Below are 55,022 nucleotides of genomic sequence, written 5' to 3'. Positions count from 1 at the left end.
CCTCCGCACCGGGCGCCGGGGCCTCCGCGCCCGCGGCGGGCGCCTCGGCCCCGGTCGCGGCCGCCGCTGAAGGCCCAACCCCAGAACAGCGCAAACGCATGCTGGACCAGGTCAAGGACGACCCGCAAGCCCTGGAACGCCGCCAGCGCTTTCTCGCGGCCATAGACGCCGGCGACCCCGCAGCACTCGAGCGCTGGCGCAGCATGAGGGAAAAACGCCAGGGCGGCGAACGCTCGCGCAGTGAAAAATAGGGATCTCGCCGCATGAGTCCCTCACGCCCGTTTATCCTGCGCCCGGTCGCCACCTCGCTGCTGATGGTGGCCATCGTGCTGGCCGGCCTCGTGGGTTTCAAGTTCTTGCCGCTCTCGGCCCTGCCGCAGGTCGATTACCCGACCATCCAGGTGCAGACGCTTTACCCCGGCGCCAGCCCCGAGGTCATGGCCCAGACCGTGACCGCGCCGCTGGAGCGCCAGTTCGGCCAGATGTCCGGGCTGCAGCGGCTGAGCTCCACCAGCGCGGCCGGCGTCTCCATCGTCACGCTGCAGTTCGGCCTGGGGCTGACGCTGGACGTGGCCGAGCAGGAAGTGCAGGCCGCCATCAACGCCGGCGGCTCGCTGCTGCCCGCCGACCTGCCCGCCCCGCCCGTGTACGCCAAGGTGAATCCGGCCGATGCGCCGGTGCTCACGCTGGCCATCACCTCCGACACGCTGCCGCTCACCGAAGTGCAGAACATCGTCAATACGCGCCTGGCGCTCAAGATCAGCCAGGTCAACGGCGTGGGCCTGGTCTCGCTGAGCGGTGGGCAGCGCCCCGCCGTGCGCATACAGGCCGACACGCGCGCCCTCGCCTCCTACGGCCTGGGCCTGGATTCGCTGCGCACCGCCATCAGCGCCGCCAACGCCAACGGCGCCAAGGGCAGCATTGACGGGCCCACGCGCTCCTACTCCATCAATTCCAACGACCAACTGGTCGCCGCCAGCGACTACCAGCGCCTGGTCATCGCCTACCGCAATGGCGCGGCCATCCGCGTGTCGGACGTCGCGCAGGTGGTCGACAGCGCCGAGAACATCAAGCTCGGCGCATGGAGCGGCCTGAAGCCGGCCATCATCCTCAACGTGCAGCGCCAGCCCGGCGCCAATGTGATCGCCACGGTGGATGCCATCAAGGCGCGCCTGCCCGAGCTGCAGGCCGGCCTGCCCACCGCGCTCAATGTCGATGTGCTGAGCGACCGCACCACCGGCATACGCGCCTCGGTGCTGCATGTCGAAATCGAGCTGGTGCTGGCCGTGCTGCTGGTGGTACTGGTGATTTTTGCGTTTTTGCACAGCCTGCGCGCCACCGTGATCGCCAGCCTGGCCGTGCCCATCTCGCTGATCGGCACCTGCGGCGCCATGTACTTGCTGGGCTACAGCCTGAACAACCTGAGCCTGATGGCCTTGACCATCGCCACCGGCTTTGTGGTCGACGACGCCATCGTGATGATAGAAAACATCTCGCGCTACATCGAGGAGGGCGAGGCGCCCATGGCCGCGGCCCTCAAGGGCGCGACGCAGATCGGCTTCACCATCATCTCGCTGACGGTCTCGCTGATCGCCGTGCTGATTCCGCTGCTTTTCATGGGCGACGTGGTGGGCCGGCTGTTCCGCGAGTTCGCCGTCACGCTGGCCATCACCATCCTGATTTCCGCGGTGGTTTCGCTGACCCTGGTGCCCATGATGTCGGCACGCTGGCTCACGCGCCACCCCGAGGGCGAGCCGGAAGGCGGCAAATTCGGCCTGTATATGCAGCGCTTCTTCGACAAGGTCATCCACCACTACGACCGCTGGCTCACCTGGGTGCTCAAGCGCCAGGGCCTGACCCTGCTGGTGGCGCTGGCCACGCTGCTGCTCACGGTGCTGCTCTATGTGCTGATCCCCAAGGGCCTGTTCCCCACGCAGGACACCGGCCAGCTGCAGGCCCGCATCGAGACCGCGCAGTCGGTGTCCTATGCCCGCATGGCCGGGCTGCAGCAAGCGGCGGCCAAAGCCATCCTCGAAGACCCTGACGTTGAAACGCTGAGCTCCTTCATAGGCGTGGACGCGGCCAACAACACCATGCTGCACACCGGCCGCATGCTGATCAACCTCAAGTCCAGCCGCAGCGGCAGCCAGCAGGAGACCATGGACAGGCTCAAGGAGCGCGTCGGCCAAGTGGCCGGCGTGACGCTGTACCTGCAGCCGACGCAGGACTTGACGATTGACGCCGAGACCGGCCCCACGCAGTTCCGCGTCTCGCTCGAGGGCTCGGACAACGCCACGGTGGTGCTCTGGGCCAACAAGCTCGCCGAACGCATGCGCCAGCTGCCCGGCGTGCGCAACGTGGCCTCCGATGCCGGCTCCAGCGGCGCCTCGGCCTACATCAACGTGGACCGCGACACCGCCTCGCGCCTGGCGGTCACCACCTCGGCCATAGACGACGCGCTCTACAGCGCCTTCGGCCAGCGCATCGTCTCCACCATCTTCACCGAGACCAACCAGTACCGCGTGATCCTTGAAGCCATGCCGGACCCGCTGGCCACGCCCGCCTCGCTGGGCGCGCTGCGGCTCAAGACCGGCTCGGGCAGCACCACGCCGCTGTCGGCGATCGCCACCATACGCGAGCAGCCCGCGCCGCTGCAGATCACCCGCGTGGCCCAGTACCCGGCCACGACCCTGGGCTTTGACACCGCGCCCGGCACCTCCCTGGGCCGCGCCGTCGACGAGATCCGCCAGGCCGCCAAAGACGTGGGCCTGCCCGGCAGCGTGACCCTGAGCTTCCTGGGCGCGGCCGGCGCCTACCAGGCCTCGCTGTCCAACCAGCTGTGGCTGATCCTGGCCGCCGTGATTTGCGTTTACATCGTGTTGGGCGTGCTCTATGAAAGTTATATCCACCCGCTGACGATTCTCTCCACCCTGCCCTCGGCCGGCGTGGGCGCGCTGCTGGCGCTGATGCTCAGCGGCTCCGACCTCGGCGTCATAGGCATCATTGGCATCATCCTGCTGATAGGCATCGTGAAGAAAAACGCCATCATGATGATCGACTTCGCCATCGACGCCGAACGCAACGAAGGCAAGTCCCCCCAGGAAGCGATCCACCAGGCGGCCCTGCTGCGCTTCAGGCCCATCCTCATGACCACGCTGGCCGCGCTGTTTGCCGCCGTGCCGCTGATGCTGGGGTTTGGTGAGGGCGCCGAGCTGCGGCAGCCGCTGGGGTTGTCGATTTTTGGCGGGCTGATTGTCAGCCAGATGCTCACGCTGTTTACAACGCCGGTGATTTATCTTGGGTTTGATCGGTTGGGGCGGAGGTTTGGGCGTAAGAAGGAGGTTCTTGCGTGATGGCCTCTTTTTGCTTTTCTGCAGGGCGCCCTCTGCTGAGGGCGGCTGGCCGGGATCGCCCGGCATGCGACTCACTTTTCTTTGCTTCGCCAAAGAAAAGTAAGCAAAAGAAAGGCGACCCTACTTGCTGCGTCCCTACGCTTCGCTACGGGCAACCTGCGGTGCTCGGTCCAGACGGGGTCTCGCTCGAACTCGCTACGTTGCACTTCGCTCAGACAATCGCGATCCCTGATCCGTCTGGCCCTGCGCTCCTCGGCGCAGCCAGAAGGGGTGGGGAGAGGAATACCAATACCGAATACCAAACAGCCCAAGACAGGCCTGGCTCGATCGAGGGAGTCAGGCCATGAATCTCTCAGAGCCGTTCGTCCGGAGGCCCGTCGCGACCGTTCTGCTGACCATCGGCCTGGCTCTGGCCGGCATAGGCGCCTTCTTCGTCCTGCCGGTCTCCCCCCTGCCGCAGGTCGACTTCCCGGTGATCTCGGTCAGTGCCACCTTGCCGGGCGCCAGCCCCTCGACCATGGCCAGCAGCGTGGCGACGCCGCTGGAGCGGCGGCTGGGCATCATCGCGGGCGTCAATGAAATGACCTCCTCGAGCGGCAGCGGTTCGACGCGCATCAGCCTGCAGTTCGACCTCAACCGCAAAATCGATTCGGCCGCGCGCGAGGTGCAGGCCGCCATCAATGCCTCGCGGGCCGACCTGCCGGCCAGCCTGCGCAGCAACCCGACCTACCGCAAGGCCAACCCGGCTTCAGCGCCCGTCATCATCCTGGCGCTGACCTCCAAGACGCGTTCGCCGGGCCAGATCTATGACGAGGTCTCCAACCTGGTGCAGCAAAAAATCGCCCAGGTGCCGGGCGTGGGCGACGTGGAGCTCGGCGGCGGTTCGCTGCCCGCGGTGCGGGTGGAGCTCAACCCCTTCGCGCTGAACCGCTATGGCGTGGCCGCCGAAGACGTGCGCGCGGCGCTGCAGGCCTCCAACGCCAACCGGCCGCGCGGCGCCATCGAGGGCAACGGCCAACGCTTCCAGATTTACACCGGCGCCAACACCGCCAGCGGCGGGCGCCGCGCTGCCGACTACCAGGACCTGGTCGTGGCCTGGCGCAACAACGCGGCCATACGCCTGCGCGATGTGGCCGAGGTGCAGGACGGTGTGGAGAACACCAACACGCTGGGCCTGTTCAACGGCGAGCCGGCCGTGATCGTGCTGGTCACGCGCCAGCCGGCCGCCAACGTGATTGAAACCGTGGACGGCGTGCGCGACCTGCTGCCCGAGCTGCAGGCCCAGCTGCCGCAGGACGTGCGCCTGCAGGTCGCCTCCGACAGCACCAACTCGATACGCTCCTCGCTGCATGAAATCGAGCTCACGCTGATCATCTCCATCGTGCTGGTGGTGCTGGTCGTCAGCGCTTTTTTGCGCAGCGCGCGCGCCACCATCATCCCGGCGGTTGCGACCGTGGCCTCGCTGCTGGGCACCTTCGGCGTGATGTACCTGATGGGTTTTTCCCTCAACAACCTGAGCCTGATGGCGCTCACTGTCGCCACCGGCTTTGTGGTCGACGACGCCATCGTGGTGCTGGAGAACACCAGCCGCCACATCGAAGCCGGCATGGACCGCTTCAAGGCCGCGTTGCTGGGCGCGCGCGAGGTGGGCTTTACCGTGCTGTCCATCAGCCTGTCGCTGGTGGCGGTGTTCATCCCCCTGCTCTTCATGGGCGGGCAGATAGGCCGGCTGTTCCGCGAATTCGCCGTCACGCTGTCGGCCGCCGTGCTGATCTCGCTGCTGATCTCGTTGACCACCACACCCATGATGTGCGCCTGGTTGCTCAAGCCCGACGCGCACAGCAAGCCGCCGGGCCGTATTGCGCGCTGGTTTGAACGCGCCTTCAACCGTGTGCACCGCAGCTATGAGACCAGCCTGGACTGGGCGCTGCACAGCAAGCTGCTGGTGATGCTGATCCTGGCGGCCGTGGTGGGCCTCAATGTCTACCTGTACGTGAAAGCGCCCAAGGGCTTTTTCCCGCAGCAGGACACCGGCCAGATCAACGGCGGCCTGCGCGCCGACCGCAGCATCTCCTTCCAGGCGCTGCAGGGCAAGCTCAGGCAGCTGGTCGAGATCATCCGCGCCGACCCGGCGGTGGACACCGTGGTCGGATTTACCGGCGGCTCGCGCGCCGGCGGCGGTTTCATGTTCATCAACCTCAAGCCGGTCGGCCAACGCAAGGAAGGCGGCCAGGCCGTGATCACGCGGCTGCGCCCGCAGCTCGCGCAGGTGACGGGCGTGAGCCTTTTCCTCAACACCGTGCAGGACCTGCGCGGCGGCGGGCGCCAGACCAACTCCACCTACCAGTACACCCTCAAGAGCGACAACGCGGCCGACCTGAGCCAGTGGGCCACGCGCCTGGCCGAGCGCATGAAAACCCAGGAAGCGCTGACCGACGTGGACACCGACCAGCAGGAAAACGGCGTAGAGACCATGGTCACCGTCGACAAGGAAAGCGCCGCGCGCCTGGGCATCAGCTCGCGCGACGTGGACAACGCGCTCTACGACGGCTTCGGCCAGCGCCAGGTCGCCACGATTTACGCCGAGCTCAACCAGTACCACGTGATCATGGAGGTCGCGCCGCGCTACACGCGCAGCCCCGAGTCGCTCAAGGACATTTATGTGCCGGCCAAAAATGCCGGGGGCGGCACGGGCAGCACCACCAGTACCAGCGCGGCAAGCACCACAACAACCGCCACCAGGTCTACCGCGGGCACGGCCGCCAGCACGGGCACATCCAGCACCTCGGCCGCCACCATAAGCGGCGGTACAACAACAACCAGCAGCACGCCCAGCATCAGCGCCAACCCGGGCCTGCGCGACGCCTCCAGCGGCAATGTGCTGAGCACCGCACCCAGCACCATGGTGCCGCTGTCGGCGATCGCGCGTTTCAGCGAGAACCCGACGGCCGCCTCCATCAGCCATGAGGACGGCGAACTCTCGACCACCATCTCCTACAACCTGGCCGAGGGCTTCACGCTGAGCGACGCCGAGGCGGCGGTGCGCCAGTCCGAAGCCGACATACGCCTGCCCACCAATGTGCGCGGCAGCTTTTCCGGCACGGCGCTCAGCGCCCAGCAATCGCAGGGCCAGCAGCCGCTGCTGATCCTGGCCGCGCTGGTGGTGATCTACATCGTGCTGGGCATCCTCTACGAAAGCCTGATCCATCCCATCACCGTGCTCTCCACCCTGCCCTCGGCCGGCGTGGGCGCGGTGCTCGCGCTGCTGATGTTCAAGCTGGACTTTTCCATCATCGCGCTGATAGGCATCTTCCTGCTGATTGGCATCGTCAAGAAAAACGCCATCCTGATCATCGACTTCGCGCTCGAGGCCGAACGCGCGCGCGGCATTTCTGCGCTGGAGGCGGTGCGCGAAGCCTGTTTGCTGCGTTTTCGCCCCATCCTGATGACCACGCTGGCCGCCATCCTAGGCGCGCTGCCGCTGGCCATAGGCTTTGGCGAAGGCGCCGAGCTGCGCCGGCCGCTGGGCATCGCCATCATCGGCGGACTGATCGCGAGCCAGCTGCTCACGCTGCTGACCACGCCGGTGGTCTATGTGCTGATGGACAAGCTGCGCCGCCGCAGCCCTCTTGAGCGCCAGCTCAGCCGCCATCCCGGCGAAACCGACGCGGCGGCGCAAACGCCATGATGGACAAGACCATGAAGAACCTCTCCCACACGCCCTGTTTTGAACACCGGCTCATCGCCGCCGCCCTGTTGGCCCTGCTCGCCACAGGCTGCGCCGTCGGCCCCGACTACAAACGGCCCACCACCGCCGAAGTCACAAATTTCAAGGAAGCCGAAGGCTGGGTGCCGGCCGCGCCGGCCGATGCGCTGGAGCGCGGCCCGTGGTGGAGCCTCTTCAAGGACCCGGTGCTGGACCAGCTGCAGTCGCGCGTCGACGTCTCCAACCAGAATGTCGCGCTGGCCGTGGCCGCCTATGCCCAGGCGCGCGCGCTGGTGCGCGAGCAGCGCGCCTCGCTGTTCCCTACAGTCACGCTGGACGCCGGCGCCACGCGTTCGCGCGCCAGCGGCAACGTCACGACAGGCAGCACCGGCCGGGTCGGCAACAACTACCAGCTCAGCATAGGCGGCAGCTGGGAGCCCGATGTCTGGGGCCGGCTGGGCCGCGCGGTGGACAGTGCCACGGCCGGTGAACAGGCCAGCGCCGCCGATCTGGCCTCGGCCAAGCTCTCGGCCCAGGGCGAACTCGCGGCCAATTATTTTTCGCTGCGCCAGACCGACGCGCAGAAAGCCTTGCTGGAAACCACGCTGGCCGGCTACCAGCGCGCGCTCGAAATCACGCAAAACCGCTACAAGGCCGGCATCGCCGCCAAGACCGACGTGCTGCAGGCGCAAACCACGCTGGCCAACGCCCAGGCCGACAATGCCGGCCTGCAGCGTACGCGCGCGCAGCTTGAACACGCGATCGCCGTGCTGGTCGGCGAAGCGCCCGCCAATTTCAGCCTGCCGCCGGCCGCCTGGAACCCGCTGGTGCCCGAAGTGCCGCTGGGCGTGCCCTCGGCCCTGCTGCAGCGCCGGCCCGACATCGCCGCGGCAGAGCGCCGCGTGGCTTCGGCCAATGAACAGATAGGCATCGCCAAAAGCGCCTACTTCCCCAGCCTGTCGCTGAACGCCTCGGCCGGCACCGGCGCCAGCCGCGTGGCCGATTTGTTCAAGGCCTCAAGCAGCGTCTGGTCCCTGGGACTGTCGGCCGCGCAACTGATTTTTGACGCCGGCGCCACGGGCGCCCGCGTGGACGGCGCGCGGGCTGGTCATGAACAGGCCGTGGCCCGCTACCGCCAGACCGTGCTGGTCGCCTTCCAGGACGTGGAAGACCAGCTCTCCGCCACCCGCGTGCTGCAAACCCAACAAGAACTGCGCCGCCAGGCTTCAGAGGCCGCCGACCAGGTCGAGCAGCAAGTGCTCAACCGCTACCGCAGCGGCCAGGTCGGCTACACCGAAGTCATCACCGCCCAGGCCACGGCCCTGAGCGCGCGCCGCGCCCTGGTGCAGGCCATGGCCGACCGCCAGACCACGGCTGTCGCGCTGATCCAATCATTGGGGGGCGGCTGGCAGGTCAAACAATAGCCTGCCGCGCGCCAAAGCCGCGTTTATGCGCCGGACACCAACGCCGGGCTCGCGGGGGAACAGCTAAGGCCGCCGCAACCTCGGATGACGTCCGTGGGCAAAGCCTGCGGCATGCCCACCACCCCCGTCACCGAGTCATAACCGATACCGCGCAGGTGCAGGGCCAGAGCGGCATCCATGGTTTGCGCATGCTGCGGAAACCACAGGGCCAGTTCCCGGGCCATATGGCGCACGGACATGAAATCCCCGGCCTGGGCCATCAACAGGCCTTCCCGCATGACCTGCAGCACCACCTTGTGCTGCACGGTATGGCAGTTGGAAGCCGAAAACCGCGTGTCCAGCATCCAGCGGTCTTCGCGGCTGAAGTGCTCGTCGGTGTGCTCCACCAGCGTGCGCCAGTGGCCGGCCAGCGCCTCGTCCGCCGCGTTTTCCACCTGCGCCAGCAGCTCGACAAACTCCCGGTGCGTGTCATCCATCAGGGGTAGTCCGAGCACAAGGGCTTCAGACCATTGAAGATTCGGCATGTGTGTGCTTCCAGCATTGCAATGCCCCAGCGTAAGCCAGGGCATGCCGCAAAGACTTGATCCAGGTCATGGAGCGCGCATTCACGGTGGCAAGCCGTGTTTTGGCGCTAGTGCGGTTTCCCATCACGCATCGGCAGTTTGCTTTGGTGCAGCGCCGACAAGAAAAACCGCGCCGCCTCGCTCAGCGGCCTGTCCTTGCGCGTGATGCTGCCGAAGGCTTCCATCTTGTGGCGGATAAAGCAGGGCAGGATGACCAGCAGGCCGTGGCGCGCATAGGTGTCGGCAATCGACTGCGGCATCACGCCGACCATCTCGGTCTCGGCGATCAGGTTGGTGGTGGTCAGGATGGAGGCCGTCTCTATCAGGCCCTTGGGTGAAGGCGCCTGCAGCATGCGGAACTCCTGCTCCAGCACCTCGCGCATGGGGCTGCCGGTGGGCTGCAGAATCCAGCCGTAGCCCAGCAAGTCGGCGAACTTCACGGCTTTCTTTTTGGCCAGCGGGTGCCGCACACCGACAACCAGGGCCAGGGCCTCGTTCTCCAGCGGCGTGAAACTGTAGTCGGCGCGGTGCTCGTCGCGTATGCGGCCAATGGCGACGTCGAGCACGCCCTCGCGCAGCAATTCAAACAACCGGTCGCTGGTGTCCATCGTGACGTCGACCGACAGCAGCGGATAGGCTTTTTTGAGCGCGATGATGGCCTGCGTGAGCAGATTGGGCGAAGGCGCCATGATGCTGCCGACCGAGACCCGGCCCGTGCCGCCCAGCTCCAGCTCTGCCAGTTCGCGCGTCATCGACTCCACCGAGCCGCGCATGCCGCGGAAGTAGCGCAGCACGCTGGCGCCGGCCGGCGTGAGTTTTTGCCCACGGCCCACACGCTCGAACAGGCGCTGGCCCAGCGCGGACTCAAGCTCCTGGATCATCTTGGTGGCGGCCGGCTGCGTCATGCCGAGTTCGGCCGAGGCCTTGCGCAGCGTGCCGTGTTCGCCCACGGCCAGGATCAGCGCAACCTGGCGCATGCGCAGGCGATTCAGCAGTTGGGGAATCGATGAGGAGCTACGGGGCGTGGCGAGCATGGCGGGCCTCCAGGGGGCGTTAATTTCAATTGATCACCCTAGGTTATCAAATAATCAGGGATTTTCAATTTACGTTAAGTGTCGCCATCCCTACCATCAGGGCATTCGTTCCAGCTTTCCCGCGCCTTTCCCACAACAATGACCCGGAGACAAAGACAATGCCCCGCCTGAAATCCCTCAAATTCCTCCCCGCCCTGCTGGCGGCCGCCTGCGCTTTGGCAGCCGCCTCCCCCGCCCATGCGCAGGCACAGGAATGGCCCGCAAAGCCGCTGCGCATCCTGGTGGGCTCGGCCCCGGGCGGCGGCACCGACGCCATGGCGCGCGCCGTGGCCGACCGGCTGGGCCCGCTGCTCAAGCAGCCCGTGGTGGTCGAAAACCGCCCCGGCGCCTCCAACACCCTGGCGGCCGACCTCACGGCCAAGTCCACCGACGGCCACACCCTGTTGATGGGCGTCTCGACCGCGCACGCGATCGCGCCGCATTTGCTCAAGCTGGGCTATGACAACAACAAGGACCTGGTGCCCGTGGTCTTTGTGGGCGCGGTGCCCAATGTGCTGGTGGTCAACAACGCGCTGCCGGTCGACTCCGTCCAGGCGCTGGTCAAGCTGGCCAAAAGCAAACCGGGCCAGCTCAATTACGCAACCAGCGGCTCGGGCAGCACCCAGCACATCGCGGCCGAACTCTTCAAGGACCAGGCCGGCGTCTTCATCACCCACATCCCCTACCGCGGCAGCGGCCCAGCGCTGATAGACCTGGTGGCCGGCCAGGTGCAGCTGAGTTTTGACACCATGCCCTCGGTCATAGGCCAGATCAAGAATGGCCGCATCAAGCCCCTGGCGGTTGCCAGCGCCAAACGCAACCCGCAGCTGCCCAATGTGCCCACCATGGCCGAAGCCGGCCTCAAGGGCGTGGAGATGAGTGCCTGGTACGGCATCTACATGCCGGCTTCCACACCCAAGGCGGTGCAGGAGCGTGTCTATACCGAAGTGAGCAAGGTGCTGGCCATGCCCGAAACGCAAACCCGGCTGGGCGCCATAGGCGCGGACCTGACGCCCATGACGCAAGCCCAGTTCGCGCAGTTCCACGCCGATGAAAACAAGCGTTATGGTGAGCTGATCGCCAGGAAAAACATCAAACTCGACTGATTGGATCAACGCATGAGCAACACGCAAACGCCGCCCGCAGCCCTGCCCGTGATCGCCCTCACGCTGGGCGACGCGGCCGGCATAGGCCCCGAGCTGGTTGCCCGGCTGCTGGCCCAGCCCGGGATTACGGCCGGCGCCAACATCGTGCTGGTAGGTGATGACTGGCTCTGGCAGCAAGGCCAGGGCACGGCCAAGCAAGCTGTGCCGACGCAAGCCGTCACCAGCCTGGCCGATGTGCGCGGCCGCGCCGACACCCGCCTGCCGGCTTTCCTGGCCATAGACACGATTCAACCCACCCAGGTGCAGCGCGGCCAGGCGCAGGCCGCCTGCGGCGCGGCCGTGCTGCAGGTGCTCAACCTCTGCATGGACGGCGCCAAACGCGGCGAGGTCGATGCGATCTGCTTCGCGCCGCTCAACAAGCAGGCCATGAAGCTGGGCGGCCTCAAGCACGAAGACGAGCTGCACCACTTCGCCGAATACCTGGGCGTGACCGGCTACTTCTGCGAGTTCAACACCCTGGGCGACTTGTGGACCTCGCGTGTCTCGTCCCACATTCCGCTGAAAGACGCGGCGGCCATGCTGAGCCAGCAGCGCATCGTGGACGCGGCAAAGCTGATTTATGCCTCGCTGCAAGCCAGCGGCAACGCCCATCCCAAAGTCGCGGTGGCGGCTTTTAACCCGCATGGCGGCGACGGCGGTGTCTGCGGGCGTGAAGAGATCGACATCATCGAGCCGGCCGTGGCCGAGCTGCGCGCGGCCGGCGTGCCGGTGGACGGCCCCTTCCCGGCCGACACCATCTTTTTGAAAGCGCGCGACGGGCTCTACCAGGCCATCGTCACCATGTACCACGACCAGGGTCAGATCGCGATCAAGCTCATGGGTTTCAGCAAGGGCGTGACGGTGCAGGGCGGCCTGCCGATACCCATCACCACGCCGGCCCACGGCACGGCCTACGACATTGCGGGCCAGGGCGTGGCCGACGTCAACGCCACGCTCAATGCTTTCAAGATTGCCCAGCGCATGGGAGTACGCCTGACGGCGCCTCCCCAAGGGGAGTAAACGGCTCACCCCTCCCCAACCCTCCCCTTCCAGGGGAGGGCTCGAAAGACTCACCTCAAAGGACCTCAAATGAAAATCAAATCCGTACGCGCCCGCGTCTTCGAATGGAAAGGCAAGACCGTTCCACCCCAGGGCAATTTCTGCTCCAACGCCATGGACCTGGTCTACTCCAACACCGAGACCATGAGCACCTTCCGCTTCCATTCCTGGACGGTGGTGGAGATTGAAACCGACGACGGCATCGTCGGCCTGGGCAACGTCGCGCTGGCGCCGCACATCGCCAAAGCCATCATCGACCAGTACCTTACGCCGCTGGTGCTGGGCCAGGACCCCTGGGACTATGAATACCTGTGGCAGCGCATGTACCGCGCCACACATGCCTGGGGCCGCAAGGGTGTGGCCATGGCCGCGATCTCGGCGGTGGACATCGCGATCTGGGACATTCTGGGCAAGTCGGTGGGCAAGCCGGTGTTCAAGCTGCTGGGCGGCCGCACCAAGGAAAAAATTCCCTGCTACTACTCCAAGCTCTACCGCACCGACATCAAGGCCATGCAGGACGAAGCGCAGAAATACCTGGACCAGGGCTTCACCATGTTCAAGTCGCGCTTCGGCTACGGACCGGCGCATGGCACCAAAGGCGTGGCGGAAAATTTGAAGGCCGTCGAGGCGCTGCGCGAAGTGATCGGCTACGACAACGACCTGATGCTCGAGTGCTACATGGGCTGGAACCTCGAATACGCCAAGCGCATGCTGCCCAAGCTCGAGAAATTCCAGCCGCGCTGGGTCGAGGAACCCGTGATCGCCGACGATATCGACGGCTATGCCGAATTGAACCAACTGACCAGCATCCCGATCTCGGGCGGCGAGCATGAGTTCAGCCTCTACGGCTTCAAGCAGCTGCTCGACAAAAAAGCCGTGTCCGTCGTGCAGTACGACACCAACCGCGTGGGCGGCATCACGGCCGCGCACAAGATCAACGCGCTGTGCGAGGCCTACAGCGTGCCGGTGGTGCCGCATGCCGGCCAGATGCACAACTACCACCTGACCATGAGCACGCTGGCCTCGCCCATGAGCGAATATTTCCCGATGTTCGACGTGGAAGTCGGCAACGAGCTGTTCTATTACATCTTCGATGGCGAGCCCGTGGCCGAGAATGGCTTCCTGCAGCTCGATGACAACAAGCCCGGCCTGGGCCTGACCATGAAGACCGAGTTCCTCAAAGACTTCAACATCGTCGAATGAGCGCCATGGCAGCCAGGTACCAGGGCGTGTTTCCGGTGGTGCCCACCACCTTCACCGACGCGGGCGAACTGGACCTCGCGAGCCAGAAGCGCTGCGTCGATTTCATGATTGACGCGGGATCCACCGGCCTGTGCATACTCGCCAACTTCTCCGAGCAGTTTGTGCTGTCGGACGAGGAGCGCGAGGTGCTGACCAGCACCATCCTCCAGCATGTGGCCGGCCGCGTGCCGGTGATTGTGACCACCACCCACTTCGGTACCCGGGTCTGCGCCGAACGCAGCCGCCGCGCGCAGGACCTGGGCGCGGCCATGGTCATGGTGATGCCGCCCTACCATGGCGCGACGATTCGCGTGCCGGAAGAAAAGATCTACGAGTTTTTCGCCACGCTGTCGGCCGCCATCGACATTCCCATCATGATCCAGGACGCGCCCGTCAGCGGCACGCCACTGCCCGCCGCCTTCCTCGCGCGCATGGCCAAGGAAATACGCAACGTCGCCTATTTCAAGATCGAGACACCGGGTGCGGCCTCCAAACTGCGCGAGCTGCTGCGCCTGGGTGGCGAGGCGATTGAAGGCCCCTGGGACGGCGAGGAAGCCATCACCCTGCTGCCCGACCTGGAGGCCGGCGCGACCGGTGCGATGACGGGCGGCGGCTACCCCGACGGCATACGCAAGATCATGGACGCCTGGGCGGCCGGCCGGCGCGAAGAGGCCGCGGCCGAGTACACGCGTTGGCTGCCGCTGATCAATTACGAGAACCGCCAGGGCGGCATCCTCACGGCCAAGGCTTTGATGAAGGAAGGCGGTGTGATTGCCTGCGAGGCGCCGCGCCATCCCTTCCCCGCCATGCACCCGGAGGTGCGCAAGGGCTTGCTGGCCACCGCGCGCCGGCTGGACCCGCTGGTGCTACGCTGGGGCAAATAGGCGCTTCAGCCGCCTGCTGTGCAGGCACCGTTTCCTTTCAGGCCCCCCATTTTCAGGACATCCATGCCGCTTCGGGAAACACTCTTGCTGGTGCAAAAATGCGCCCATACCTTCAGTTTTTACGACCTCGGCACCGGCCTGGCGCAAAAGCACATCGTGCTGCCGAATTTCCCGCATGAGTTCACGGTGGACGCGGCGCGCGGCCTGGCCTATGTGGGCCACTACGGCATAGAGACAGCCAGCCACCTGGGCGACATGGGCGGGCACTCGGTGTTTGTGATCGACCTCGCGCAGCAAAAACACGTGGCCACGCTGAACCTGTGGCCTTACTACCGGCCGCATGGCCTGGCGGTGGATGGCCAGGGGCGGCTGTTCGTGATGTCGGAGGCACACAACGTGTTGCTGCGTTTTTCGAACCCGGCGACAGCCCATGTGCCGGACCTGGCCGTGCCTTCGGGCGGCTACAAGACGCATTTGTTCGCGCTGAGCCGGGACGCGCAGACGGCTTACGCGCTCAACCTGTTGTCCAACACCGTGACCAAGATCAAACCCAATGACCCGACCTTCGCGCCGGTGGCCATGGTGCCGGGCCCGGTGCCCGAGGGCAACGTGCTGTCGGCCGACGAGTCGCTGCTGTATGTGGCCAACCGCGGCGACGACAGCATCGTGGCAGTGGACACGGAGAGCATGAAGGTCGTGGCCCGGGGCAAGACGCGGCGCGACCCCAACCGCGTTTACCGCTTCCGCGGCGCACAGGGCGATGAGCTGCTGCTCACCACCAACTCGGGCGAGCATTCGCTCTCGGTCTTCGGCACCGACCTGCAGGAGCAGCGCTGCCTCCCCTTGCCCGGCAACCCGCTGGCCCTGTCCTTCCACCCGGTGGAGCGCGCGGTGTATATCTCTTTCCAGGACGACACGGTGCGCCGGCTGAGCCTGGACAACTTTGAGTTCGGGCAGCAGATCAACACCCTGCGCGAACCCGATTCATCCTACGTCTGGCGGCATTGAGGCCATGATGCCGGCGATGCCCATCGTCGATGCCCACCACCACCTGTGGGACCTGTCGCGCGGCCATTACCCCTGGCTGCAGGAGGCCTACGACCCCGAGGCCTTTTTCCTGGGCGACTACCGCGCCATCTGCCGGGACTTCCTGCCAGCCGACTACCGCGCCGCCGCGGAGCCTTGCGAGCTCGTGGCCACCGTACACGTGGAGGCCGAGCGCAGCCGCGACGAGCAGCTGGCCGAAACCGCCTGGCTGCATGAGGTGCATGCACAGCACGGCTTCCCGAATGCCGTGGTTGCCCATGCCTGGTTTGACCGGCCGGACAGCGAGGAACAGCTGCTCGCGCAATCGCGCTTCCCGCTGGTGCGCGGCATACGCAGCAAGCCGGTGACTTCCGCGTCGCCGAACCACAGCGTGAAAGGCCAGGCCGGCAGCATGCAGGACGAGGCCTGGCTGCGCGGTTTCTCGCTGCTGGAGAAATACGGCCTGCGCTGGGACCTGCGCGTGCCGGCCTGGCATTTGCCCGAGGCAGCCGAAGTGGCGGCGCTGTTTCCCAAGGTGCCGATTGTCCTCAACCACCACGGCTTTGCCTGGGACCGCAGCGAAGAAGGCCTCAAGCGCTGGCGCGGCTGGATGCAGACCCTGGCCCGGCAGGAGAATGTGCACGTCAAACTCTCGGAATTCGGCCTGCGCGACCGGCCCTGGGATCTCCAGGAGAACGCGCGAATTGTGTATGAAACGATTGCAATTTTTGGATGGCAGCGCTGCATGTTCGCGAGCAACTTCCCGGTGGCCGGCCTGCGCATAAACTACCCTGACCTGGTGGACAGTGTGGCCGGCATGCTGGCCCAGCTGCCGCCCCACCAGCAGCATGCGATGATGTGCGCCAACGCCCTGCGTTTTTATGCGATTGATGTGACACTGCCTTTGTGACCCTTCTCCCAATCAAGCCCAGCCCCTGGAACCACACCCATGACCACGAAACATGACAACCTCATTGCCGGCCAATGGCTGGCCGGCAACAGCTACAGCCCCAACCTCAACCCCAGCAACCTGGCCGACGTGATCGGCGAGTACACGCAGGCCGACGCGGCCGGCCTGGACGCAGCGGTGAAGGCCGCGCAGGCGGCTTTCCCGGCCTGGTCGACCTCGGGCATACAGGCGCGCTCGGACGCGCTGGACAAGATAGGCACGGAAATCCTCGCGCGCCGCGAAGAGCTGGGCACCCTGCTCTCGCGCGAAGAAGGCAAGACCAAGCCCGAAGGCATAGGCGAGGCTACGCGCGCCGGCCATATCTTCAAGTTCTTCGCGGGTGAATGCCTGCGCCTGTCGGGCGAAACCATTCCCTCGGTGCGCCCCGGCATAGGCGTGGAGATTACGCGCGAGCCCGTGGGTGTGGTCGGCTTGATCACCCCATGGAACTTCCCCATCGCCATCCCGGCCTGGAAGATCGCACCCGCGCTGGCCTTCGGCAATTGCGTGGTGCTTAAGCCCGCCGACCTGGTGCCCGGCAGCGCCTGGGCACTGGCCGAGATCATCTCGCGCTCCGGCATCCCGGCCGGCGTGTTCAACCTGGTCATGGGCCCAGGCCGCGTGATCGGCGATGCGCTGGTCAACCACCCCGGCGTCAACGCCATCAGCTTCACCGGCTCGGTCGGCGTGGGCAGCCGCATCGCCGAGGCCTGCGCGAAGAACCTCAAAAAAGTGCAGCTCGAAATGGGCGGCAAGAACCCGCAAGTCATCCTCGACGACGCCGACCTCACGCAGGCCGTTGAGCTCAGCGCGCAGAGCGCCTTCTATTCCACCGGCCAGCGCTGCACGGCGTCGAGCCGCCTGATCGTGACCGAAGGCATTTACCCGGCTTTTGTCAAAGCCCTGCAGGAACGCATGGCCCGCATCAAGGTCGGTGACGCCCTCACGGCCGGCACCGACGTGGGCCCGGTGTCCTCGCAGGCGCAGCTTGAGCAGGACTTGAGCTATATCGAAATCGGCAAGGCCGAAGGCGCGACCCTGGCCTTTGGCGGCGCGCGCATTCCCTGCCACACCGGCAGCGGCGCCGAAGGTTATTACATGCAGCCGGCCCTCTTCAGCGAGAGCACGGCCGGCATGCGCATCAACCGCGAGGAAATCTTCGGCCCGGTCGCCAGCATCATCCGCGTGAAGGACTACGAAGCGGCTCTCGCCACCGCCAACGACACGCCTTTCGGCCTGTCGGCCGGCATCGCCACCACCAGCCTCAAATACGCGACCCACTTCAAGCGCCACAGCCAGGCCGGCATGGTCATGGTCAACCTGCCCACCGCGGGCGTGGACTACCACGTCCCCTTCGGCGGCCGCAAAGGCTCGAGCTACGGCCCGCGCGAGCAGGGCAAGTACGCGCAGGAGTTTTTCACGACGGTGAAGACGGCCTACACGCTGGCTTGATCCCGCCTCTCGGCCTGCTCGACCAGCGCCAGCAGGTCGGGCAGGCAGCGGGTGGCGAGATCAAAGCGCGCCACCACGGCCTGGCGCGCCGCATGCCCCAGGTGCGCATAGGCGGCCGGGTCGGCAAGGACGTCCACCACGGTTTCGGCCATGGCCCGCACGTCAAAAAAATCAACCAGCAAGCCGTTGACCCCGTGTTCCATGACCTCCTCGACAGGGGCGGTACGGCTGCCAACCACGACACAGCCCGCGCTCATGGCTTCCAGGCAGCTCCATGACAGGACAAAGGGATAGCTCAGGTACACATGACAGCGTGAAACCTGCAGCAGCTGGAGGTAGCGGGCGTAAGGCAGTGTCCCGACAAAATGGACACGCTCCATCGGCAGCTGGCCGCCGACCTCCTTGAGCAGGACTTCGCGCCATGTGCCGCCACCCGCGGGTTTGCGGCCGTAGCTCACCTCGTCGCCCCCCACCAGCACACAATGCGCGCCGGGCCGGGCTTTCAGGATGGCCGGCAAGGCCCGCATGAAGCTGTGGAAACCCCGGTAAGGCTCCAGGTTGCGATTAATGAATGTCAGGACTTCGTCGCCGGGCTTGAACTGCAAGCCCTTGTCGGGCAATGAAAACAAGGCGCCCGGATCGGGTCGGGCCAGGCCCGTGGCAATGCCGTCGTGAACGACCCGTACCTTGCCGCGGTATTCCTCGGGCACTTGCCGGCGCTGCCATTCGGTGGGCGCATACGCCATGTCCGCGGCGTTCAGCGCGTGCATCAGCGCGGTGTTTTTGAGGCGCAGCACGGCACGCGCCGACAGGCTCGCGTTGTAAAACTCCGGGTCGAAATCACAATCGCTGCCCTGCGCGGAGTAGTAGAACTCCGAAAACACCAAAAGCCTGGTGCCCGGCCAGACGTCCTTGCAGAAAAGCGCCTCACCCCAGCCGGGATGCGCCACGATGAGGTCCGGGCTGAAGCCCTGGTCGGCAAGCCCTTGCATGGCCTGCGCGCAGGCCGAGCCGCGCAAGGCCTTGACCTCAAAATCGCGGACCGCCGCGAGCCGGCTGGGCGTTGCCAGGGAGGGCAGCGGGTAGCGCACCACACTAACCCCCTCCACCGGCCGCGGTGTGATACCAAGTCCCACAATCTCGTGTCCCTGGGCCGCGAGGGCCTTGGCCACGTGGACAAACTGCCCCGGAAAGTTCTGGTGGATAAACAGGTAACGGCGCCGCGGTGGTGCTGGCGCTTCACCGGGTTTGGTGCCGGCACCTTCGGAAACGGGAGTCTTGGGCTTCATACATCAATGGCGTGAAAGCTTTCCAGCGGAAAGCCGGGTTGTTGCATGTGGCACGAACCGGGGCACGGGTACCCCGCTCAAGCCTCGAACAACCCACTCTAGGCACCATACATTTAGAAACAACTCCCCTCGTCGGAGCCTGCGCCGGCGGCGCATGGTTAGACTACCTAGCCGGTACAAGGCAGAACGCCTGCGGTATCTCCGTCCTTCCAAGTCCAGGCCTGAACCCCATGCGCCCCCTTCACTCCTCCAAACACCTTCGCACGCTGCTGTTGTCCCTGACCGCGGCTTACTTCCTCACCAGCCTGGGCCACTTCAGCCACAACGCCGAGTTCATCTGCGAGTATCCCAATCTTCCGGCCTGGCTCACCCGCGCCCAGGTCTATGCGGTGTGGGCGGGCATCACCTCCGTGGGTGCGACCGGCCTGCTGCTGATGCGCAAAAAATTCATGGCCGCGGGCCTGTTGCTGATAGCCGTTTATGCGGCGCTGGGTTTTGACGGCCTGGGCCACTATGCGGTGGCGCCCATGGAGCTTCATCCCTTGATGGCCAATGTCACGATTCTTTCGGAAGTTGTTGCCGCCGCAGTTTTGCTGCCGGTAACGCTTTGGCTACTGGTATCACATATGCTTTGTCATCAAGTGGGAGGACCCCGGACATGAACCACCCCCTTCGCTGCCAATGCGGCACCCTACGCGGCCACGTCAGCCACACTGAATCCGTATGCCGCGGCGTTTGCTACTGCAAAGACTGCCAGGCTTATGCGCACTTCCTGGGCAAGGCGGACGAGACTCTCGATGAGATGGGTGGCTCGGACGTGGTCGCCACGCTTCCCCAGCATGTCACTTTCACGCAAGGTGTCGAGAAGCTGAGCTGTATGTCGCTGAGCGACAAAGGCATGCTGCGCTGGTATGCGAGCTGCTGCAACACGCCTGTCGGCAACACCTCGCGCGACTTCAAGGTTTCGCATGTCGGCTTGCTGCACAACTGCCTGCGGGATTCTTCGACCAGCCTGGACAGCGCTTTCGGTCCGGTGCGCATGCGGGTCGGTATGAAGAGTGCCAAGGGCACACCCAAGGCCATGGCGCTCAGCACCACGGTAGCCATCCTCCAGTTCATGGCCAGGCTGATACGCGCCAGGCTGGACGGCAGCTACAAGCGCACGCCCTTCTTTGACCCGGAGACGGGTAAGCCACGCGTATCGCCCAAGGTGCTCACACCGGATGAGCGGGCCCGCCTGATGCAGGCCGTTTAAGACCGCACCGTGTCCGCCACGCGCTCGGCGCAGCTTTTCGCCTGGGCCGCGTCGCGGGCCTCGACCATCACGCGCAGCAGCGGCTCGGTGCCGCTGGCGCGTATCAGCAGGCGGCCGGTATCGCCGAGTTCGGCTTCCACGGTTTTGCTCATGTCGGCCAGGGGCTTGCTGCTCTTCCAGTCCTGGCCGGGCTTGAGGCGCACATTGATCAAGGTCTGCGGGAACAATACCACCTCGCTGAGCAGCTGGGCAATGGTCTTGCCGCTGCGCACGCAGGCCTGCAGCACCTGCAGCGCGCTGATCAGGCCGTCGCCGGTGGTGTGCTTGTCGAGCGCGAGCAGATGGCCGGATCCCTCGCCGCCCAGCAGCCAGCCGCGCTTGTCGAGCTCTTCGAGCACATAGCGGTCGCCGACCTTGGCGCGCACGAACTCCACGCCCTTCTTCTTCAGCGCGACCTCCACGGCCATATTGGTCATCAAGGTGCCAACGGTGCCGGGCACTTTTTCGCCGCGCGCCAGGCGCTCGTTGACCATCAGGAAGAGCACTTCGTCGCCGTTGAAGAGGCGGCCCTCGGCGTCCACCATCTGCAGGCGGTCGGCGTCGCCGTCCAGCGCAATGCCGTAGTCGGCCTTGTAGGCCTGCACGGCCTTGATCAGCGCCTCGGGATGCGTGGCGCCGACCTCGTGGTTGATGTTCAGGCCGTCGGGCGCGCAACCTATGGAGATGACCTCGGCGCCCAGTTCATGGAACACCATGGGTGCGATGTGGTACGCCGCGCCGTGGGCGCCATCGACGACGATCTTCAGGCCCTTGAGCGTGAGGTCGTTGGCAAAAGTGCTTTTGCAAAATTCGGTGTAGCGGCCGGCCGCGTCATCCAGGCGGCGCGCCTTGCCCAGGGTGGCCGAGTCGGCCCAGACGGGCGGCTCTTCAAGCGCGGCTTCCACGGCCAGCTCCCAGGCGTCGTCGAGCTTGGTGCCCTGGGCGCTGAAGAACTTGATGCCGTTGTCGGGGTAGGCGTTGTGGCTGGCGCTGATGACCACGCCCAGGCTGGCGCGCTGGGCGCGTGTGAGGTAGGCCACCCCGGGCGTGGGCAGGGGGCCCAGCAGCACCACGTCGACGCCGGCCGAGTTAAAGCCCGATTCGAGCGCGCTTTCGAGCATATAGCCCGAGATGCGCGTGTCCTTGCCGATCAGCACCGTGGGGCGGGTTTCGGTCCTGCGCAGCACGCGGCCCACGGCGTGCGCCAGGCGCAGCACGAAGTCGGGGGTGATGGGCGGCTGGCCCACCGTGCCGCGGATACCGTCGGTGCCGAAGTATTTTCTGGTCATGGCGTTTTGTCCCTGTGGAGCTTGTTGTTCTGCAAATGTGGGGCTATTTTAGGCGGCGCCGCCCTGCCCGGCTGTCAGTCAAAACCTCAACGAGCGGCGGCCCACACTTTGAGTGCCTGCACGGTTTCCTTGACGTCATGCACACGCACGATGCGCGCGCCGCGGTCCACGGCCAGCAGGGCCGCCGCGATGCTGGGCACCATGCGGTCGGCCACGTCGAGCTGGGCCACGGCGGCCAGCGAGGTGCTGGTGACAGCGGCCAGGGACGACTTGCGCGACCAGGCGGCCAGCAACGGGTAGCCGGCGGCGAGGAACTCCTGCTGGCGCGCCAGCAGCGCGAAGTTCTGCGCCACGGTCTTGCCGAAGCCTATGCCCACGTCGAGCACGATGCGCGACCTGGCGACGCCGGCGGCCAGCAGGCCGGCCGCGGCGGCTTCGAGGAAGTCGCGCACCTGCGGCACCACGTCGCCCTCCATGGGCGCGACCTGCATGGTCTGCGGCTCGCGGTGCATGTGCATGAGGCAGACGCCGCAGTTGGGGTGCGCGGCCACCACCTCGGCCGCGCCGGGTTTGCGCAAGGCCCAGATGTCGTTGATGACGTCGGCGCCCAGGTCCAGCACGGCCTGCATGACCTCGGGCTTGTAGGTGTCCACGGACAGCGGCACACCCAGGGTGGCGGCATGGCGCACCACGGGCAGCACGCGTGCGAGTTCTTCTTCCAGCGGCACGGGCGGCGCGCCGGGGCGCGTGGACTCACCGCCTATGTCCAGCATGTCGGCGCCATTCTTGAGCAGCTTCTCGCAATGGGCGAACACGCTGGCAAAGCCGCTGCCTTCGCTGAAGTACTTGCCGCCGTCCGAAAACGAGTCGGGCGTGACGTTGACGATGCCCATGACCCGCGGCTTGGCGAGGTCGATTTGGAAGCGGGAGGTTTGCCAGATCATGGTTTGTCCTCGGAAATAAAAAACCGGGGACTGGCCCCGGTTGTGGTGACGGCTGCCCGGCAGCCCGTCATGCTGTGTCCGTCGCCGGGCCTCAGGCCACCGTGGGCGCCGGGTCGGCGCTGACGGCCGGCGTGCCGCCCGAGGGGCCGCCGCCACCGCCGACGGAGGAGTTGCGCGGCGTCCAGTCCTTGGGCGGGCGCGGCTCCTTGCCGGCCATGATGTCGTCGAGCTGGTCGCCGTCTATGGTTTCCCATTCGAGCAAGGCCTTGGCCATGGCGTGCATCTTGTCCTGGTTGTCCTCGATCAGCTTGCGCGCCAGGGCGTATTGCTGGTCGATGATGCGGCGCACCTCGCCGTCGACCTTTTGCAGGGTCGACTCGCTCATGTTATTGGTCTTGGTGACCGAGCGGCCCAGGAAGACTTCGCCTTCGTTCTCGGCGTAGACCATGGGGCCCAGGGCCTCGGTCATGCCGTAGCGCGTGACCATGTCGCGCGCCAGCGCGGTGGCGCGCTCAAAGTCGTTGCTGGCGCCGGTCGTCATCTGGTTCATGAAGACTTCCTCGGCGATGCGGCCGCCGAACAGCATGCTGATCTGGCTCAGCATGTACTCGCGGTCGTAGCTGTAGCGGTCCTGCGCGGGCAGGCTCATGGTCACGCCCAGCGCGCGGCCGCGCGGGATGATGGTGACCTTGTGGACCGGGTCGCACTTGGGCAGCATCTTGCCGAGCAGCGCGTGGCCGGACTCGTGGTAGGCCGTGTTGCGGCGCTCTTCCTCGGGCATGACCATGCTCTTGCGCTCCGGGCCCATGAGGATCTTGTCCTTGGCTTTTTCGAAGTCCTGCATCTCGACGGTGCGCGCGTTGCGGCGCGCGGCCATCAGGGCGGCTTCGTTGCAGAGGTTGGCGAGGTCGGCGCCGGACATGCCGGGCGTGCCGCGCGCGATCACGCTGGCGTTCACGTCCTGGCCCAGCGGCACCTTGCGCATGTGCACATTGAGGATCTGCTCGCGGCCGCGGATGTCGGGCAGCGTCACATAGACCTGGCGGTCGAAGCGGCCGGGGCGCAGCAAGGCGGCGTCCAGGATGTCGGGGCGGTTGGTGGCGGCCACCACGATCACGCCGACATTGGTTTCGAAGCCGTCCATCTCGACCAGCATCTGGTTCAGGGTCTGCTCGCGTTCGTCGTTGCCGCCGCCCAGGCCGGCGCCGCGCTGGCGGCCGACCGCGTCGATTTCATCGATGAAGATGATGCAGGGGGCGTTTTTCTTGGCGTTCTCGAACATGTCGCGCACGCGGGCCGCGCCCACGCCGACGAACATTTCAACGAAGTCGGAGCCGGAAATCGAGAAGAAAGGCACTTTGGCCTCGCCGGCGATGCCCTTGGCCAGCAGGGTCTTGCCGGTGCCCGGGGGGCCGACCAGCAGCAAGCCGCGCGGAATGCGGCCGCCCAGTTTCTGGAATTTCTGCGGGTCTTTGAGGAAGTCGACGACTTCCTTGACCTCTTCCTTGGCCTCGTCGCAGCCCGCGACGTCGGCGAAGGTGACCGGGTTGGTGGACTCGTCCAGCATGCGCGCCTTGGACTTGCCGAAGCTGAAAGCCCCGCCCTTGCCGCCACCCTGCATCTGCCGCATGAAGTAGATCCACACGCCTATCAGCAGCAGCATCGGCCCCCAGCTGATCAGCAGCGAGGTGAGGAGGGAGGTTTCTTCGCGGGGCTTGACGTCGAACTTGACGTCGTTGGCGATCAGGTCGCCGACCAGGCCGCGGTCCAGGTAGGTGGCCGTGGTGCGGACCTTGCGGTCGTCCACGGTGGTGGCCGAGATCTCGGTGCCGCCCTGGCCTTCGGCGATGGTCGCCTGCTTGATGCGCTTGCCGCGCACTTCTTCCAGGAACTCGGAGTAACCCAGGTAGTTGGAACCGGCGCCGCCACGTGTATCAAATTGCTTGAATACGGTGAACAGCACCATGGCGATCACCAGCCAGATTGCAATTTTGGAAAACCACTGATTGTTCAAGGACTACTCCGGTGTAAGAACAAAAGTCACATGCGCCTGATTTTAGGCCTTTCAAGGGCCAAAACAGCTTAACCCGGTCCCGGCCCCTGGTTTAAAGCGGGATTAAGGGAAAGTCCGTGGCTTTAGGCACGCTTTTTCAGCCCCCGGCCTATCAGAAAGGTTTCCGATGAGCCCGGTCGCGAGGCTTTGGGCTTGAGCGGCTTGACGACCTTGAAGGTGTCGCGAAACAGCTTGACCAGCTGGTCATAGCCGCTGCCGTGGAACAGCTTGACCACCAGCGTGCCGTCCGGTTTCATGCGGTTCTGGGCGAATTCCACGGCCAGCTCGATCAAATGGGCGATGCGGGCCGCATCGGCCGACTCGATGCCCGAGAGATTGGGCGCCATGTCCGAAATCACCAGGTCCACCTGGACCTGGCCGTCGGGGCCGGCCAGGGTGTCCTCCAGCTGCCGCAGCACCTCGGCCTCGCGGAAATCGCCCTGGATAAAGGTCACGCCCTCAATCGGCTCCATGGGCAGCAGGTCCAGCCCGATGATGCGGCCGTTGAGCGTGCCGGCCGCCGCGCCCGCGGGAGACAGCTTGCGCCGCACGTACTGGCTCCAGGCGCCGGGCGTGCTGCCCAGGTCGACCACACAGTCGCCGGGCTTGACCAGGCCGAAGGTTTCGTCGATTTCCTTCAATTTGTAAGCGGCGCGGGCCCGGTAGCCCTCTTTCTGGGCGAGCTTCACATAGGGATCGTTGATGTGCTCGTGCAGCCAGGCCTTGTTGACTTTTCCCTTGCCGCCGGCCTTCACGGCGGTTTTGCCGGCCGCCTTGGCGGCGGCCTTGGCATCGGTCTGGACGCCGGGCTTGAAACCGGTCTTGGCATTTACTTTCATGGGGCCTATTGTCCTCTCCCGGACTCGCCCGATAATTGGGCCATGGCTCAAATACAACTTACCCCCGCCCAGCGCAAGGACCACCGCGCCGATGCCCACCACCTGAACGCAGTCGTGATGATAGGTTCCGACGGGCTGACCCCCGCCGTCAAGAAGGAAACCGACGCGGCGCTCAAGGCCCATGGGCTCATCAAGGTGCGGGTGCTGTCGGACGACCGTGCCGGCCGCGAGGAGATTTTCCAGACCCTGGCCGACGAACTCAATGCCGCGCCCATCCAGCATATCGGCAAGCTGCTGGTGCTCTGGCGCCCCATGCCGCCCAAGGAAAAAAAGGTCAACGAGGACCGCATGCCCGGCCCGCGCGACGTCAAGGTGCTCAAGAACAGCTCGCGCCACGGCCAGCGGCCCGAGGTCAAAACCCTGCGCGTGCTGGGCAACCAGCGCCTCACGCCGGGCGGCACCGTCAAGCGGGCCAAAAAACCCCAGCTCAAGAGCGTCAAGAAAAGCGCGCAGGGCTGACGCCCCACCGCCCCGGGGCCGGCAATCGGCTCCGGCAATCGCTTGCATAGCGACATTCTTCCCGGCCCGGCGGCCCCCGGCCTTTAGATTCGAGACTTCCGCCCACAGCTACTGCCATGACCAATCCCCTCCTCGACTTCTCCGACCTCCCCCTGTTTGACCGTATCCAGCCCGAACACGTGGGCCCCGCCGTCGACGAACTGATGGCCAAGGCCGATACGGCCCTGGAAACCGTCACCGCGGCGGATTTCCCGGCCACCTGGGCCGGCATCGCCCGCGTGCTGGACGTTGCCACCGAGAACCTGGGCCGCGCCTGGGGCGCCGTGAGCCACCTCAACAGCGTGGCCGACACGCCCGAGCTGCGCGCCGCCTACAACGCCGCCCTGCCGCGCGTGACCGAGTTCTGGACCCGCCTGGGCGCCGACGAGCGCCTCTACGCCAAATACAAGGCCATTGACGTGGCCACCCTGAACGCCGAGCAGCGCCAGGCCCACAAGAATGCGATCCGCAATTTTGTGCTCTCGGGCGCCGAACTGCAGGGCGCGGACCGCGAGCGCTTCGCGCAAATCCAGGAGCGCCAGGCCGAGCTGAGCCAGAAGTTCAGCGAAAACGCCCTGGACGCGACCGACGCCTTCGCCTACTACGCCAGCGAAGCCGAGGTCACCGGCATTCCGGCCGACGTGCTGCAGACCGCGCGCGCCCAGGCCGAGGCTGAAGGCAAGGCCGGCTACCGCCTGAGCCTGAAGATGCCGAGCTACCTGCCCGTCATGCAGTTCGCCGCCAGCGGCAAGCTGCGCGAGACCCTTTACAAGGCCTACACCACACGCGCCAGCGACCAGGCCGCGCCCGAATTCAGCCAATTCGACAACAGCGCCATCATGAAAGAGATCCTCGCGCTGCGCCTCGAAGAAGCCCAGCTGCTGGGCTACCGCAATTTCGGCGAAGTCTCGGTGGTGGCCAAGATGGCCCAATCCCCCGACGAAGTGATCAGCTTTTTGCGCGACCTGGCGCGCCGCGCCCGTCCCTATGCCGAAAAAGACGTGGCCGACCTGCGCGCCTTCGCCGCCGGCCAGCTCGGCATGGCCGAACTCCAGCCCTGGGACTACGCCTACGTCGGCGAAAAACTCAAGGAAGCGCGCTACGCCTTCAGCGAGCAGGAGGTCAAGCAGTACTTCACCGCGCCCAAGGTGCTGGCGGGCCTGTTCAAGATCGTCGAGACCCTGTTTGAAGTCGCCATCCGCAAGGACTCGGCCCCGGTCTGGAAACCCGGCGTGGAGTTCTACCGCATTGAACGCAATAGCGAACTCGTCGGCCAGTTCTACCTCGACCAGCCGGCCCGTACCGGCAAGCGCGGGGGCGCCTGGATGGACGACGTGCGCGCGCGCTGGCTGCGCCCCGACACCGGCCAGCTGCAAACCCCGGTGGCGCACCTGGTCTGCAACTTCGCCGAGGGCGTGGGCGGCAAACCCGCGCTGCTCACGCACGACGACGTGACCACGCTGTTCCACGAATTCGGCCACGGCCTGCACCACATGCTGACCCAGGTCAACGAACGCGACGTCTCCGGCATCAGCGGCGTCGAGTGGGACGCGGTCGAGCTGCCCAGCCAGTTCATGGAAAACTTCTGCTGGGAATGGGACGTGCTCAAGCACATGACGGCGCATGTCGAGACCGGCGCGCCGCTGCCGCGCGCGCTGTTCGACAAGATGCTGGCCGCCAAGAACTTCCAGAGCGGCATGCAGACGCTGCGCCAGGTCGAGTTCTCGCTGTTCGACATGCTGCTGCACACCTCGCACAAGCCGGCCGACGACCTCATGGGCCTGTTGAACGAGGTGCGCCGCGAAGTGGCGGTGATCCCCTCGCCGCCCTACAGCCGCACCGCGCATACTTTCAGCCACATATTTTCGGGTGGTTACGCCGCCGGGTATTACAGCTACAAATGGGCGGAAGTCCTGTCGGCCGACGCCTACGCCGCCTTCGAGGAAACGGCTACAGCCGCACCCTCGCCGTCGGGCGACGATGGCGGCAAGACCACGGTCACGGTGGAAACCGGCCGCAAGTACCGCAAAGCCATCCTGGAGGCCGGCGGAAGCCGCCCGGCCATGGAGTCCTTCAAGGCCTTCCGGGGCCGCGAACCCTCGATTGATGCTTTGCTGCGTCATCAGGGTATGGCCTGACGCCGTCAAAACGCCTAAAACGTTGTGAGACTTCCAGGGCCTGCGTTAAGCTTGCCCTTTGAGTTTGCTCTTTCCGCCACCCCGTACCTGAGACGACTGGAACACCCATGAACACAAATGCCGTGAAATCCCTCGCGCCCCATGCCCTGCTGGCCCTGGCACTCGCCGCGGGCGGTCTTTTTTCGCCCCTGGCGCAAGCCCAGCAGGTCTACCGCATCATCGGGCCCGACGGCAAGGTGACCTTCTCCGACCAGCCGCCACCCGCCACCGCCGGCGCCAAGGTCAGCGCAGCCACCCCCGGCGCGGGCGCCGGCGGCGCGGCGCCCACCGGCCTTCCGTTTGAACTGCGGCAAATCGCCAGCAAATACCCGGTAACCCTGTATTCCGGCAACGACTGCGGCCCCTGCGCCACCGCCAAGTCCATGCTGGTCAACCGCGGCATTCCCTTTTCCGAGCGCACCGTCATCACCAGCGAGGATTTCAAGGCGCTGCAGCGCCTCAGCGGCGACACCTCCCTGCCCTTCGCCACCATAGGCAGCCAGCAGCTCAAGGGCTTTTCCGATGTGGAATGGACCCAGTTCCTGAATGCCGCCGGCTACCCCGCCGCCTCGGTGCTGCCGTCCAGCTACCGCCCGCCGGCTGCCACGCCCCTGGTGGCCRTCACCGCGCCGCCGGCCGCCAGCAGCGGCGCGGCCCGCACCGCCGCGGCCCCCGCGGCCGCACCGGTGGCGCCGCCACCTCCCGCAGCGGACAACCCGGCCGGCATCAAGTTCTAGGCAGGCCTGTTCCTTCAAAGCAAAACGCCGGGTTTCCACCCGGCGTTTTGCGTTCCGGACGGGGCCGGAAACTCAGAACACCAGCGTCTTGACGCCGCCCGGCGTGCCCAGCAGGCAGACATGGGCTTTCTGGAAAGCGAACACCCCCACCGTCACCACCCCCGGCCATTGGCTGGTCTGGGACTCAAAAGCCAGCGGGTCGGTGATCTTCAGGCCGGTCACGTCCAGGATGTGCTGGCCGTTGTCGGTCACCAGCGGCTTGCCGTCTTTCAAGCGCAGCGCCGCCGTGCCGCCCAGCGCCGCGAACTGCCGCGCGATGCGTTTGGCGGCCATGGGAATCACCTCGACCGGCAGCGGGAAGCTGCCCAGGGCCGCCACCAGCTTGGACTCGTCGGCGATGCAGACAAACTTGCGCGACTGCGCGGCCACGATTTTTTCGCGCGTGAGCGCCGCGCCGCCGCCCTTGACCATGTAGCCGGCGTGATCGATTTCATCGGCGCCGTCGATGTAGACGCCCAGCTCCTCGACCTCGGTCGCGTCGAAAACCTTGATGCCCAGGGCCTGCAGGCGCTCGGTGGAGGCGACCGAGCTGGACACCGCGCCCACGATGCGGTCTTTCATGGTGGCCAGCGCATCTATGAATTTGTTGACCGTGGAGCCGGTGCCGACGCCGACAATGCTGCCTTCTTCCACGTAGTGCAGGGCTGCCTGGCCGACCAGGGTTTTGAGTTCGTCTTGGGTCATGGGAGTGTTGGGAGGGATGAATCGGGAGGGTGAAACGGGTTTTGCGACAATCGGGGCTCTTGCCCGGGCATACCGGGCCATTCACAGCCATCCGCACCGAATTATCCAATGTCCCTGCTCCCCTACGCCCTGGCCCGCCCCTTTTTATTTGGGCTGGATCCCGAAACCGCCCACGAGCTGACCATGGCCTCGCTGGCGCGCACCCAGGGCACGCCGCTGGCCCTGGCCTACCTGTCCAGCCGCGTCAGCGACCCGATAGAACTGGCCGGCCTCAAATTTCCCAACCGCGTCGGCCTGGCCGCGGGCCTGGACAAAAACGCCCGCTGCATAGACGGCCTGGCCGCCATGGGCTTTGGTTTTGTCGAAGTCGGCACCGTCACGCCCAAGGGCCAGCCCGGCAATCCCAAGCCGCGCATGTTCCGCCTGCCCGAGGCCAACGCGCTGATCAACCGCCTGGGTTTCAACAACGAGGGGCTGGACGCCTTTTTGGCCAATGTCCAGCGCTCCAGCGTGCGCAAGCCCGGCGCGCAGGGCGGCCTGCTGCTGGGCCTGAACATCGGCAAGAACGCCGCCACGCCGATCGAGAACGCGGTCGACGACTACCTCATCTGCCTGGACGGCGTCTACCCGCATGCCGACTACGTCACCGTCAACATCTCCAGCCCCAACACCAAAAACCTGCGTGCGCTGCAAAGCGACGAGGCGCTGGACGCCCTGCTGGGCCGCATCGCCGAGCGCCGCGAAACACTCGCCAAACAGCACGGCAAACGTGTGCCCATCTTCGTGAAAATCGCGCCCGACCTCGACGAAGCCCAGGTGGCCGTCATCGCCGCCACGCTCAAGCGCCACGCCATGGACGGCGTGGTCGCCACCAACACCACGCTCAGTCGCGATGCCGTCAAGGGCCTGCGCCATGCCGAGGAAGCCGGCGGCCTGAGCGGCGCGCCCGTGCTCGAAGCCAGCAACCGCGTCATCAGCCAACTGCGCGCGGCGCTGGGCAAGGGCTTTCCCATCATCGGCGTGGGCGGCATTTTGAGCGGCGCCGACGCCGTCTCCAAAATCCAGGCCGGCGCCGACGTGGTGCAGCTCTACACCGGGCTGATCTACAAAGGCCCGGAACTGGTCACCCAGGCCGCGCAGGCCATCAAGAAGAGCCGATAGGAGCTTTCAGGGTAAGCCCCAGGTGCCGATAGAGCCTGTCCCCTAGACTACCCGGCGGGCTTTCGGCGGCCCCACCTTGCGACTACGATGCAGGCAGTTTTGACAGGAGACCTGCTTGTGGCCGTGCCCCCCTCTTCCCCTTCCTCCCCCTATCCCCACCTGCTCGCCCCGCTGGACCTGGGTTTCACCACGCTGAAAAACCGCGTGCTCATGGGCAGCATGCACACCGGCCTGGAAGACGGGCGCAAGCATTTCCCCGCCATGGCCGCCTACTTCGCCGAACGCGCGCGCGGCGGCGTGGGCCTGATGGTCACCGGCGGTTTTTCACCCAACATCGCCGGCTGGACCAAACCCTTCGCCGGCATGCTGGCGAGTTCGGGCGCGGCGCGCCGCCACAAACAGGTCACCGATGCCGTGCATGCCGAAGGCGGCAAGATCGCGCTGCAAATCCTGCACACCGGCCGCTACGGCTACCACCCGCTGTGCGTCGCGCCCTCGCGCATCCAGAGCCCGATCTCGCCCTTCGCCCCGCGCGAACTGAGCGCCGGCGGCATAGAGCGGCAAATACGCGCCTTCATACGCTGCGCGCTGCTGGCGCGCGAGGCCGGCTACGACGGCGTCGAGATCATGGGCAGCGAAGGCTATTTCATCAACCAGTTCCTCGTCACCCACACCAACCAGCGCACTGACGACTGGGGCGGCAGCTACGAAAACCGCATGCGCCTGGCCGTGGAGATCGTGCGCCGCACCCGCGAAGCCGTGGGCCGCGACTTCATCATCATCTACCGCCTCTCCATGATCGACCTGATCCCCGGCGGCAGCAGCTGGGAGGAAGTCGTGCTGCTGGCCAAGGCCGTGGAGGCCGCCGGCGCCACGATCATCAACAGCGGCATAGGCTGGCACGAAGCCCGCGTGCCGACGATTGCCACCTCGGTGCCGCGCGGCGCCTTCACCTGGGTCACCAAAAAACTGCGCACCGACCTGCGCGCCGCGGGCCTGACCATCCCGCTGGTCACCAGCAACCGCCTGAACACGCCCGAAGTCGCCGAGCAGGTGCTGGCCGAGGGCTGCGCCGACATGGTCAGCATGGCCCGGCCCTTCCTGGCCGACCCGGAATTCGTCAACAAGGCCGCCCAGGGCCGGGCCGATGAGATCAACACCTGCATCGCCTGCAACCAGGCCTGCCTGGACCACGCCTTCAAGGCCCAGCTCGCGAGCTGCCTGGTCAACCCGCGCGCCGGCCATGAGACCGAACTCGTCATCCGCATCGCCCCCGCCAAAAAACGCGTCGCCGTCATAGGCGCGGGCCCGGCGGGCCTGGCCGCCGCCACCACGCTGGCCCTGCGCGGCCACAGCGTGGACCTGTACGACGCGGCCGACAAAATCGGCGGCCAGTTCAACCTGGCCAAGCGCGTGCCCGGCAAGGAAGAGTTCGAGGAAACCCTGCGCTACTTCGGCAACCGCATCAGCGGCACCGGCGTGCGCCTGCACCTGAACACCCGCGTCAGCGCCCAGGACCTGATCGCGCAGAAGTTCGACGAAGTCATACTCGCCACCGGCGTCACGCCGCGCAACCCGCGCATTCCGGGCCAGGAGCATCCCAAGGTGCTCAGCTATATCGACGTGCTGCTGGGCCGCCAGCCCGTGGGAAAACGCGTGGCCCTGATAGGCGCGGGCGGCATAGGCTTTGACGTGGCCGAATTCCTGGTCACGCCCGCCGGCCATTCCACCGCACTCGACTTGCCGGCCTGGCTGGCCGAATGGGGCGTGGCCGATCCCGGCGAGGTGCGCGGCGGCGTGGTGCGCCCGCAGGTGGCGCCACCCGCGCGCCAGGTCACGCTGCTGCAGCGCAAGCCCGGCAAGCTGGGCGCCGGCCTGGGCAAGACCACCGGCTGGATACACCGCGCCGCGCTCAAGATGAGGAATGTGGAAATGCTCTCGGGCGTCAACTACGAACGCATAGGCGAGCAGGGCTCAGACCTGGGCCTGTTCATCACCTTCGGCGAAAAGCGCCTGGACGGCACCGTGCTCGCCGTCGACAACATCGTGCTGTGCGCCGGCCAGGAGCCGCTGCGCGAGCTGCTGGAGCCGCTGCGCGCGGCCGGCGTCAAGACCCATTTGATAGGCGGCGCCCACGAAGCCGGCGAGCTGGACGCCAAGCGGGCGATCAATCAGGGAACAAGGGTCGCGGCAGCGCTTTGAGAGTCGTTCAAAAACCCTCCTGGCGTTGTTGCGCCGCCTTGCCGTGCTGGTGCACTGTCTGCGGCGGCGCGCCTAGCCAGGACCGCTTCGCTGGGTTTGTGAACGGCTCTTTCGGGTGCGGCCCTAAACGCGCACCAGGCTGAACACCAGCAGCCCCAGCGCCATCCCGAAACTCAGCGCATGCACATTGGCCGCCATGGCGATGCGTTTCATGAGCCGCAGGCCCTGCTGGTCCTGCGAGCCCAGCAGGAACAGCAGGCACATCTCGCGCCGCCGCTGTGGGTCGACGGCGCTGTGCTGCTTGAGCGCCTTGTGCATGGACACCGACAGGTAAATCGCGGCCACCGAGGCCAGCACGATGATGGGGAAAAACCAGCCGCGCACCATCCACACCGGAAGCTGCGGCGCCCACCAGGCGCGCAGCAGGTCGGCAGCGGCAAAAATCAGGAAGCCCGCGGCCAGGCCCAGCCACTCGTGGGTGCGGAACCTTGCCATCATTTTCCTGGCCCTGGTTTCCAGGGGCAGTTCGTATTCCATTCGGGTCACCTCGTGCGGGCGTTGCGGCGCGGGGTGCGGCCTGGGCCGGCATGCTGCCGGCCAACGCGAGTGCAAGGATTCTGCGCAGTAATGCACCAGGGGGCAATACTGCAAATGTAGGAGGCGACGCGCGGCAGGGCCGCGGTGCTCAACGGCGCAAGGGATCCAGCAGCGGCTTCAGGCCGTTGTGGTCGATTTCCTGCATCAGCGCCAGCAGGCGGCCAATCTCCCCTTTGGGAAATCCTTCGCGCGCGAACCAATTGAGGTAATTGCCCGGCAGGTCGGCGATCAGCGTGCCCTTGTGCTTGCCGAAAGGCATTTCACGGGTCACCAGCAGCAACAGGTCTTCGGGGTTCATCTATATATATCTAGAGGAAGGCGCGCCTAGCCGCCGGCCCGCTTGGGCGCATAGCCCTGTTTCTGCAGCGCCGCCATCACCGTGTCGCAATGGTCGCCCTGGACCTCGATCACGCCGTCCTTGGCCGTGCCGCCCGATCCGCAGGCCGTGCGCAGCTGCTTGCCCAGCAGCGCCAGGGCCATGGCGTCCAGCGGCAGGCCCTTGACCACGGTCACCGTCTTGCCGCCCCGGCCCTTGCTCTCGCGGCTCACACGTACCGGGCCGCCCGCCGCGGGCGACGCCGCCTGCTTGCAGCTGCAGGCCGCCACCGGCCGGCGGCAGGCCGGGCACATTCTTCCGGCCTCGGTGGAATACACCAGGCCGCCTGCGGGAGTTTGTTTCATGAAAGAGGAACCAGGAAGAAGGGATGGCCGCCGGACAGCGCGCCAGGTTTTAGAACGATCGTTCGTAAAAAATTGTGAAGTAGTTCACAGAAAAACAAAAATGTACCTGATATCCCTTATAAACAGGGCCGGGATAGGCGCGACGCCCTTCTTCTTCAGCATGACCTCCGGGCGATTTCAGGGCGCGAACATGACGGGCAGCAGTTTTCTGATCGGGTTTTTCCTCTTTGTCGGCAGTGTGGCCCTGGGCGCCCTGGCTTATGAACGCTGGTTGTCCCATGTGGTGGCCACCCGCAAAAAAGTGGCGCGCAACCACACCTTGCGCGCCAAGCCTCTGGCCAGCCGCGACGAGCTCCAGGTCTGGCGCTGGCTGGAGGAAGTGTTCCCCGAACACCGCATCCTGCCCAAAGTCCCCTTCACCGGTTTTATCGAACCCAACCAGCGCGGCGGCGACGCCCATTGGCAGGCGCTGCTGAGCACCGTCAATTTTTCCTGCGCCCTGGCCGACCAGAAAGGCACGGTGCTGGGCTGCATCGACGTGCTGGGCCGCGGCGAGGTCACCGGCCGCAACCACGGCTTCAAACGCGAGCTGCTGGCCCGCGCCGGCCTGCCCTACTGGATTGTTGAAAGCCAGCGCCGGCCCAGCGCCGCGCTGCTGCGCGAAAAATTCCTGGGCGCCGCCACCAGCGAAGCCGCCAAACTCGCCCCGGCCGAACGCGCCCGCCGCCCGGCTCGCGCCAAGCTCGAGCAGCCGCAGCTCTCGCGCGTGTCCAGCAATGCCTCGGACCTCACCAAGGCCGGCATGACGCCGCTGCACCTGAAGTCCACCCTCAAGCTGCAGGCCCTGGCCCGCGCCTTCGCGCTGCGCCTGGCCGGCGAAGGCCCGCCGCGCAGGCCTGTCAATTACTCGAGCACCAACCCGAGCAGTTCCCTCATCTAGGTTCTTGCGCTTCTAGGCGGTCGTCAAACGGCTCTGGCCGTTTGGGTTTCTGGCCAAACAGCAGGCCCAGCACCAGGCCGGCCGCGATGAGCACGCCCCCCATGGCCATGGCGCCGGTTTTCCAAAGCACGCCGGCCCGCGCCCGCTGCGGCACGGCCCGCAGTTCGCCACGGAAAGCGGCGTCGCCAAACTCACCGAGGTCGCGGCCTTGCGCGTCGACCCGGTTCAGCCTGATGAAGCTGTAGTCGCCGACCAGCGCGGTGTCGCCCAGCGCGTCGATCAGCAGGGGGTCGGAATCATCGGCCAATGCCGCCCGTGCCACGGGCCGCCGCTGGGCGTCGAACACCAGCACGTCCCCATCCTTCTGGCCCTGCTTCACGGCCAGCATCCACAGCGTGCCGTCCGGGCCCAGGGCCACGTCGGTGACCTTGCCGCGGCCCTGGCGGGCCTGGCCGTGCGCGGCCGAGCCCAGGCTGCGCAACAGCTCGGTGGGCTGGCCGGGAGCGACGCGCAGCCAGATCAGCCGGCGGTGGTCGTTGTCGGCCACCACCAGGGTGTCATTGCCCAGGTAGCGCAGGCGGTTGGGAAACAGCAGCGGCGCCACCTGCGGGTCGGTGCCGGCCAGGGCCTTGCCGTCCAGGCCAAACGACTGTACGCGGCTGCCCTTGCCATCAGCGATGAAGACGCGTTCACCGGTGCGGTCCACGGCCAGGTGCACGGTCAGGGACAGTGCATTGTTCTTGAGCTGCGGGCCTTCCATCGCCGTGCGGCAGTCCACCAGCTGCACCTGCGCATCGCTCCAGGCGCAACGCAGCACGCGGGGCACGGCGGCGCCGTCAAAAAACCAGGCCTCGACCCGCTGCCGGGCATCCACCGTCCAGTCCATGTCGCCGGGGCTCTCGCCCAGGCCCAGCGCCTTCAGGTCCTGGCGCGCGATGCGCTGCCCCTGCGCATCAAGCACATGCAAGGCATTGTTGGCAACGACGGCGACACGCTCACCCTGCGGCGCCTTGAACACCCGCAGCGCCACCATGCCCCCATCCGGGTTGGCCATGCCCTGGCCATGCACAAAGGCCGCCACGCACAGCGCAAGGCCGATCAGGATGGGGATGGCCAATTGCCATTCGCGTCTGGTCATGATGAGTGCGCCCTCGCCGCCGATGTTGTTATGAATGGGGCCCAAGCGCCGCCAAGCGGCGGCGCATCTTCTAAGTCCCCGCTCCCTCTGGGAGACGGACCCAGGCTCACTTCAGCAAGAACTCCATCTCCGTCCCCGCCAGGTTCAGCACGTCCTGGTGTGACAGCGGAGTGGCCTTGGGGCCTATGGCCTTGCCGTTGAGGGTGGACGGCGTCTCCCCGTCCATATGGGCCACGTAGTAGCCGTCGCGCCGGTGCGAGATCGACACCACCGCCACGCCCGGCTGGCCGAAGGTGGTGACCGCCTTGACCACCGGCACTTCCAGCCCCGCCGACGAGCCCGACAGCACACGCAGGCTGGCCTGCCGCGCCCCCGCGGTGCCGGGCAGCCCTATCGCGTCCAGCGACATCGCCGTGGTTTCCTGGCTCTCGGCGGGCTCGTCGTGCGCGGACGTCGCCAGGTACTGGATCTTGAAGTGGCCGATGTTGATGATGTCGTTGTCGTGCAGCAGCTCGCGCGCCTTGACCATGTGGCCGTTGAGGTAGGTGCCGTTGGTGCTGCCCAGGTCGCGCAGGTAGACGTCGGCGATGCCCTTGAGTTCAAACACGCAGTGCTCGCCGCTGACCACCAGGTTGTCGAACACGATGTCGTTGTACGGCCGGCGGCCCAGCGTCGTGCGGTCGTTCTTCAGGTAGACATGCTTGATTTCGACGCCTTCGACCGATGCAATGAGTTGCGGCATGAGGAGAAGCCTTTCTTCTGGGAGTATCGCCGCCACTCCCAACATGGCGGCGTCCCCATCGTAGCGCCGGCCCCGCGAAGGCACAAGGGCGGCGCCGCCGCTAGTTTTTCTCCGCCGGGCGGCAGGCCGCGCGTATCAGCCGCTGCGTCGGGTTGGGCGTCACGTCGCGAAACGCCATGTGCCGCACCACCCCCTCGGGATAGCTCGAGGTCTGGTGCGGCTCGCCCTGCCACAGCGGCTCCTTGTAAAACTCCAGCGAGAGGTAGCGCGCGTTTTTGTGCGCGCAATCGAACTGCACGGTGGAGGTGTAGGAGCGGTAAGGCACGCCGTCCCAGCTGGTGCGTGGCTGGGAGCGGCTCACGCGTATCTTCATGGTGCGCAGCCCGCCCTGCACGCTCACCGGAACCGGATCGACCTCTATGGTGTTGAGCGCCGGGTCCTGCGGGTCGCCGAGCACGGTGAACCACGCGGCCTGCGCGTGCAGCACGGAGGCGCCTCCCAGCAAGCCCCAAAACAGCATGTTCTTTTTCATGGCAGCTCTTCGATGTTGTCCATCCTCAGGCGGTGCCGCAGCCGATGATGCGGGACCTAAGAATGTTTCCCCCACTTGCAGCATTTGCACAATGTCGCATTCAAAACCAGTCTAACCGGGGGCAAGCGGCCTTGTCACATGAAAAGACATATTCCTACAGGTGAAACTGAGGGTGCAACAACACCTTGTAGTCCGCAGCCGACATCCGGCCGCGCCCCCTCCCTGCGTGCGCCGCCCCAGCCAGCCCTTAACTTGAAGGCATGGAGTTTTTCCATGTCCCCTCCCAACCACCCGAAAGGTATCCCCATGAACAAAGACCAGGTCAAAGGCAAGATCAAGGAAGTCGCCGGCGAAGTGCAGGAGCACACCGGCAAGATGGTCGGCAACACCGAGCAGCAGGCCAAGGGCCATGCCCGCGAGTTTGAAGGCAAGGCCCAGAAGGCCTACGGCGATGTGAAGGAAGACATCAAGGACACCGCCAAGGAAATCAAAAAGGACCTGGAGCGCGATCCGCTCAAGCCTTGATCGCGCTTTCCCTTTCCAATGAAAAACGGCCGCTTTCGAGCGGCCGTTTTTTTGGGGGCGCAAGAAGCTAGCGCGGCGCGATTGGCGGCCCCACCACCACACCCGGAAACACCGGCAACTTCTCGGCCGCCACCGGCGCCGGCGGCGGCAGCACCACACCGGGCATGCCGCCCGAATCCCCACCCTGCACGGCCGGCACCTGGTTTTCGGCCGGCGCCTGGATGGTCACGTACTTGATCACAGGCGCGGGCTGCCAGCGCGGCGCGCCGCCCTGCCCGCCCGTTGACGCGCCCACCATGCCCACGCCGGCCGGCAGCTCGCCCGGCTGGCCTTCCTGCGGCGGCTCGGCGCCGTTGAGCAAGGCTTCTACGCGCTGCTGCTCCTGGTCCGTCACGCCGCCGCCCTGCGGCGCCGCAAAGCGCTGCTCGGCGTCCACCACCTTGGCCTTGATCGCCTGCTGGAAAAACTCGCCCACGATGGGCAGCGCGCTGCGCGCGCCCTGGCCCCAGCTGTCGCCCATGGTCACGCGGTTGTCGTTAAAGCCCACCCAGGCGCCCGCCACCAGCTGCGGGTGCATCATCACAAACCAGCCGTCGGTATTGCCCTGCGTCGTGCCGGTCTTGCCGGCCAGATCGGCGCGCAGGCCGTAGCGGCTGCGTATCGCCGCACCCGTGCCCTGGTCGATCACGCCGCGCATCACGTCCAGCAGCGTCTGCGCCACCGTGGCCGACATCACCGTCTCCGGCGCCTTGGCTTCAAACTGTTCCAGCACCTTGCCGTTGCGGTCTTCCACGCGCGTGACGATGATGGGCTCGATATAGCGGCCGTCATTGGCCAGCGTGCCGTAGGCCGTGACCATTTCCTTGAGCGTCACCGGGCTGGTGCCCAGCGCGAGCGAGGGCACTTCCTCGAGCTTGCTTTGCCGCACGCCCATGGCTTTCGCCAGCTTGGCCACATGGGCCGGGCCCACCACCTGCATCACCTGCGCGGTGATGGTGTTCTTGGAGAACATCAAACCCTGGCGCAGGCTCATGAACTCGCCGCTGGGCCCGCCGCCATCAGTGGGCCGCCAGAAGGCGCCGTTGCCCAGCGGGATTTCCACCACGCCGTCCACAAAACCGTCGCTTTGCCGGGCGCCCTCCTCAAAGGCCGCGCCATACACAAAAGGCTTGAAGGTCGAGCCCGGCTGGCGGCGCGCCTGCTGCACATGGTCGAACTGGTCGTCCGAAAAATCCCGGCTGCCCACCCAGGCCCGCACCTGGCCGTTCGTCGGGTCCAGCGCCATAAAGCCGGCCTGCAGCCGCGTCTTCTCGTCCTTGAGGGCCTGCATGAAATTGGCATTGGCCGTCAGGGTTTTGAGCGCCTGCTCGTCGGTCTGGCCCGCGGCGCGCGCGGCCTTGTACTCGGGGGTGTCGCGCACAAAGGCCAGGGCCAGTTCGCGCTGCGCACCGCTCTTGGCCTTCCAGCCCGAGTTAAAGCGCCAGTCGCCCGCGACGATTTTTTGCAGCCGCTCGCCCTGCGCCACCAGCGCCTTGTTGGCCATGGCCTGCAGGCGCGAATCAATCGTGGTGCGCACCACCAGGCCGTCGGCGTAAATGTTGTAGTCGTTGCGGTCCGCCCAGTCGATCAGCCAGCGGCGCAGCTGCTGCGCCAGGTGCGGCATCTCGCCGAGTTCCGGGTCCAGGCGCTCAAAATCGATCTTCAGCGGTTTTTTCTTGAGCGCCGCGAGTTTGTCTTCGGGCAGCTTGCCGTGCTTGACCATCTGCATCAGCACGATGTTGCGGCGCTGCAGCGCGCGGTCGGGGTTGACCACCGGGTTGTAATAACTCGCGCCCTTGAGCATGCCCACCAGCGTCGCGCTTTGCAGCACGTCCAGCTCGCTGGCCGATTTGTCGAAATAGGTGCGCGCCGCCATCTCTATGCCGTAGGCGTTGTAGAGAAAGGGCACGGTGTTCAGGTAGCTCTCGAGGATCTCGTCCTTGCTGTAGACCGCCTCTATCTTGAAGGCCGTGATCGCCTCCTTGAGCTTGCGCGTCAGCGTCGCCGAGCGGCCGATTTCCTCGGGGTACATATTGCGCGCCAGCTGCTGCGTCAGCGTGGAGCCGCCCTGCTTGCGGCCCACAAGCGTCAGCAGCACCGAGGACACCGTGCGCCGGAAGTCCATACCGTGGTGATCGTAAAAGCGGTGGTCCTCGGTCGCGATCAGCGCGGCCACCACATTCGGCGAAATCGCATCGAGCTTGACCCAGTCGCGGTTGGCGCGCTGGAAGCTCGCCAGCTCCTGGCCGTCCACCGACATCAGCACCGATGGCTTGGCCGTCTTGGCCTTGAGCAAATCGCTGATGCTGGGCGTGAACGGCAGCAGCAGCACCGTGTACAGCAGCAGCAGCACCGGGACCATGGCCAGCGCCAGGGCCACATCACGTTTGGTCAGGTTGCGCAGCCGGCCGGGAATCGAGGCCGCGAATGCGCGCAGGCGCGGGCCCAGGGGGGCCTGGAAAAGGGTCTGGAAGGGGTTCTTCATTGCCTGCAAGTTTACTGGGGCGCTGTAAACCCCTTTTGTAGGACGGCGGCGCGGTGGCGCAAGGGTGACGCAAGAATGTGAAAAGCCGGCAAAGCCGGGGAAAACACATGTGTTCAGGGCCGCAGCCCCTGCCGCCGCCCCGCCCAAATATCGGCGGCGGCCTACAAAGGCCAGGCCCGCTTGGCGCTAAGGTAGTTCTATAGACATACAGACGCCACATACAGACGCCAAGGAGACTTCCATCCATGAGCTTTCTCCCGCACCGCCCCCTTGCGCATGCTGTGCAACCCGACCGCATCAACCTCCACAACCCCCAGGCCGCCGCCGTGTGGGAACAGAAGCTGCACGCCGACCGCGAACAGCTCAGGCGCGCCATCGCCGCCGTCGGCGACAAGGCCAGCAAGGTCGAAAAATACCTCCAGGACGGCACCAAAGAGGACAGGGACAAGCCCCATTGATGGCCGCCGCTGTTGCCGCCACAATGGGCTGAGCACCCCGCTCTCTCCGTTTCGCCCGTCCATCCACCGTGTTCCGCGCAGCGGCCAAGCCGCCCTGCGCCGCAGGAGGTATTGCCATGGCAATGCAGCAGCTCGCCTTTAGCTTCGACCTCAAGCGCCGCACCACGCTGGCGGCCCTGCCGGCCCTGGGCGCCGCCCTGCTCTCGCCCCGCGGCGCGCAAGCCCAGGCGCCCAGCGCAACGGCGCATACACAGCGATTGCAATCCTGGCCGCTAGGCACCCGCTCCGCCACCGGCATCCACGACATCGCGCCCGCGCCCGACGGCGGCGTGTGGTTTTCGGCCCAGCGCAGCGGCCACCTGGGCTGGTTTGACCCGCGCAGCGGCAAGACCGAACTGGTTGCCCTGGGCGGCGGCTCATCACCCCACGGCGTCATCGCCGGCCCCGACGGCGCGGCCTGGCTGACCGACGGCGGGCAAAACGCGATTGCCCGCGTCGCCTGGCCCTCGCGCCAGGTCAAAGTCTTCCCCCTGCCCACCGGCACACCGTACGCCAACCTCAACACCTGCGCCTTCGACGGCGAGGGCAATTTGTGGTTCACCGGCCAGAGCGGCTACGTCGGCAAGGTCGATGTGCGCAGCGGCACCGTCACCGTCAAGGACTCCCCGCGCGGCCGCGGCCCCTACGGCATCTGCGCCACACCCAAGGGCGATATCTGGTGGTGCTCCTTGGCCGGCTCCTTTATCGCCCACATGGATACCAAGACCGGCGAATCCCGCATCGTCGAACCGCCCACGCCGCGCCAGGGCGCAAGACGGGTGTGGTCAGACAGCAAGGGCCGCATCTGGGTTTCGGAATGGAGCAGCGGAAATTTGTCGATGCACGACCCCGCACTCGGCACAGGCCCCAGCAGCTGGAAAACCTGGAAGGCCCCAGGCGCCGACCCGCATGTCTATGCCGTCTATGTCGACAACAAGGACATCATCTGGGCCTCGGAATGGAGCAACAACGCCATGCTGCGTTTTGACCCGGCCAGCGAGAAGTTTGACGTCATCCCCCTGCCCCGCGCCAATGCCGCGGTGCGGCAGATCCTGGGCCGGCCCGGCGAGGTGTGGTTGCCTGAGAGTGGGACGGAGTTTGTGACGGTGATCAGGACGGGGTGAGCATCCGGCAGCATCCGGCAGCACCCGGCAGTGGCAAGCCCCCAGCGCGCTGCGCATGACGGCGATCTTCAGGCTGTCGCCGCCCTGCTTCGCGTCGCGCCCGTTTCCCGCACCGGCGGCAAGCCGAACATGCGGCCGTACTCCCTCGTGAACTGCGGCACGCTTTCATAGCCCACCGCAAACGCCGCGCTGCTCGCGCTCAAGCCTTCCGACAGCATCAAACGCCGCGCCTCGATCAGCCGCAATTGTTTCTGGAACTGCAGCGGCGACAGCGAGGTCACGCTGCGAAAGTGCTGGTGAAATGAAGACGGGCTCATGCCCGCCACGCCCGCGAGTCGCTCCACCGGCAAAGGCCGCGCAAAATCCGCCCGCAGCACAGACACCGCGCGCGCCACACGCTGCGCATGGCCGTCAGGCCAGCCCAGTCGCCGTATCGCGGCGCCCAGCCGGCCAGCCAGCAGCCAGTAGTGCATCTCGCGCACCAACTGCGCCCGCAGCACCGGCAAGGCCGCCGGGCGATCGAGCAATTGCATCAAGCGCAACGCCGCCTCGGCCACCTCGGCTTCGGTGGCGCCCACCCGCACAGCCGCCGTGTCGGGCACGGGCCCGTCCTTCATCTGCAGCACCAGGTCCGCGATCACCGCCAGGTCCAGCTCCAGCACCAGCGAGAGGTAAGGCCGGGCGAGGCTTGCACGCGTGATCTGGTTGACCGTCGGCACGTCCGCCGTGATCAGCAGGGTTTCACCCGCGCTGAACGCGAAGGATTGTGTGCCCATGGCCACCTGCTTGCTGCCCTGCAACAAGAGGCAGACCAGCGGCTGCGATATGGCATGGACCAGGCCGCTGGGCGAAGTCGCGCGCACCAGGCTGAGGCCCGGGATGGCCGTCTGCGCCAGACCCGCCTTGTCGGCATGGGCTTCGGCATAACGGCCGGCAACATCCAGAAGAAAAGGCAGCGTGCTCATGCCGCAAGCCTAACCGCTGGCGGCCGGTTGCCGCGAGCCCGGCGCCGAAATTTGGAGGATCAGGCAAGAAGCACCGAATTTCCGGCAACCCGCGCCGGCCCACCCGCCGGACACTGGAATCCTCATCAACCAAGCCTGCAGACAAGAAACCCTATCATGAGCAACAGCACCCCAATCACCCCAATCACCCTGATCACCGGCGCCAGCCGCGGCCTGGGCCGCAACACCGCCCTCAGCATTGCCCGCCGCGGCGGCGACCTCGTCCTCACTTACCAGAACCGGGCCGAAGACGCACAAGCCGTTGTCGCCGACATCCAGGCCATGGGCCGCAAGGCTGTGGCCCTGCAGCTGGATACCGGCAAGGTCGCCACCTTCGCGCCCTTCGCCGACCGCCTGCGTGCCGCGCTGCAGGGCAGCTGGCAGCGGGACACTTTCGACCACCTCGTCAACAACGCCGGCCACGGTGACTACGCCCTGATAGGCGACACGACCGAAGCGCAATTCGACGGCCTCGTCAACGTGCACTTCAAGGGCGTCTACTTTCTGACCCAAACCCTGCTGCCCCTGATTGCCGACGGCGGCCGCATCGTCAACCTGTCCTCAGGCCTGACCAGAACCTCCTACCCCGGCTACGCCGCCTACGCGGCGGTCAAGGGCGCCGTGGAAGTGCTGACCCGCTACATGGCCAAGGAACTGGGCGCACGCGGCATCGCCGTCAACACGGTCGCGCCAGGCGCGATAGAAACCGACTTCGGCGGCGGCGCCGTGCGCGACAACCCCGAGGTCAACAAAATCTTCGCCGGCATCACGGCTCTGGGCCGCGCCGGCTTGCCCGACGACATAGGCCCCATGATCGCGAGCTTGTTGACCGAAAACAACCGTTGGGTGAATGCCCAGCGGATTGAGGTATCCGGGGGCCAGGGGATTTGAGGGATTCTGGGCCGGCCCGGCGAGGTCTGGTTGCCTGAGAGTGGGACGGAGTTTGTCACGGTGATCAGGACGGGGTGAGCGCAAATTGACCGCTTGAAAAAAACAGGCGGTGCAGACGATTGTCTTGGCCCCGCAGGTTAAATCCAGCCCTAAAGACTCAAGCTCAAGAACTCCAATTAGAGGATGACAAGCTCAGCGGCAGATACCATACTCGCCATCGGGGTTAATTTTGCTCCCCATAAAAACGACCAGCAAACCGAGGGATCCAATGCTGCCAGCCACCACCAAAACCACATCGACGCTTCTCCGGGGATTACTTGCGGCGCTACTTCTTTTCTCGCTTCAGTTCACGTACGCACAAGAGCCGGTTGTAACGGCCGGCTCATTGCATGCTGGCGACACCGTCTCAGGCGCGTTCAAGTACGGCCGCCGCGTCATCACTTTGCCAGCGGGAAAGTGGCGCGTCATCTACCAGGCCGAGCGCGACGCCAGCACATCTGGCGGTGGTGCGACCATGCTTGATATCACTTTCGACGAAGTTCTGGAAGGAAGACTCAACCGGCTTTTGACGATATCGGCAACCAAGCAATCCAACAACCTCAATTGGGTCGATGAGCCGTGCAAAACGCTGGGCGATTCTTACTGGATTGACGACCGAAAGCGCAGTTTTAACGATCAGTTCTGTATTCGAATAGGCTATCTAAGCGGTATTGTCAGTGGATCCAGAGGCGAGGTTTTCCAAGCTTGGGCTCGCGACATCGTATCGGCCGGCACCAAATACTCTTCCGACATGCCTTTCATCATCGTCACCAAATACACGTCTTACGACTGTCTCGTGATGCGTGTCGCCTTTAACCCTCAGCCCTATGGAATACCTAAAAGCAAGAAATCCGCTCGCGCTTTTAACGATTGGAATGTCAAGGTGGTGACGCAGAACTCAGCCCGCGAAAATTTCTATGAAGCTCTGAAAAACTGGGCGCCGGTCTATGCCACAGCGGTGGCGCGTGCATTCGACGGCGATGTCACGCTGACACCTCAGGATTTCTCCGAGCCAGTTTTCTCTCAATCGAAGTGAGGAGGCGCGGTTCGTGAAGAAGCTCAGTAGCAGCATTCCAGCCAGCACGGCTTCCGCAAGGGCCAGGCATGTCTGAAGACCTGACATTCACCGAACTGGGCAGCGACATCTTCGAGGACTTTGAAGGCTGCGCGGAGCCCGTGTGCGTTGCGCACGGCGACATCTACAGGGCGGGCGCTCCGCTGGCCACCTACCTCGCCCGCTGGTTTGAGGGCGACCGGCAGCGCGGGCTTGACCTGCAAATCACCTTGGGTGAATGGGGCACGGGCACCACATGGCAGAACCGGCACATCATTGCATTTCATGCCTCTTTTTCCCAGCCGGTCCCCGAATTCGTCCTGGTGGATTCCGACGCCGTCTGGGGCGCCGAACTGGGCAACACATACTCCGCTGCCGAGGCACAACAATATGCCGTCAGCACCTTGGCGCGCGAGTTGGCGCAGGCCATTCTTCTTCGTGACCCGGCAGTTGTGGAGTTTGCCTCTCGAGGTGTTGGGCTTTGATGGAGATGTCAGGCATTCGCCCCTGACAACGCTCGGGAGAAACATCGCGATGCTGCGCTTTGACCTGGGCTGCGAGAAGCTTTGAAGTGACCTCCCTGCCCCGCGCCAATGTCGCGGGGCGGCAGATTCTGGGGCGGCCTGGGGAGGTGTGGTTGCCTGAGAGTGGGACGGAGTTTGTGGCGGTGATTAGTACGGGGTGAAGACCATACGCTGTTTAGCCGAATAGAGGGGCCTAATGGCTATCTTTCCAATTCAAGCATTTGATGGCGACGCCACGTTGACTTCCTAAGACTTCAAAGAACCTCTCTCGCAGCAGTTGAGATAAGTCCTTTGCTTTTCTGAAAATGCGAGCATCTATTCAAAAAATTACGCGCACGTCCTCCTACATTTAGAGGAGTAGTTGTATCCATTTCTATTCGAACGCGCGTCAGTAAATCATCTAAAAAGGCTACATCACCGGAGAAATAGTGAGACAACGCTTACAAGCACTTGCTTATCGAGACGTTCGGAAGTAATAATTGACCCGCCTAGCATTTTGTTTGGCTTGTCCAAACTGGGTTGCGGGTTGCAACTCACCTAGAATTTTTAGCCTTCGGCGATGGAGTCCGCTTCGGATTTCCGCCAGTCGGCAGAAAGTCCGAAGCGGCCACCATCGACGCTCAAGTAGGCATGTTGAAGCACGTTGTTCAATCTGAACGAAGTGCTACCAGCAATAGATTGAAAAAATTTCGACTGGCCCTCGCGGCCAGTCAGTTCTTTCTTTCTCGCTCAAATCAATTGATTTTTCTTTGCGGTGCAAATCAGGCTACCGGAGAACCCTCTGCCCGCCGAGAGGCGATTAAGAAATTTATTGAAAAACTCTCTGCCGATAACAAGGTAGTGTATGCAGAAGCGGTTTTTCACGAACTACAAAATATCGGCCGGCATCAGCGAAATGTTCTCGACCTCGAGCATGAAATTTCGAACATTGCCGACAAGATCGTCTTAATCCTCGAAAGCCCCAGTGCTTTCTGTGAGTTGGGAGCATTTGCTCATCCCGCACTCAGAAAAAAACTAATCGTCATTAATAACTCAGCTTTTGAGAAACAACCCTCTTTTATTAATACTGGTCCCATAGCTGCATTGCACGAGGAAAAATCGCCAGTCCTTTGGTATCCAATGAACGAAGGAAGCACCTCCCAAGTGGATGGCATAGGGGCCGTATTCGGCGATTTACAACAGGCTGTTTACGTGAGCCCTCTCAGCGGACAAGTGAAAGTCAATCACGAAGTTTCTGAGCTATCTGCTAATAAGGCGTCGCTCTATTTCGTACATGATCTTGTACTTTTCACTGGCCCCACCACTCATGAAGAGTTGGTTAATGTACTAGTCCATCTGTTTGGCAAAAAACCTTACGACATGCTGAAGAGGCTATTAGGTATTCTGCGATCTGCAGGTCTTATTCATAGCTATCAAATTAAGGAAACATGGATTTATCGAACTGACTCATTCGAGCCATATCTTGAATACAGGGGTGATATCAGCGCACTAACGGCGGCGTTCAGAACTTTTCATTTGAAAAATAATCCAGAGAGATTTCAAATTGTTTGACATCCTGGATCAGATTTCCCTGGATTTGAAAGTACCTCGAAAGTGGTTAGAGGATGCAGTTGAGGTCGCACAAGTCAGTTATCGGGTGGTGCGAATTAAGAAGCAATCTGGCGGGACCAGAACGCTAGTCAACCCAGCAGTTGAAACAAAGATGATTCAACGATGGTTTCTTGCGCGACTTCTAAATTCGTTGACTATTAGCCCCATCGCCACTGCCTTTGAACCAGAAGCTTCCATTATTAAGAATGCGGAACCTCATCGCTTTTCGAAGTATTCCGTTCGAATAGATATCTCAAATTTTTTTCCTTCCATCCGCTTTACTGATCTTTTGCAGTCAATGAAGCGCGCACAAGCCACTCTTCCGACTTGGGCACTAAATTCTGACGTTTGCGCCACCTTGCGACAGACTTGCTTTGATAAAAGTGATCGCCTTCCTGTCGGTTACCCGTCATCGCCTCGCATAGCCAACATTGTGATGGTCGATCTGGATGAGAAGCTATCATTTTTAATAGCCAGCTCCCCTGAAAAATTTGGTGACGCAGTCCTAACTAGATATGCAGACGACTATCTTTTTTCAACATCGAAGAAGGGTGCCTGCATAAAGTTTCTAAGAGAAATGACAAAACTCCTCGATCAAACCGAGAGCCCGAGATTAAAAATTAACTCAAAGAAAACACGCTTCATGAGCCGAGAAAGTGGCTCAACACTTATTACAGGTTTACGGATAAAACCAAGCGGAGAGGTAGGGATTCATGCAAAGTATCGTGACCATCTCAGACTACTTCTCAAGCACTATCAGTCCGAAACACTGAAATCCGAGGAAATTTCAAAACTCAGAGGACATCTCTCGTTTGTCCAGCACGCGGACCCGCAACTCTTCACCAAGCTATCGTTTAAGTATTACGAAGAGATTGCGAAAATTCGCACAAATGTGCCTGTCGAAAACCAAGAGCCAACAATATGACCAAAGCCACAAATCCAATTCCACAACCAGAACCAGACAGACGCGGACCAGAGCCTAAAGGCATACCGCCAACACGACCGCGATACTGAAAACTAGCGGTGTGGCTGCCGCCATTTTTCGCAGCCTATTCAACCAGTGGGCTGCGATCTCATTTTTCCGAACAACCATGGATATTCGTGCTTGAATATTTTCCAATTCAAACTCACGTATCTCCAAAGTAGTCAGATTTAGGTTGGGCTGAAAAATATTCTTTGGCTCATTAAAGACCGGATAAATCATGCCAATCGTGAGGCACCTGCTTACTAGCGATCCACCAATATAAGCAAGCCACGCGCTGACTGCTGCCGCCCCCCACACCGAAGATAGTGCAGGTCCCGGCTCCAGCAATTTTCCAGCATATGCGAGCGATCCGGCCATGCCTGCCAACACTAAGGTCAGCGTATTCCCGGCCTCCTTTGCCAACATTTCTGCCGTCTGCAATCTCGCTCGCAAATTCTCTATTCCGGCCGTCTCTGCTAGATCAACCAGATCCTTGCGATCACCAATCGACAGCGCAGGTTTCGAGGTCGGATTTTCCATAGGCAAAGCTAACAGTGCGTCATCTCCCATATAGTGCCCTTAAGGTAGCGCCGAGAACTTCTAGCTCGTGCATATTTCTCCTTAGATTTACTGAGGCCCAAATCTCAGGGTACTAACCCAACAGCTTGGGATGCAAGTAGTCTTTTAGCGTGCACAAGAAGCTCTCAAGATGTGCCGGCCCCAATTTCTTAAGCTTGCCAAACGAGCGAATGGAGACAAATTCACCTTTAGCATGTCCGAGAATGCTTGCGGCCCCCTTGCGGCATCCAGCATGAAGATAGATATCTTTAGGCTCACAATCAAAAAAGATACTGAGACGAAATGCTGTGTCGAATGCCCACATCTCACCCAATCCATCGATTGACTTTGCAACCCTTTTAGTCGCCGTCAGTAGCCGTTCAAATGTATGAGCACTGAGCAAATCGAGGCGGAGCTCTTTTAGCTCCAAGTAACCTTGTTTGAGATTTGCAGCTTTCAAGCGCCACTGATGCGGCTCTCTTGAAAATCCTGATACTCGATCAGGCGCGGGAATGAGTGCTTTAGCAGCCAGTTCAAGTGCTCTCGAAAACTGAATATCTTTTTTATATCTAGTCAATTCAGCGGCTCGACCCTGGGAGAAATGCGTTCGGTAAACATCGATCAGGTCATCAAGGCTTATCGCATTTCTTGCTGCTGCATGTCCGGCAGCATTTCGACGCCGGCGGGACCTTTCTGGTAGTTTAGATCCCTTGTCTTTTCGAGTTGCCATAAACCTCTCCCTGGTGATGCGACAAACGCCCACACAATTTATGACAGAAGTTAATTAATTTCCTCCTTTGATTGGAGGAGAAAGCACAGAGACCATTCTCGACACTATCTGTGTACCTACTCAAAAAGCCACAAGGTCGCAGAGCTCAATTTCGCCGCCTCAACACCCAAGCAAAATAAGCCCCCTCCACCGCCATCACCCCTCCCCCCAGCGCCACCACGGCGCTGCTTCCTACACGGCCTATCAAGGCCGCGGCCAGCACCACGCCCAGGGACTGGCCCAGGAATAAAAAAGACGCAAACAGTGAGACGGCCGTGCCGCGCGCCTCGGGCGCAATCTGGGTGGCGTTGGCCTGCATGACGTTGTGGAACATAAAGAAACCAAAACCGCCGACCAGGCTGGCCGGGATGGCCGGGCCCCAGTGCGGGATGTAGGCCACCACCAGCGCGCTGATGCCGAGCAGCCCGCCGCCCAGCAAGACCAGGCCGTGCTGCCCCAGGCGGGGAATCAGCGCGCGGCCGGCGGCCATATAGCCCACGCCGCCCAGGCCGAAGAGCGCGACGATGGCGCCTGCGGCCGAGAGTGACAAACCCAAAGCATGGTGCAAATGCGAGGCCCACATGGCCAGCACCCCAAAACCCATGGCACCTTCAATCACGGCCAGCAGCAGGATGGTGCGCGGCCAGGGTCGGCTGGCGATCAATAAAGCCTGTTTGAGGAAATGCGGGCGCACCACGGGTGCTCCGTGTGCAGTGGTCGCCCCTGCCTCGGCCGCTGCTTTTGGCAGCGCCTGCTGCCGGCGCAAATCGCCCCACAGCAGCGAGCCCACAGCGCCAAACAGCAGCACCAGAAACGCAAATGCCCAGCGCCAGCCGAGTGCATCCGTCAGCAGCCCGCCCAGCAGCTGGCCGCACACAATGCCCAGGGTGCTGCCCAGGCCGGTGCGCGTGAGCATTTCCTGCAGTTCGTGGGGCGGCACGGCGTCGCCTATCCAGGCCATGGCCAGGGGGATCAGCGCGGCGGCGCCCAGGGCCATCATGATGCGGGCGAGCAGCAGCATATCGAGGCTGCCCGCGAACACGGCGACCGCGCTGCCCACGCTGCAGCCCAGCGCGGCAAAGGTGACGATGCGGAACTTGCCCAGCCTGTCGCCCAGCGGGCCGTAAAACAGTTGCGAGATGCCGTAGGTCACGGCAAACACCGACACCACTTGCGCCGCCTGGGCCAGGCTGACGGCAAACACGCGTGAGAGCTCGGGCAGCATGGCGTCGCAAATGCGCTGGGCCACCATGCTGGCAAAGGTGGCGCATGACAGCAGCAGGATGGAGCGGCGGGTGGCGGGGGAGATGGAGGAGGTGCGGGTGGCGCCAGGCGCAGCGGCTGAAGTCATGAAGGTGAACGGGCCCGAATCAAGGTAGCGGGCAACAGGCCCACGCGCTCCTGGATTGTAGGCAGTGCAGGCAAAACGTGTACTCGCCCGCAAAACCCTTCTGGCATCGTTGTGTCGCCTGTGCAAAATGGCGGATTACCCAAAAACTTACGGAGACACCATGCCCGCCACGCCCGAAAACTGTCGCATCAATTACCTCGAGCTCAACGTCAGCGACATCGCCAAAGCCAAGGCCTTTTACGGCAAGGCTTTTGGCTGGACGTTTACCGACTACGGCCCGCAGTACACCGAGTTCTCTGACGGCGCGATGAAGGGCGGCTTCACGACGCAGGCGGCGCCTTCGCCCGTGGGCGGGCCGCTGGTGATTTTGTATGCCGACAAGCTGGAGGCCGCGCGCGACAGCGTGCTGGCTGCGGGCGGCACCATCAAGCTGGAGATTTTTGCCTTCCCCGGCGGGCGGCGCTTTCATTTCCTGGACGCGGATGGGTATGAGCTTGCGGTCTGGTCCCGGGAATGAAGCGGGACCGGACAGAAAATATTCAAGATTTTTCAAACACCATGTCGATCCCGCCGTGGTCCATTCGTCGTACAGGTAGAGGGCCGTCCCCGCCTTCTCTCTTTTGTCTCTGTCATTAACCAAGGAAACACGCCATGACTACCAATACCGTCAAGCTTCACCGGGTCCTGCAATCCACCCCTGACAGGGTGTACCGCGCCTTCCTCAGCCCCGCCGCCATGAGCGAATGGCTGCCGCCCAACGGCTTTACCGGCACCGTGCATGAAATGGATGCCAAGGTCGGCGGCAAGTACAGGATGTCATTCACCAACCACACCAACGGCCACAGCCACTCCTTTGGCGGCACCTACCTGGAGCTCAAGCCCGGCGAGCGCCTGCGCTACACCGCCAGCTTCGACGACCCCAACCTGCCGGGCGAGATGACCACCACCATCACGCTGGCCAAAGTCTCGGCCGGCGTGGAAATGCAGGTGGTGCAGGAAGGCATTCCCGCGGTGATCCCCGCGGACCAGTGTTATGTGGGCTGGCAGCAGTCGCTGGTGTTGCTGGGCAAGCTGGTGGAGGTGGAGATCAACGAGTAAGGCCCCCAGCTGTGGCTGGTCATCAAGCCAGCTTCAGGGCGTGACGGCGGCCGGCGCACGCTGTGTGGGCCGCTGGGTACGCACGTAATTAAGTTCGTTCTGGGCACGCCTGTCGTTCTTGTCGAGTTCCAGGCACTGGAGGTAGACCTTTTCGGCATCGTCCCAGCGGCCTTGTTCGACATACACATAAGCAATGCCGCGCCAGGCGCGGGACAGCTCCTTGTTCTTCACCTCGGGCGGGGAAAACTCCTTGGCGGCGGCTTCGGCCTGTTCAAAAATCTTCAGGGCCTGGGGCCAGTTGCGCTGGCCCAGGTACCAGGTGCCCAGCTCGCCCAGGTACTGGGAGTTGCGCGGCGCCAGGGCCAGGGCGGCTTCAAGCGCGCTGCGCGCTTCGGCCGCGCGCCTGAGCTCTATCAGCGCGTAGGCCTTGAGGTACCAGGCGTCGGACCAGGTCTGCGGCACGATGATGGCGCCCTGCTTGGGCTCTTGTTTGGAAGCGGCTGCTTCCAGGAGGTACATCAGGCCTTCCATCTGTGAGCGGCCGGTGTAGGGCCTGGATGCCTGGCCCTGGTAGCGCAGCTCATAGGCGGCAATGATTTTGTCGAGGTGCTCGGTGATCGCGCGCTCGGGCTGGCGGAGTTGCAGCAATTGGGCGGCGGCCATCAGTTGCTGGCCCAGCGCGGCATCTTCGGGGTTGGGCGCCGCGGTGGCTTGCGGCGGCGCAGCCGGTGCGGCGGGCTGTGTGCTTCCCGACTGACTGAACCCGGGCGCGGCCGCCATGCTGAAGAAGGCGGCGCAGGATAGCAGCAGGAAAGAGCGGCGGGTGGCCCGGGATATCCGGGAAGGGATGGAGTTCACAAAGTCGACATCGCCGTTTTTCCGGCTTGCATCAGCTTTGACCGCACATCCGATGGCAATGCCTTGACCAACCCCATATCGACTGAAATGCTGAAAACTTTCAAGCCCTTGTTGCCAATCACCATCGCCACGTTTCGATCCGAGTCCTGAAAGAACACCCCCTCAGGCCCGAACTCCGGAATTTTCTCCAGTTTGATCTTGGGTCCCGTGGGCCAAGGAAGTATTGCTTGTTTGAGCGAAATCGCCGACGCATGCTGGGTAATTTGCAGGTCCAACTGAGCGTAAATCTCCGGTGCACCCGGCACATGAGGCGGGAATTTGGCACCCCAATGGCAAAAAAGGCTTTCCTGATCCTTTTCCCTGGAATATTGCCCATCCTTGTCCGCCGTCGTTGCTGCCTTGCCAAGAAGGCCCGCCGAAGCGGAATCACTGAGGTACTGGGAGCAAGGTCGCTTGACCTGACCAAACGCCGCGCTGCCGCAGAGCACCAACCCGCAGAGCAGCGTCAGGGTGGCTAGCGAGCTTTTGTTGTGAGTCATCCGATTTATTTCCTGAACTGAAAATGTGGACTTAAGACGCCTGCCTGCACGAGGCTTTCACCCTTTATTTACAGAGCCTTCCCAAGCCGCCCCACACCCTCTTCAATCTTCGCCACATCGGCCGTGGCAAAGCTCAGGCGCAAGGTGGCGAGGTCTGGGTTGGCCGCGTAGAAAGGCGCGCCGGGGACAAAGGCCACGAGTTGTTCAATGGCCTTTTTGGCGAACTCGCCGGCGTCCTTGCTTTTGCCGCCCGCGCCCGTGAGGCGAGCCCAGAAGAACAAACCGCCTTGCGGCTGGGTGAATTCAATCGCGTCGCCGAGTTCGCGTTTCAAGGCATTGCCCATGGCGGTGGCGCGTTCGCCGTACACCTTGCGCACGCGCTTGAGGGTGTCGGGCATGCGGCCGGCTTTCAGGTATTGGGCGGCGGTGGCCTGGGCGAAGGTGCTGGTGTGGGCGTCGCTGAACTGCTTGCACATGGTGGCCTTGGCCAGCAGCTCGGCGGGGGCGACCATCCAGCCCACGCGCAGGCCGGGGCTCAGCACCTTGCTGAGGGAGCCGCAGTGGGCAAGCAGCTCGCGGCTGCCGGGCACGCTGGGGCTGAGCGCCAGCAGCGAAGGGGGCGGCGCTTCGCCGAAGTAGAGGTCGCCGTAGGGGTCGTCCTCGACGACCAGGGTCTGGTGCTTGACGGCCATTTCCAGCACCTGCTTGCGGCGCTCCAGGCTCAGCAGCGCGCCGCTGGGGTTGCCGAAGGTGGGGATCAGGTAGACAAACTTGGGCTTGTGCTGGGCGATGAGCTTTTCGAGCTCGTCGGTCTTGACGCCGTGGGCGTCGATGGGTGCGCTGATGAGTTCAGCGCCGTAGAGGCGGAAACACTGGATGGTGGCGAGGAAGGTCGGACCTTCGACGATGACCTTGTCGCCGGGCGAGATCATGGTCTTGCCGAGCAAATCGAGCGCCTGCTGGCTGCCGGTGGTGACGATGAGGTTTTCGGGGGCGACGTCCTTGGCGCCCTTGGTGGCCATAAAGGCGCTGAGCTGTTCGCGCAGCGGGCCGTAGCCTTCGGTGGCGCCGTATTGCAGCGCGCCGCCGGGTTCTTCCGTGAGGGCCTTGTTGCTGGCTTCCTGGATGCCGGCCACGTCGAACATGGCGGGGTCGGGGAAGCCGCCGGCAAAACTGACAATGCCGGGCTTGCCCAGCAGTTTGAAGAGTTCGCGGATGGCGGAGGTTTCAACGTTGTTGAGGCGGTCGGCAAAGTGCAGGGGCATGTTCGGTTTCTCGCTTTCTGGGCTGCATTGTCGCCAATTTGGCCGCGGCCTGCCC

At 64.2% G+C, this 55,022-nt stretch carries 50 protein-coding genes and 1 pseudogene; 29 read left to right on the top strand and 22 right to left on the bottom strand.

All coding sequences use genetic code 11. From position 1 onward, the window contains the following. The 4 genes and pseudogenes from AC1D09_RS20685 to AC1D09_RS20670 all read left to right on the top strand — a co-directional run. Positions 1 to 251: pseudogene (locus tag AC1D09_RS20685) on the top strand (efflux transporter periplasmic adaptor subunit); the annotation flags it as partial. Between the two features lie 12 nt (positions 252 to 263). Continuing rightward, positions 264 to 3,353 (top strand): efflux RND transporter permease subunit, encoded by a 3,090-nt coding sequence (locus tag AC1D09_RS20680; RefSeq protein ID WP_477662063.1) that lies wholly within the window; start codon positions 264 to 266, stop codon positions 3,351 to 3,353. Positions 3,354 to 3,696: 343 nt separating this feature from the next. Continuing rightward, positions 3,697 to 7,041, top strand: coding sequence for an efflux RND transporter permease subunit (locus AC1D09_RS20675; RefSeq protein ID WP_477662062.1), 3,345 nt, complete (start codon positions 3,697 to 3,699; stop codon positions 7,039 to 7,041). An 11-nt stretch (positions 7,042 to 7,052) separates the two neighbouring features. Then, positions 7,053 to 8,483: an efflux transporter outer membrane subunit gene (locus AC1D09_RS20670; protein ID WP_477662061.1), complete on the top strand. Its 1,431-nt coding sequence runs from the start codon at positions 7,053 to 7,055 to the stop codon at positions 8,481 to 8,483. A gap of 23 nt (positions 8,484 to 8,506) precedes the next feature. Here AC1D09_RS20670 and AC1D09_RS20665 read toward each other — a convergent pair whose 3' ends face one another. After that, complete coding sequence (locus AC1D09_RS20665) at positions 8,507 to 9,007, bottom strand: hemerythrin domain-containing protein (RefSeq protein WP_477662060.1); 501 nt, start codon at positions 9,005 to 9,007, stop codon at positions 8,507 to 8,509. Positions 9,008 to 9,114: 107 nt separating this feature from the next. Continuing rightward, positions 9,115 to 10,080, bottom strand: coding sequence for a LysR family transcriptional regulator (locus AC1D09_RS20660; protein WP_477662059.1), 966 nt, complete (start codon positions 10,078 to 10,080; stop codon positions 9,115 to 9,117). A 158-nt stretch (positions 10,081 to 10,238) separates the two neighbouring features. Between AC1D09_RS20660 and AC1D09_RS20655 the strand changes: the two genes are divergently transcribed. The 7 genes from AC1D09_RS20655 (at position 10,239) to AC1D09_RS20625 (ending at position 17,876) form a co-directional block, all read left to right on the top strand. Then, positions 10,239 to 11,225 (top strand): Bug family tripartite tricarboxylate transporter substrate binding protein, encoded by a 987-nt coding sequence (locus tag AC1D09_RS20655; protein ID WP_477662058.1) that lies wholly within the window; start codon positions 10,239 to 10,241, stop codon positions 11,223 to 11,225. Positions 11,226 to 11,237: 12 nt separating this feature from the next. Next, positions 11,238 to 12,284, top strand: coding sequence for a 4-hydroxythreonine-4-phosphate dehydrogenase PdxA (locus tag AC1D09_RS20650; protein ID WP_477662057.1), 1,047 nt, complete (start codon positions 11,238 to 11,240; stop codon positions 12,282 to 12,284). Between the two features lie 69 nt (positions 12,285 to 12,353). After that, complete coding sequence (locus AC1D09_RS20645; protein WP_477662056.1) at positions 12,354 to 13,526, top strand: L-rhamnonate dehydratase; 1,173 nt, start codon at positions 12,354 to 12,356, stop codon at positions 13,524 to 13,526. Between the two features lie 5 nt (positions 13,527 to 13,531). Then, positions 13,532 to 14,449, top strand: coding sequence for a dihydrodipicolinate synthase family protein (locus tag AC1D09_RS20640; RefSeq protein ID WP_477662055.1), 918 nt, complete (start codon positions 13,532 to 13,534; stop codon positions 14,447 to 14,449). A 63-nt stretch (positions 14,450 to 14,512) separates the two neighbouring features. Then, a complete protein-coding gene (locus tag AC1D09_RS20635; protein WP_477662054.1) occupies positions 14,513 to 15,457 on the top strand; it encodes a YncE family protein in 945 nt (314 codons plus the stop codon). 4 nt (positions 15,458 to 15,461) lie between these two features. Then, positions 15,462 to 16,385, top strand: a complete 924-nt coding sequence (locus tag AC1D09_RS20630; RefSeq protein ID WP_477662053.1) for an amidohydrolase family protein — start codon at positions 15,462 to 15,464, stop codon at positions 16,383 to 16,385. Between the two features lie 39 nt (positions 16,386 to 16,424). After that, positions 16,425 to 17,876, top strand: a complete 1,452-nt coding sequence (locus AC1D09_RS20625; protein WP_477701209.1) for an aldehyde dehydrogenase family protein — start codon at positions 16,425 to 16,427, stop codon at positions 17,874 to 17,876. Here AC1D09_RS20625 and AC1D09_RS20620 read toward each other — a convergent pair. Further along, positions 17,861 to 19,165 carry a glycosyltransferase family 4 protein gene (locus AC1D09_RS20620; protein ID WP_477662051.1) on the bottom strand — a complete coding sequence of 435 codons (1,305 nt, stop codon included), beginning with the start codon at positions 19,163 to 19,165 and terminating at the stop codon, positions 17,861 to 17,863. The two genes, AC1D09_RS20625 and AC1D09_RS20620, sit on opposite strands and share 16 nt — an antisense overlap. Positions 19,166 to 19,395: 230 nt before the next feature. On the opposite strand from AC1D09_RS20620, the gene AC1D09_RS20615 reads away from it, so the two are divergent. Together AC1D09_RS20615 and AC1D09_RS20610 are read left to right on the top strand one after the other, a co-directional pair. After that, positions 19,396 to 19,827, top strand: a complete 432-nt coding sequence (locus tag AC1D09_RS20615; protein WP_477662050.1) for a hypothetical protein — start codon at positions 19,396 to 19,398, stop codon at positions 19,825 to 19,827. Further along, positions 19,824 to 20,420, top strand: a complete 597-nt coding sequence (locus tag AC1D09_RS20610) for a DUF6151 family protein (protein ID WP_477662049.1) — start codon at positions 19,824 to 19,826, stop codon at positions 20,418 to 20,420. The genes AC1D09_RS20615 and AC1D09_RS20610 overlap by 4 nt, the downstream gene beginning before the upstream one ends. On the opposite strand, the gene glmM is transcribed toward AC1D09_RS20610, so the two are convergent. The 4 genes from glmM to AC1D09_RS20590 form a co-directional block, all read right to left on the bottom strand. Then, on the bottom strand, positions 20,417 to 21,748 hold the full coding sequence (gene glmM / locus AC1D09_RS20605; protein ID WP_477662048.1) for a phosphoglucosamine mutase: 1,332 nt from the start codon (positions 21,746 to 21,748) through the stop codon (positions 20,417 to 20,419). The genes AC1D09_RS20610 and glmM overlap by 4 nt on opposite strands. A gap of 86 nt (positions 21,749 to 21,834) precedes the next feature. Further along, a complete protein-coding gene (gene folP / locus AC1D09_RS20600; RefSeq protein ID WP_477662047.1) occupies positions 21,835 to 22,692 on the bottom strand; it encodes a dihydropteroate synthase in 858 nt (285 codons plus the stop codon). Between the two features lie 91 nt (positions 22,693 to 22,783). Then, positions 22,784 to 24,706 (bottom strand): ATP-dependent zinc metalloprotease FtsH, encoded by a 1,923-nt coding sequence (gene ftsH, locus AC1D09_RS20595; RefSeq protein WP_477662046.1) that lies wholly within the window; start codon positions 24,704 to 24,706, stop codon positions 22,784 to 22,786. 122 nt (positions 24,707 to 24,828) lie between these two features. Next, positions 24,829 to 25,584: an RlmE family RNA methyltransferase gene (locus AC1D09_RS20590; RefSeq protein WP_477662045.1), complete on the bottom strand. Its 756-nt coding sequence runs from the start codon at positions 25,582 to 25,584 to the stop codon at positions 24,829 to 24,831. Between the two features lie 42 nt (positions 25,585 to 25,626). On the opposite strand from AC1D09_RS20590, the gene AC1D09_RS20585 reads away from it, so the two are divergent. From AC1D09_RS20585 to AC1D09_RS20575, 3 genes are all read left to right on the top strand, one after another. After that, entirely contained in the window at positions 25,627 to 26,103 is a 477-nt protein-coding gene (locus tag AC1D09_RS20585; RefSeq protein WP_007873983.1) for a YhbY family RNA-binding protein, read from the top strand. Positions 26,104 to 26,219: 116 nt separating this feature from the next. Then, a complete protein-coding gene (locus AC1D09_RS20580) occupies positions 26,220 to 28,280 on the top strand; it encodes a M3 family metallopeptidase (protein WP_477662044.1) in 2,061 nt (686 codons plus the stop codon). Positions 28,281 to 28,387: 107 nt separating this feature from the next. Further along, entirely contained in the window at positions 28,388 to 29,056 is a 669-nt protein-coding gene (locus tag AC1D09_RS20575) for a glutaredoxin family protein (protein ID WP_477701208.1), read from the top strand. 72 nt (positions 29,057 to 29,128) lie between these two features. On the opposite strand, the gene rpiA is transcribed toward AC1D09_RS20575, so the two are convergent. Next, the gene (rpiA, locus tag AC1D09_RS20570; protein WP_477701207.1) at positions 29,129 to 29,800 is read right to left on the bottom strand and encodes a ribose-5-phosphate isomerase RpiA; all 672 of its coding nucleotides are present in this window, start codon (positions 29,798 to 29,800) and stop codon (positions 29,129 to 29,131) included. A 108-nt stretch (positions 29,801 to 29,908) separates the two neighbouring features. Here rpiA and AC1D09_RS20565 point away from each other — a divergent pair, with 108 nt between their 5' ends. Then, positions 29,909 to 30,961, top strand: a complete 1,053-nt coding sequence (locus tag AC1D09_RS20565) for a quinone-dependent dihydroorotate dehydrogenase (protein ID WP_477662041.1) — start codon at positions 29,909 to 29,911, stop codon at positions 30,959 to 30,961. A gap of 123 nt (positions 30,962 to 31,084) precedes the next feature. After that, positions 31,085 to 33,163 carry an oxidoreductase gene (locus AC1D09_RS20560; RefSeq protein ID WP_477701206.1) on the top strand — a complete coding sequence of 693 codons (2,079 nt, stop codon included), beginning with the start codon at positions 31,085 to 31,087 and terminating at the stop codon, positions 33,161 to 33,163. A 123-nt stretch (positions 33,164 to 33,286) separates the two neighbouring features. Here the strand turns inward: AC1D09_RS20560 and AC1D09_RS20555 are convergent, their stop codons facing one another. From AC1D09_RS20555 to AC1D09_RS20545, 3 genes are all read right to left on the bottom strand, one after another. Then, positions 33,287 to 33,700: a hypothetical protein gene (locus tag AC1D09_RS20555; RefSeq protein WP_477662040.1), complete on the bottom strand. Its 414-nt coding sequence runs from the start codon at positions 33,698 to 33,700 to the stop codon at positions 33,287 to 33,289. Between the two features lie 148 nt (positions 33,701 to 33,848). Next, complete coding sequence (locus AC1D09_RS20550) at positions 33,849 to 34,058, bottom strand: DUF3820 family protein (RefSeq protein WP_007873974.1); 210 nt, start codon at positions 34,056 to 34,058, stop codon at positions 33,849 to 33,851. Positions 34,059 to 34,084: 26 nt separating this feature from the next. Continuing rightward, entirely contained in the window at positions 34,085 to 34,441 is a 357-nt protein-coding gene (locus tag AC1D09_RS20545; protein WP_477662039.1) for a translation initiation factor Sui1, read from the bottom strand. A gap of 190 nt (positions 34,442 to 34,631) precedes the next feature. On the opposite strand from AC1D09_RS20545, the gene AC1D09_RS20540 reads away from it, so the two are divergent. Further along, complete coding sequence (locus AC1D09_RS20540) at positions 34,632 to 35,381, top strand: DUF2726 domain-containing protein (protein ID WP_477662038.1); 750 nt, start codon at positions 34,632 to 34,634, stop codon at positions 35,379 to 35,381. Here AC1D09_RS20540 and AC1D09_RS20535 read toward each other — a convergent pair. The 3 genes from AC1D09_RS20535 to AC1D09_RS20525 form a co-directional block, all read right to left on the bottom strand. Beyond that, positions 35,374 to 36,519 carry an NHL repeat-containing protein gene (locus AC1D09_RS20535; protein ID WP_477662037.1) on the bottom strand — a complete coding sequence of 382 codons (1,146 nt, stop codon included), beginning with the start codon at positions 36,517 to 36,519 and terminating at the stop codon, positions 35,374 to 35,376. The genes AC1D09_RS20540 and AC1D09_RS20535 overlap by 8 nt on opposite strands. A 106-nt stretch (positions 36,520 to 36,625) precedes the next feature. Further along, positions 36,626 to 37,261 carry an FHA domain-containing protein gene (locus AC1D09_RS20530; RefSeq protein WP_477662036.1) on the bottom strand — a complete coding sequence of 212 codons (636 nt, stop codon included), beginning with the start codon at positions 37,259 to 37,261 and terminating at the stop codon, positions 36,626 to 36,628. Positions 37,262 to 37,361: 100 nt separating this feature from the next. Next, positions 37,362 to 37,793, bottom strand: a complete 432-nt coding sequence (locus AC1D09_RS20525) for a surface-adhesin E family protein (protein ID WP_477662035.1) — start codon at positions 37,791 to 37,793, stop codon at positions 37,362 to 37,364. A gap of 306 nt (positions 37,794 to 38,099) precedes the next feature. Between AC1D09_RS20525 and AC1D09_RS20520 the strand changes: the two genes are divergently transcribed. Further along, positions 38,100 to 38,318: a CsbD family protein gene (locus AC1D09_RS20520; protein WP_477662034.1), complete on the top strand. Its 219-nt coding sequence runs from the start codon at positions 38,100 to 38,102 to the stop codon at positions 38,316 to 38,318. A gap of 67 nt (positions 38,319 to 38,385) precedes the next feature. Here AC1D09_RS20520 and AC1D09_RS20515 read toward each other — a convergent pair whose 3' ends face one another. Beyond that, positions 38,386 to 40,842: a penicillin-binding protein 1A gene (locus AC1D09_RS20515; protein ID WP_477662033.1), complete on the bottom strand. Its 2,457-nt coding sequence runs from the start codon at positions 40,840 to 40,842 to the stop codon at positions 38,386 to 38,388. Positions 40,843 to 41,087: 245 nt separating this feature from the next. On the opposite strand from AC1D09_RS20515, the gene AC1D09_RS20510 reads away from it, so the two are divergent. Continuing rightward, entirely contained in the window at positions 41,088 to 41,300 is a 213-nt protein-coding gene (locus AC1D09_RS20510) for a DUF3606 domain-containing protein (RefSeq protein WP_477662032.1), read from the top strand. Between the two features lie 116 nt (positions 41,301 to 41,416). Then, a complete protein-coding gene (locus AC1D09_RS20505; RefSeq protein WP_477662031.1) occupies positions 41,417 to 42,463 on the top strand; it encodes a Vgb family protein in 1,047 nt (348 codons plus the stop codon). 68 nt (positions 42,464 to 42,531) lie between these two features. Here AC1D09_RS20505 and AC1D09_RS20500 read toward each other — a convergent pair whose 3' ends face one another. Then, positions 42,532 to 43,428 (bottom strand): AraC family transcriptional regulator, encoded by an 897-nt coding sequence (locus AC1D09_RS20500; protein ID WP_477662030.1) that lies wholly within the window; start codon positions 43,426 to 43,428, stop codon positions 42,532 to 42,534. A 156-nt stretch (positions 43,429 to 43,584) separates the two neighbouring features. On the opposite strand from AC1D09_RS20500, the gene AC1D09_RS20495 reads away from it, so the two are divergent. The 5 genes from AC1D09_RS20495 to AC1D09_RS20475 all read left to right on the top strand — a co-directional run bounded on the left by AC1D09_RS20495 (position 43,585) and on the right by AC1D09_RS20475 (position 48,490). Beyond that, positions 43,585 to 44,358 (top strand): SDR family NAD(P)-dependent oxidoreductase, encoded by a 774-nt coding sequence (locus tag AC1D09_RS20495; RefSeq protein WP_477662029.1) that lies wholly within the window; start codon positions 43,585 to 43,587, stop codon positions 44,356 to 44,358. Between the two features lie 268 nt (positions 44,359 to 44,626). Beyond that, positions 44,627 to 45,433: a hypothetical protein gene (locus AC1D09_RS20490; RefSeq protein WP_477662028.1), complete on the top strand. Its 807-nt coding sequence runs from the start codon at positions 44,627 to 44,629 to the stop codon at positions 45,431 to 45,433. Between the two features lie 68 nt (positions 45,434 to 45,501). Next, a complete protein-coding gene (locus tag AC1D09_RS20485) occupies positions 45,502 to 45,936 on the top strand; it encodes a hypothetical protein (protein WP_477662027.1) in 435 nt (144 codons plus the stop codon). A gap of 669 nt (positions 45,937 to 46,605) precedes the next feature. Next, a complete protein-coding gene (locus AC1D09_RS20480) occupies positions 46,606 to 47,526 on the top strand; it encodes a retron St85 family effector protein (protein ID WP_477662026.1) in 921 nt (306 codons plus the stop codon). Next, entirely contained in the window at positions 47,519 to 48,490 is a 972-nt protein-coding gene (locus AC1D09_RS20475; protein ID WP_477662025.1) for a retron St85 family RNA-directed DNA polymerase, read from the top strand. Before AC1D09_RS20480 ends, AC1D09_RS20475 begins: the two co-directional genes overlap by 8 nt. A 54-nt stretch (positions 48,491 to 48,544) precedes the next feature. On the opposite strand, the gene AC1D09_RS20470 is transcribed toward AC1D09_RS20475, so the two are convergent. From AC1D09_RS20470 to AC1D09_RS20460, 3 genes are all read right to left on the bottom strand, one after another. Continuing rightward, positions 48,545 to 49,069 carry a hypothetical protein gene (locus tag AC1D09_RS20470; RefSeq protein WP_477701205.1) on the bottom strand — a complete coding sequence of 175 codons (525 nt, stop codon included), beginning with the start codon at positions 49,067 to 49,069 and terminating at the stop codon, positions 48,545 to 48,547. A gap of 112 nt (positions 49,070 to 49,181) precedes the next feature. Continuing rightward, complete coding sequence (locus AC1D09_RS20465) at positions 49,182 to 49,817, bottom strand: hypothetical protein (protein WP_477662023.1); 636 nt, start codon at positions 49,815 to 49,817, stop codon at positions 49,182 to 49,184. A 145-nt stretch (positions 49,818 to 49,962) separates the two neighbouring features. Then, positions 49,963 to 51,207: an MFS transporter gene (locus AC1D09_RS20460; RefSeq protein WP_477701204.1), complete on the bottom strand. Its 1,245-nt coding sequence runs from the start codon at positions 51,205 to 51,207 to the stop codon at positions 49,963 to 49,965. Between the two features lie 160 nt (positions 51,208 to 51,367). Between AC1D09_RS20460 and AC1D09_RS20455 the strand changes: the two genes are divergently transcribed. Continuing rightward, a complete protein-coding gene (locus AC1D09_RS20455) occupies positions 51,368 to 51,724 on the top strand; it encodes a VOC family protein (RefSeq protein WP_477662021.1) in 357 nt (118 codons plus the stop codon). Positions 51,725 to 51,858: 134 nt separating this feature from the next. Then, a complete protein-coding gene (locus AC1D09_RS20450; protein WP_477662020.1) occupies positions 51,859 to 52,305 on the top strand; it encodes an SRPBCC family protein in 447 nt (148 codons plus the stop codon). Between the two features lie 33 nt (positions 52,306 to 52,338). Here AC1D09_RS20450 and AC1D09_RS20445 read toward each other — a convergent pair whose 3' ends face one another. From AC1D09_RS20445 to AC1D09_RS20435, 3 genes are all read right to left on the bottom strand, one after another. Continuing rightward, on the bottom strand, positions 52,339 to 53,163 hold the full coding sequence (locus AC1D09_RS20445; protein WP_477662019.1) for a tetratricopeptide repeat protein: 825 nt from the start codon (positions 53,161 to 53,163) through the stop codon (positions 52,339 to 52,341). Next, positions 53,160 to 53,702, bottom strand: a complete 543-nt coding sequence (locus AC1D09_RS20440; protein WP_477662018.1) for a hypothetical protein — start codon at positions 53,700 to 53,702, stop codon at positions 53,160 to 53,162. The genes AC1D09_RS20445 and AC1D09_RS20440 overlap by 4 nt, the downstream gene beginning before the upstream one ends. A 68-nt stretch (positions 53,703 to 53,770) precedes the next feature. After that, positions 53,771 to 54,961: an aminotransferase-like domain-containing protein gene (locus AC1D09_RS20435; protein WP_477662065.1), complete on the bottom strand. Its 1,191-nt coding sequence runs from the start codon at positions 54,959 to 54,961 to the stop codon at positions 53,771 to 53,773. Positions 54,962 to 55,022: the final 61 nt, after the last annotated feature.

The sequence above is a fragment of the Polaromonas sp. P1_A2 genome, assembly GCF_056406895.1.
The sequence above is the reverse complement of the archived record's forward strand: the minus strand, read 5'-3'. Positions and strand labels throughout refer to the sequence as shown.

Excerpts from the sequence above, each read along its gene's own strand:
- AC1D09_RS20680 (WP_477662063.1), top strand. The coding sequence starts at position 264 with ATGAGTCCCTCACGCCCGTTTATCCTGCGCCCGGTCGCCACCTCGCTG.
- AC1D09_RS20675 (WP_477662062.1), top strand. The coding sequence starts at position 3,697 with ATGAATCTCTCAGAGCCGTTCGTCCGGAGGCCCGTCGCGACCGTTCTG.
- AC1D09_RS20670 (WP_477662061.1), top strand. The coding sequence starts at position 7,053 with ATGAAGAACCTCTCCCACACGCCCTGTTTTGAACACCGGCTCATCGCC.
- AC1D09_RS20665 (WP_477662060.1), bottom strand. The coding sequence starts at position 9,007 with ATGCCGAATCTTCAATGGTCTGAAGCCCTTGTGCTCGGACTACCCCTG.
- AC1D09_RS20660 (WP_477662059.1), bottom strand. The coding sequence starts at position 10,080 with ATGCTCGCCACGCCCCGTAGCTCCTCATCGATTCCCCAACTGCTGAAT.
- AC1D09_RS20655 (WP_477662058.1), top strand. The coding sequence starts at position 10,239 with ATGCCCCGCCTGAAATCCCTCAAATTCCTCCCCGCCCTGCTGGCGGCC.
- AC1D09_RS20650 (WP_477662057.1), top strand. The coding sequence starts at position 11,238 with ATGAGCAACACGCAAACGCCGCCCGCAGCCCTGCCCGTGATCGCCCTC.
- AC1D09_RS20645 (WP_477662056.1), top strand. The coding sequence starts at position 12,354 with ATGAAAATCAAATCCGTACGCGCCCGCGTCTTCGAATGGAAAGGCAAG.
- AC1D09_RS20640 (WP_477662055.1), top strand. The coding sequence starts at position 13,532 with ATGGCAGCCAGGTACCAGGGCGTGTTTCCGGTGGTGCCCACCACCTTC.
- AC1D09_RS20635 (WP_477662054.1), top strand. The coding sequence starts at position 14,513 with ATGCCGCTTCGGGAAACACTCTTGCTGGTGCAAAAATGCGCCCATACC.
- AC1D09_RS20630 (WP_477662053.1), top strand. The coding sequence starts at position 15,462 with ATGATGCCGGCGATGCCCATCGTCGATGCCCACCACCACCTGTGGGAC.
- AC1D09_RS20625 (WP_477701209.1), top strand. The coding sequence starts at position 16,425 with ATGACCACGAAACATGACAACCTCATTGCCGGCCAATGGCTGGCCGGC.
- AC1D09_RS20620 (WP_477662051.1), bottom strand. The coding sequence starts at position 19,165 with ATGAAGCCCAAGACTCCCGTTTCCGAAGGTGCCGGCACCAAACCCGGT.
- AC1D09_RS20615 (WP_477662050.1), top strand. The coding sequence starts at position 19,396 with ATGCGCCCCCTTCACTCCTCCAAACACCTTCGCACGCTGCTGTTGTCC.
- AC1D09_RS20610 (WP_477662049.1), top strand. The coding sequence starts at position 19,824 with ATGAACCACCCCCTTCGCTGCCAATGCGGCACCCTACGCGGCCACGTC.
- glmM (WP_477662048.1), bottom strand. The coding sequence starts at position 21,748 with ATGACCAGAAAATACTTCGGCACCGACGGTATCCGCGGCACGGTGGGC.
- folP (WP_477662047.1), bottom strand. The coding sequence starts at position 22,692 with ATGATCTGGCAAACCTCCCGCTTCCAAATCGACCTCGCCAAGCCGCGG.
- AC1D09_RS20590 (WP_477662045.1), bottom strand. The coding sequence starts at position 25,584 with ATGAAAGTAAATGCCAAGACCGGTTTCAAGCCCGGCGTCCAGACCGAT.
- AC1D09_RS20585 (WP_007873983.1), top strand. The coding sequence starts at position 25,627 with ATGGCTCAAATACAACTTACCCCCGCCCAGCGCAAGGACCACCGCGCC.
- AC1D09_RS20580 (WP_477662044.1), top strand. The coding sequence starts at position 26,220 with ATGACCAATCCCCTCCTCGACTTCTCCGACCTCCCCCTGTTTGACCGT.
- rpiA (WP_477701207.1), bottom strand. The coding sequence starts at position 29,800 with ATGACCCAAGACGAACTCAAAACCCTGGTCGGCCAGGCAGCCCTGCAC.
- AC1D09_RS20565 (WP_477662041.1), top strand. The coding sequence starts at position 29,909 with ATGTCCCTGCTCCCCTACGCCCTGGCCCGCCCCTTTTTATTTGGGCTG.
- AC1D09_RS20555 (WP_477662040.1), bottom strand. The coding sequence starts at position 33,700 with ATGGAATACGAACTGCCCCTGGAAACCAGGGCCAGGAAAATGATGGCA.
- AC1D09_RS20550 (WP_007873974.1), bottom strand. The coding sequence starts at position 34,058 with ATGAACCCCGAAGACCTGTTGCTGCTGGTGACCCGTGAAATGCCTTTC.
- AC1D09_RS20545 (WP_477662039.1), bottom strand. The coding sequence starts at position 34,441 with ATGAAACAAACTCCCGCAGGCGGCCTGGTGTATTCCACCGAGGCCGGA.
- AC1D09_RS20540 (WP_477662038.1), top strand. The coding sequence starts at position 34,632 with ATGACGGGCAGCAGTTTTCTGATCGGGTTTTTCCTCTTTGTCGGCAGT.
- AC1D09_RS20535 (WP_477662037.1), bottom strand. The coding sequence starts at position 36,519 with ATGACCAGACGCGAATGGCAATTGGCCATCCCCATCCTGATCGGCCTT.
- AC1D09_RS20530 (WP_477662036.1), bottom strand. The coding sequence starts at position 37,261 with ATGCCGCAACTCATTGCATCGGTCGAAGGCGTCGAAATCAAGCATGTC.
- AC1D09_RS20525 (WP_477662035.1), bottom strand. The coding sequence starts at position 37,793 with ATGAAAAAGAACATGCTGTTTTGGGGCTTGCTGGGAGGCGCCTCCGTG.
- AC1D09_RS20520 (WP_477662034.1), top strand. The coding sequence starts at position 38,100 with ATGAACAAAGACCAGGTCAAAGGCAAGATCAAGGAAGTCGCCGGCGAA.
- AC1D09_RS20515 (WP_477662033.1), bottom strand. The coding sequence starts at position 40,842 with ATGAAGAACCCCTTCCAGACCCTTTTCCAGGCCCCCCTGGGCCCGCGC.
- AC1D09_RS20510 (WP_477662032.1), top strand. The coding sequence starts at position 41,088 with ATGAGCTTTCTCCCGCACCGCCCCCTTGCGCATGCTGTGCAACCCGAC.
- AC1D09_RS20505 (WP_477662031.1), top strand. The coding sequence starts at position 41,417 with ATGGCAATGCAGCAGCTCGCCTTTAGCTTCGACCTCAAGCGCCGCACC.
- AC1D09_RS20500 (WP_477662030.1), bottom strand. The coding sequence starts at position 43,428 with ATGAGCACGCTGCCTTTTCTTCTGGATGTTGCCGGCCGTTATGCCGAA.
- AC1D09_RS20495 (WP_477662029.1), top strand. The coding sequence starts at position 43,585 with ATGAGCAACAGCACCCCAATCACCCCAATCACCCTGATCACCGGCGCC.
- AC1D09_RS20490 (WP_477662028.1), top strand. The coding sequence starts at position 44,627 with ATGCTGCCAGCCACCACCAAAACCACATCGACGCTTCTCCGGGGATTA.
- AC1D09_RS20485 (WP_477662027.1), top strand. The coding sequence starts at position 45,502 with ATGTCTGAAGACCTGACATTCACCGAACTGGGCAGCGACATCTTCGAG.
- AC1D09_RS20480 (WP_477662026.1), top strand. The coding sequence starts at position 46,606 with ATGTTGAAGCACGTTGTTCAATCTGAACGAAGTGCTACCAGCAATAGA.
- AC1D09_RS20470 (WP_477701205.1), bottom strand. The coding sequence starts at position 49,069 with ATGGAAAATCCGACCTCGAAACCTGCGCTGTCGATTGGTGATCGCAAG.
- AC1D09_RS20465 (WP_477662023.1), bottom strand. The coding sequence starts at position 49,817 with ATGGCAACTCGAAAAGACAAGGGATCTAAACTACCAGAAAGGTCCCGC.
- AC1D09_RS20460 (WP_477701204.1), bottom strand. The coding sequence starts at position 51,207 with ATGACTTCAGCCGCTGCGCCTGGCGCCACCCGCACCTCCTCCATCTCC.
- AC1D09_RS20455 (WP_477662021.1), top strand. The coding sequence starts at position 51,368 with ATGCCCGCCACGCCCGAAAACTGTCGCATCAATTACCTCGAGCTCAAC.
- AC1D09_RS20450 (WP_477662020.1), top strand. The coding sequence starts at position 51,859 with ATGACTACCAATACCGTCAAGCTTCACCGGGTCCTGCAATCCACCCCT.
- AC1D09_RS20440 (WP_477662018.1), bottom strand. The coding sequence starts at position 53,702 with ATGACTCACAACAAAAGCTCGCTAGCCACCCTGACGCTGCTCTGCGGG.